The organism is Massilioclostridium coli (assembly GCF_900095865.1).
GTDB lineage: Bacteria > Bacillota > Clostridia > Oscillospirales > Ruminococcaceae > Massilioclostridium > Massilioclostridium facile.
In genome coordinates, this window is record NZ_FMIZ01000005.1 from 346,028 (window position 1) to 388,347 (window position 42,320).

Below are 42,320 nucleotides of genomic sequence, written 5' to 3' on the forward strand. Positions count from 1 at the left end.
AAAAACGTATTGCTGAAATGATGAGCGGTGGTACAACAGTTATTATTGTTTCCCACTCATTAGACCAGATTGAACGTCTTTGTAAACATGTTATGTGGCTGGATCATGGTAATGTAAAGATGATCGGCGACGTAGATGAAGTGTGCGAAGCCTATAAAAATTGTTAAAATAAAAATAGGTTCGGTGTTTTTTCCGAGCCTGTTTTACCAAACTGAGATCATAGGAGGATTGGGACAGGTATTTTTGGAAAATAACCTGTATGGTGTATTATGAGTTTAAAGAGTTTTTTAAAAAATAATAGGCATACCAAACTATTGTATACAGGTTTGGCGAGCTGGAAAAATGATGGCATCCGGATGACATTAGCACGTATGAGAATGCGGAAACACAGAATTTTAAATGAAAAAGAATATATGAAAAACTATCTTCCTTCCAAAGAACAATTGGAGAAAGAACGCAGGACAGTATTTGACAAAGATATTACATTTAGTATTATTGTGCCATTATATAATACTCCTGTTGGATTTTTAAGGGAAATGATTCAGTCAGTGCAGGCTCAAACCTATTCCAAATGGGAACTTTGTTTAGCGGATGGCAGTGATGACCAACACCCAGAAGTACGCCAGGTTTGTGAGCGGTTTGCTGCTAATGATTCCAGGATTCGCTATCAGAAATTAGAGAAAAACTATGGAATTCCTGGTAATACCAATGCTTGTTTGAAAATGGCAACTGGTAATTTTATTACCTTATTTGACCATGATGATATGTTGCATCCTTCTGCTTTATTTGAAAATATGAAGGCAATTACAGAACAAGGCGCGGATTTTATTTATACCGATGAAATGGTATTTGAAGGTAGTATTGCCAATACCGTTTTAATTCACTTTAAACCTGACTTTTCCATTGATACCTTGCGTGGACATAACTATATTTGCCACTTAACTTCCTTTAGCAAAGAGTTGCAGGAAAAAGTAGGGTACTTCTCTGAAGATTATAATGGGAGCCAGGACTATGATATGATCTTGCGTTTGACAGAACAGGCTCAGAAAATTGTGCATATTCCAAAAGTAATGTATTTTTGGAGAAGGCATTCTGGCTCTGTGGCAAGCGATGTCAGTGTAAAACCTTACTGTATGGTTTCCGCGAAAAAAGCGTTGGCAGATCACCTGGAACGTGAGGGGCTGAAAGGGGAAGTAGTGGATTCCAGTATCCTCTCTACCTATAAAATTAATTATGAAATTGAAGGGACACCTTTGATTTCCATTATTATTGCGAATAAAGACCATATTGATGATTTGGATAAATGTCTGAAATCTATTTTTGAGAAAACAACTTATCCAAACTATGAAATTATCATTGTGGAAAACAATAGCGAAGTAAAAGAAACCTTCAGCTATTACGAACGAATGGAACGGGAGCATGACTGTGTACATGTTGTAAAATGGGATGGTATTTTTAACTACTCTGCCATTAACAATTTTGGTGTAAAACACAGTAAAGGTGATTACATATTGTTACTGAACAATGATATGGAAGTCATCACAGAAAATTGGCTGGAAGAAATGTTGATGTTTGTCCAGAGAAAAGATGTTGGAATTGCTGGAGCAAAACTATATTATCCTGACAATACCATCCAACACGCTGGAATTATTATCGGTATTGGTGGCAGCGCAGGTCATGCCCATAAAGGGTTCCCTCGCAGTGATGGCGGTTATATCCATCGTTTGACCATTGCTCAGGATTTAAGTGGGGTTACAGGTGCTTGCCTAATGACCAAACGTTCCGTTTGGGATGAAGTTGGTGGATTGGATGAAGAAAACTTTGTGGTTGCTTTTAACGATGTTGATTTCTGCTTACGTGTCCGCGAAGCAGGATATTTAGTGGTATTTACCCCTTATGCAGAACTTTACCACTATGAATCCAAGAGCCGTGGATATGAGGATACTCCAGAAAAACAAAAACGTTTTGATAGGGAAAGAACTCGCCTACGGAAACGCTGGGCGAAAATCCTGGAAGAAGGGGACCCTTACTATAACCCTAACTTTACCTTGGACCGGGAAGATTTTTCTTTGAGAGACCGTTAAGTATTAGAAAGAAGGCGTATTCCATGTCAATTCAAATCAAGATTTGTAGTACACAAGAGGATGTAAAATTAATTGCTGCTTTAGCGGATAAAATTTGGCACGAACATTTTACTCCGTTGATTGGTAAAGAACAAGTGGAGTATATGGTAGAAAAATTCCAAAGTGAGCAGGCAATTGGAGATGCTGTCAACCATCAAAATTACCGTTATTTTATGGCATTTGACGGAGACCGTTTGGTAGGGTACTGCGGTGTACAACCCCAGGAAAAAGAGCTGTTTTTAAGTAAATTATATATGGATCAGGCTTATAGAAAGCGTGGCATCGCAAAAAGTTTACTGGAACAGGCAAAAATATATGCGAAAGAGTTGGGAAAACCGTCTATTTACCTCACTGTTAATAAAGGAAATAATGGTCCTATCGCAGCATATTTAAAAATGGGGTTTACCAATGATGAATCCATTGTAACTGATATTGGAAACGGCTTTGTAATGGATGACTATATTATGCGTCTGCGTTTACAATAAAGACGTAGATGAGATATAAAAGGCAGTGGATGTTCCATTGCCTTTTGCGTTATGGAGGAATTGATGGAATATCAAGTAAAAGATGGAAATTTAATCTTACATATCCCGGGTTTTTCTCTGGTTGACAGCTTGGATTGCGGTCAGTGTTTCCGGTTTGAGCAGCTGACTGATGGCAGGGTTTGCGGTATGGCGGGAAACCATTTTTTATCTGCTTTCCAGCAAGGAGATCAAATTACCTTTGAACATATGGAAAAGCAGGAGTTTGAGTCCTTTTGGAAGGATTATTTAGATTTGGAAACCGACTATCAGGCGATTCAGAAGGTAATTTGCCAAGATAAAACCATTGCTGCTGCTTGCGAATATGCGGGTGGTATCCACATTTTAAGGCAGGATAGTTGGGAAGCGCTGTGCAGTTTTATCCTCTCTCAAAACAATAATATTCCAAGGATTAAAGGAATTATTTCGCGGTTATGTGAGAATTTTGGGGAGAAAACAGAATATGGCTATGCCTTTCCCACATTACAACAGCTTTCTCAGTGTAATTTGGAGGATTTATCTGTATTACGGGCTGGTTTCCGCGCAAAATATTTGTTGGATGCCATTCAAAAAATCAATTCTGGCGAAGTGGATTTGGAACGGGTACGCACTGCGGATTTTCCACAAGCGAAAGAGGAATTGTTGAAAATTTGCGGCGTTGGAACAAAAGTTGCGGATTGTGCGTTGCTGTTTGGATTTTACCGTTTAGAGTCTTTTCCAATTGATGTGTGGATGAAACGTGTAATGGAACATTTTTACCCTGATGGGTTTCCAGAATACGCAAAACCGTATGGTGGAATTGCCCAACAGTATTTGTTCCATTATATCCGTACTTGTCCAGATCAGATCCCAGATGAAATACGGAAAAAGCAGAAAAATGCCGGATAATCAGGTGTTTTTTGTGATTTGTTCGCTTGACAGAACCCCTTGAATTTTATATAATATAGGGTATTGTCAACAAGTTAATTTTTAATATAAAATAGATTTATTGGAGGTAGTCATTTTGGAAACGAAACAGACGATTTTGACCAGTGAGGGTTTGGCGAGACTGGAAGAAGAATTAGAAGAGCTGAAAACGGTCAAACGTAAAGATGTAGCGGATAAAATTAAAGTTGCACTTTCTTTTGGCGACCTTTCTGAAAATAGTGAATATGATGAAGCAAAAAATGAGCAGGCGATTATTGAAGCAAGAATTGCCCAGCTGGATGCAATGCTAAAAAATGCGAAAGTTCTGGACGATGATGAAGTAACTACAGATAAAGTAAGCGTTGGTTCTAAAATCAGATTAAAAGATATTGAATTTGACGAAGAAGTAGAGTACTCTATTGTTGGTTCTACCGAAGCCAATCCGGATGAAGGAAAAATCTCGGATGAATCTCCAATCGGAAAAGGCTTAATGGGCCGTAGTGTTGGGGATGTTGTAGAGATTGAGGTTCCATCCGGAATGATTGAATTTGAGATTTTGGAAATTTCAAAATAGGGTGAAGAACGTCCGGTGGTTAGCTATAATACTGCTAACCACCTTTTATTCAGGAATAACAGAAAAATAATATGGAGGTAATTATGGCGAACAACGAGAATCGTACTGAACAAGTACAGGATTTAAACGAACTGTTGCAGATTCGACGTGACAAGCTGACGGAATTGCAGGAAAATGGACAAAATCCATTTGAGATTACCAAATATGATGTGACAGCACATTCGAAAGAAATTATTGATCATTTTGATTGCTTTGAAGGAAAAACCGTTTCTATTGCAGGTAGAATGATGTCCAAACGTGTTATGGGAAAAGCAAGCTTTGCCCACTTCCGGGATAATGATGGTTTAATCCAATCCTATATCCGGAAAGATGAAGTAGGCGAGGACGTTTACCTGGGCTTTAAGAAAATGGATATCGGGGATATTGTAGGAATTGAAGGTACTGTTTTCCGCACACAGCATGGGGAAGTTTCCATTCGTGCACAGAAATTGGTGCTGCTGTCTAAAAGCCTGCTTCCTTTGCCAGAAAAATTCCATGGTTTAAAGGATATGGATACAAGATACCGCCAACGCTATGTTGATTTAATTGTAAACCCAGAAGTAAAAGATACTTTTGTAAAACGCAGTAAAATCATTACAGAAATCAGAAGATTCCTGGATGGGGAACAATTCTTGGAAGTAGAAACTCCAGTATTACATACGATTGCCGGAGGCGCTACAGCACGTCCATTTATCACCCACCACAACGCACAGAACATGGATATGTATATGCGTATCGCGTTAGAGCTCCATTTAAAACGTTTGATTGTCGGTGGTTTTGAACGTGTTTATGAATTGGGCCGTGTATTCCGCAATGAAGGGATGGATACAAAGCACAATCCAGAATTCACTCTGTTAGAATTATATCAGGCATATACAGATTATGAAGGTATGATGAACCTGACAGAAAATCTAATCCGCACAGTGGCACAAAATGTATTGGGGACAACCACTTTGGTATACGGCGACCAGGAGATTGATTTAGGCAAGCCATTTGAACGTATCTCCATGACTGATGTGGTCAAAAAATATAGTGGAGTTGACTTTAACGAAATTACTACTTTGGAACAAGCCCGTGCGGTGGCGAAAGAACATCATATCGAATATGAAGAACGCCATATGATTGGAGATATCTTAAACCTGTTCTTTGATGAATATGCGGAAAAGAATCTGGTACAGCCAACCTTTGTGACCGATTATCCAGTTGAAATTTCCCCACTGGCGAAGAAAAAGCCATCAAATCCAAAATTAACTGAACGTTTTGAGCTGTTTATTTTGGGTAGGGAACATGCAAATGCATTCTCTGAATTGAATGACCCAATCGACCAGAAAGAACGTTTTGAGCATCAGGTGGAATTGAAAAAAGCTGGAGATGATGAAGCTGGCGATATGGACACTGACTATATCACTGCTTTGGAATATGGTATGCCACCAACAGGCGGCTTGGGAATTGGAATTGACCGTTTGGTAATGCTGTTGACCAATAGTGAAAGCATCCGTGATGTATTGTTATTCCCGACTATGAAGCCATTAAGCGAATAATGACATGAGCCTTATTGCAAATAAGCAATTATAGAAAAAACAGATAATGAAAAAAGCCCCTTATGGTTTTTATATTACCATAAGGGACTTTTTTGTGTTATAGAATCATACTCCCATAAAAGTTGAAAAGATCGGATTTAAATAAAAAGAATTTTGTCATTTTATACAAGAAAAGGTGAAATTTTTTATCGCTATAAATTAGAATAAATCATGAATTAAGGTTTTTTGTTGCATCTTGTTATGTTATAATAAAAAGAACGGCCACTGAGGCTGGCTGAAAAAAGGAAAATAAAATGAAAAAGTGCAATTTTTATTATAATTGTGCGAATAAGGAGGAATTTGATTGGCTGAAAGAAAGATTATTCAGGTAGAAGACAAAGTCCCGATGAAGTTGATGGTTCCGCTGAGTATTCAGCACATGTTTGCCATGTTTGGCGCTTCGGTGCTGGTTCCATTTATGTTTGGGATTAATCCGGCAATTGTACTACTTACCAACGGTATCGGTACATTGCTGTTTATTCTAATTACCAAAGGGAAAGCTCCAGCTTATTTAGGATCTAGTTTTGCCTTTTTAGCTCCAGCGGGGTTGGTAATTGATAAATGGGGATATTCCTACGCCCTTGGTGGATTTGTGGTTGTGGGGCTGTGTGGATGTCTATTAGCTTTTATCATTTATAAATTTGGAACGAAATGGATTGATATTGTTCTCCCTCCAGCTGCTATGGGGCCGGTCGTTGCTTTAATCGGATTAGAATTGGCAGGAAGCGCGGCATCTAATGCGGGAATTTTGGCGACGACATCTTATAACATTGTAGATCAGGCAAAAGGGCTATATGAGCAGGTTGTAACCCCCGTAGCAATGAATAACATGATTGTATTCTTAATTACTTTGGGTGTTGCAGTATTTGGAAATGTGTTGTTCCGCAAATTTTTTGCTGTTATCCCAATTTTAATTGCAATTGTGGTAGGCTATATTGCCGCTATCATTTTTGGGGTAATTGATATGGCAACGATTCAGGAAGCAATCGCAACTCCAATTTTTACATTACCCGAATTCCAACTACCTCATTTTGATCCACAGGCAATTTTGATTATTTTACCAGTTATTCTGGTTATTGCGTCAGAACATATTGGCCATCAGGTTGTAACCAGCAAGATTGTTGGGCGTGATTTGTTAAAAAATCCAGGATTACATCGTTCATTATTTGCAGATAATTTTTCTACCATGTTGTCCGGTTTGGTGGGGTCTGTTCCTACTACCACATATGGAGAAAATATCGGTGTTATGGCGATGACTAAAGTGTATTCTGTCCGTGTTATTGGTGGGGCAGCAGTATTATCCATTTTATGTTCCTTTATTGGCCCTATGTCCGCTTTAATCAATACTATTCCAGGGCCAGTAATTGGTGGGATTTCTTTCTTGCTGTACGGAATGATTGGTACTTCCGGTATCCGTATTTTAGTGGACTCTAAAGTGGACTACGGAAAGAGCAGAAACCTTACCTTGACATCGGTTGTATTTGTGACAGGTTTATCTGGCGCTGCGGTTCAGCTCGGCAATGTGGAGTTGAAAGGTATGGTGCTAGCATGTATTGTTGGTATGATATTATCCCTGCTGTTCTATATTTTTGATAAATTAAAATTGACCAACGATAGAGAGGAAGAACAGTCCGCTGAAAATCCAGAGAAATAAATATCTTTATAAAATTATTGAACACCTGCTATTCTATTAGTAGGTGTTCAATATTATTTTAACAAGATAAAACCTGCTATGAAACGAAACATTCATAGAGCAGGTTTTATATAATGATAAAGGTTCTAAATTGAGTACTTATAATTTAGCAATGAGATTTATTTGCAGAAGAAATAGAGTACTTCTTTTAGAATTTTCAAAAACAACTAATTTATTGATGGTTGTTTTGTTAACAGAAACTTGAGTGATATCTACTTAACTGGTTGTTTAAGTATTTCAAAGAAGTGTCATTTAGAAATTTATAAGATTGGCAATAATGGAGGTAATATGTACTATCCACGATTAAAAGATTTAAGGGAAGACCATGATTTAAAACAAAAGGAAGTTGCGGTAATTTTGGGGATTGACCAAAGGGTATACAGCAATTATGAAACAGGGAAAAGGGAAATCCCAACTCGGTTTGTGATCCAACTTGCGGAGTTTTACCATACCAGTACGGATTATATTTTGGGGCGGACAACGCTGATTACACCTTATCCATACAAAAAATAAAAGCCACCATATGGTGGCTTTTATGAGTATTAGACCTTTCAACGGATGAATTGGAAGGTATTTGTAAGAGAAAATAATATCATTATTTTCTCTTACGGACAATCAGTATTACCGTACCTGCTATTGCTAGCATTGCTGCACCTACGATTGGAGTAAAATCTCCAGTTTTTGCTGCGTTTGCTTTTGTTGTCGTTGATGTTTGGCTTGTTTGTGTAACATTGTTGTTTGTAGTCTGTGCTTCATTTATTTTCCCATCAACTGTTACCAGTCCATCCATTGCGGATTGTACTTTTGCTACTGCCGTGTTTACTTCATCCTGGGTGGCGTTATCATCTACCAATACATCTTGTGCTTCCTTTACTGCTGCTGTCAATGCTGCGTAGCTTTCCGTTGTGTATAAGGTGGAATCTTTTTTATTTGATTCCTCTATTACAGCTTGTAATATGGATTTATCTGCTTTGAAACGTAAATCTAGCATTGCATTCAACAGGTTTGTTTCTGCTGTTTCAATTTCTGCCTGCATGGCATTGTCTTTATCCGCAATCAATCTCTGTGCTGCTGCCAGTGCTTCTTTGAATTTTGCCTGACCAGCTTCGATATAGTTGTTTAAGTCATAGCTTTCTGCCAATGCTACCAGTTGTTCTAATGAGTGGATATCCCCTTTTACAAAGCCCAGTTTATGGATTTCGTTCAGCAAAGTTTGCCATGCTTCATCTATGGCTATTTGATTAGCATTGCTATCTGCTGCTACTGCTTTTGCGTTGTTTAATGCTTCGGTAAAGGATGTTTGTACATCTGCGATTACGTTATCAAACTCATCGCTGTTTGCTGCATTATCCGCATAATCAATCACTTTATTTAGGATGGATTTATCCGCAGTTTCAGAAATCACAACATCTTCATAAGGAAGCAACGAAACAACACCGTCTACGCCCATCATACCATAATCCTGATTTTCACGGCTATTCACTTTACCACTTCTGGTTTGTGGAGTAATTGAGTTAATATAATTAATAAAAGTAGAAGAAACTTTTATAGAGATAGTGTTTTCTCCCTGTTGTAAATATGCTCCAATATCTACATTGGTATCTATCTGATTTGCAGCCTGTAGGGTATGTCCATTCACTGTAATCTGGTAAACATCTGAAATATCCCCTAATTGAATGGTAGCACCTTTTTGCTGGTTCCAGTTATCAAGCTGGAAGGTTGTGGTATAAGTGCCAATACCAGATACATCTTTTAATCCTTGGATTTCTCTCCATGGAACTAATTTATTCAACTGGATTGGTTCCAATTTTGTCTTTTTAATAGTGGTTAGCAGGGTTGGGTCATCTGGTTTTGTCCAGCTTTCAATCGATAATGTCCAGTTATCCAATGTGATTGGAGTTAGTTCATCATTTACAGAAATTTGTTTTGTGGTTCCATCCTGTAATGTAATTTGATAATTACCTGGCTCAGAAATTCGTGCAACCAACTGGTTTTGGCTATTATATCGCAATTCTGTATCTGATACAACTGCATGGGAAGAAGGTGTTGTTTCATTCCAGCCATCCTGTGCTATGGCAAGTAAAGCAGTTTCTTTGGCATCGAAAGAAAGGGAGACTGTAGTAGTTCCATCCTTGATTTGATATTGGGCAATAGGAGTAATTTCTCCTGTCCATGCGTCCAATAAATATGGAATGCCTTCGCTATCCAATGTGATTGTGGTTACTGTTTGTTTATCTCCTTGATTATAGAAATAATAGTAGTCTGCATTGGTATCCTGCCTATGCTGACTCAATAAAGAGGATGGTTGGGCATAAGAAGTGTCTGGGGTAATATCAATCTGCTGTAGTAGTGCAGGAAGGTCACGCTCTGTAGTAACCTGATATACATTCTCAAACGAAATGATTTGTTCTACAATTTTGGTAATATCTTCATCAGATTCGGTGAAAAACTTAGCTGTAGAAGGTAGCTCCCCTACAAATACAATTGGCAGCCCCGCTTTTGCGTATTCCAACAATTGATTTGCAGCATCCAAAGAGAGGTCTAACGGAACTAAATTTTGCATTTCATCTGGATGCTGTTGGTTGCCTTTGTGGTTTTCATGGTTGACAATTAGCGCTTTATAGGCTGGGCCATCTGCATCCAATACTGGTTGCCCATTTTGTGTAGAAACTTTCGCAGAATCCAAATCCATTAAAGCTGGACTGATAAAATCATAAGAATAGCCATATTGTTCCAGATTAGATACAAACAGTGGCTGGTACATCTGGCTTTCAAAATAGGTGTTACGGAAAAATGCAAGATCTACTTTCGCTTCCCCTTGGCGCATAACATACTGGTTACGGGCAACATACTTCATTGAGTCGCCCATCATTCCCCACTGTACCTGACGTTCTCCCCAGGCATTGGCATACGAAGTGAGGCCAAACCCTTCGTATCCTGGCCAACTGATACCTGGTACATATCCGTTTTGGTTCCCTACACCATGATATTCCCCACTATAGCAGGAACCATGTAATACCATTTGATTGATACCACTTGCGAAGGAAATATTGATTTGGTCGGTTAAGTCGGTTAATTTTTGAGCATAGTTTCCGTTTCCTTCGACACCAACTTCGGTGGATAAAATTTTTTTATCCCCCATATGTACTGTACCGGAGAAAAGGCGATATCCATCTGGTTGATCGGTATAATACATGGATTCTGTTTCTGGAATTCCAGTAGCAAGGTTTGCGGCAGTCATATCCACAGATAAACCGTAGTTCTGTACTCTTGCATTCCATCCATGTTGTTCACACCATTGTTGGATTGGATTGAGGTACCGTTCTACAAATAATTCCGTTAAGGTTTGATAATAGTCGTTCCGGATTTTTACAGACATGCCATCTGCTGTTTGGAAAGCGCCGTCTTCTCCATACGCTCCACCAATCAAGTCCACAAAATTGGAAAGCCCGGTCGGGGAAGGTAAATAGGCTAAATAAGGGGTAACATCATACCCTCTTCTGTTCTGGAATTCTTCCAGAAAATCATCACTCCATAATACACCAAAATTTCCACCTCCTAAAGCAGCTGAGATACCATCTCCAAATTTATATTCGTAAGAATCAATAAACATAGCATTGATATGATCCGCATATGGCAGCCAGGATGGAACAACGGTTTCTTCATAGTAACGGAGCAGTTCATTTACTGCTGCAGTACTGATTGGATTGATAGAAGGATATTTTCCATTAGTTTGATCTGTTGGGGATTGATAACATGCAACCAGCACCCATTTTCCCTTTGTATCAGCTGGAGTAGACCAAGTAATAGTATTATTCTGTCTATCCACTACTCCTTCCGTATCCGTTAGGCAATAGGAACCGTCTTGATATACATAGGTTGGTGCTGGTGAGTTTCCTACCATACCAGGATGGCTAATGTATTCTGTTTCCTCATCCACTGGATAAGCGTTGACAGATAATAATTTTGTGTTTTCTTTGGTGTTTAAGGTGAGTTGTGCGGTTTCCCCAGCGGATACAATCACTTTATCATAACTGAGTTGTTGCGCTACCAGTTCGTTTTGGTCAGAAGTAATGGAATTGATGCAGGAAGTACCGGACCCCAAAGGCTGGGTAATATCTAGTTGGAAACCAGGATAATTTTCATCAATATACTGTAACGCCTGGGCAATTACATCAATATATGCTTGAGAGTTCCAACCGGCTTCATCAACTACTTCTTTACAAAGGATTTCTGCCCCGCCAAATCCCTGCTTGACAAATTCGTCAATTTCATGTTTCACTTGTTGGATATCAACAGCCCCGCTAGGAAACCACCATCTGATTTTTGGCTTGTTTTCAAAAGATGGGTTCGCAAATTGTTCCGCAAAGGTATTACTGGAAGAATCAGGTGCTGCACTGACATGATTGCTGAAACCAAGGCCAGTTGCTGTCACAGCCGCGGCCATGCAGATAGCCACCAGCTTATAGCTATTTTTTTTGATAAATTTCATTTTTTGCTCTCCTTTTACTAAATTTTGATTACATTATAGTAATATTTTATAGTGATTTCTAGGTAATGAAATGAAAACCAACCATAAAGCAATGTATCTAGTTACTAGGATGTTTCCATTGACAGGACAAATTGGTTTTTCTATAATAAGGATAAAAGGAGGAAAAATAATGGAACAGATAGCCCAAGTCGATCAAAAAGTTGAGAAAATAATTAGCCGATTGTTTGAAAACCCATCCCAAAACAATCCTGTTTTTTCTCGTGAGTTCAATGGACGGATACAAGGAGGATTAAAGTTCCCCAAACAGATAAAAACCTCTAATGAGGGGCTAAAAAAACAAAACTATGTGATTTTAACAGAAGGAACAATTTTTGGGCAGGATGATATTGTAGTTTCCGTAGAGTGTAAAGCATTGAATAAGAGGAACGATCAGTTTACCCGGGAAGCTTTCTCACAAATTGGAATGGAATATCCTTATATTGATCGGGATAAAGTAAAGCCGTTGGTTCATAGACACGATTTTTTTGAGTTGTTTTATGTCTATCATGGTGGATGTATTTCTACGATTGAAAACCAGGATGTTTCCTTTTTTGCAGGGGATATCTGTTTGTATAACCGCAATGCTATTCACAGCATGTACGTCCCTCATGACCAAGACCTGGTATTTAATGTTTTAATCCGAAAAAATTTAATCACTGAAACCTTCCATTCTATCATTCAGGGTTCCGATTTGTTTTCCCAGTTTTTTATTGATTCTTTACAAAAACCAACCACAAAAAATTATCTGGCAATCCAGCAAATCCAAAAAACAACGATAGAGTTCTACCTGAAAAAAATGGTGATTTGTTTTTTTAATGAGAACAATCAGGAGTATTTAAAGTCTTTATTGATCTGTTTCTTATATGAGATTGAAAAACAGTACCGCCAGGAAATGATGGAGCAAAGCTTGGATCAAGAGAATAATATTACCATTGTAAAAATACTCCAATATATAGAACAGCATTACATGGACTTAACCTTAGAAACTTTGTCGGAACAGTTCCACTATACACCCCGAAATATGATTTACTACATCAAAAAATATACAAATAAAACTTTTTCCGAATTGATACGGGAAAGCAAAATCAAAAAGGCCTGCGAACTACTTATAAAAACAAACCTGACACCGGAACAGATTACGGAACAGGTTGGATATAATGATAGGAGTTATCTGGACAAACTGTTCCATCAACAATTTGGTGTTAGCATGGTAAAATACAAGAAAAAATATAACCATTTATTATAGATTGTGGAAAAAGAAAAAGGTGAACAGTACTGTCCACCTTTTTCTTTTTCCATTAAATATTCATTGGTTAATAATAAGATTCTTCATCCACTTCATCCCAGTTGATTTCTTCGAAATCCTCTGGAGAGCAGCAATCACAACTACAATCGCAACTATCCTGCTGTAATTGTTTTGGTTTATGGTAGGATAGTCTTCCTGCTAAAAATCCGATAATAGCTCCAACTGCTAAACAAATACCGCCAATGAGATACCACTCTTTTTTGATCATATCCATTTTCCTATTCAATAATAACACCTCCTGCAATGACGGCTTCCCCTTGATAACAGACAGCGGATTGTCCTTTTGTGATTGCACGTTGAGGTTGTTCAAACTGTATGTTTGCTGTACCATTTTCTTGTGGAATCAATGTTGCTGCCGCATAAGGGGCACGGTTTCTGATTTTTACCATTACTTTTGTAGGACTGGTAAGCGGTTCTGGCAAAAGGTAACAGATATCCGAGATCGTGAGCTGGTCATGATAAATTTCTTGGTCGTCCTTCAAACATACCGTATTGGAAGAAGGATCAATACTAGCTACATACATCGGTTTTCCAAATGCCATTCCAAGACCTTTCCGCTGCCCCACTGTATAATACCAAATTCCTTTGTGCTGCCCTAATGGATTCCCTTTACTGTCCACAAAATTGCCTTTTGGAGGAACTGTTCCTACATAACGTTCCAGGAACTTTCCATAGCCTTCTTTTGCGTCTATAAAGCAGATTTCCTGACTATCTTTTTTTCGGGAAACATGTTCAAATCCGAATTTTTCAGCAATTTCCCGTACCTGTGGTTTTGTATAATTCCCCAATGGGAACAGGATATAGGGCAGGCGGTCATAAGGAATGTGATACAAAAAATAACTTTGGTCTTTTTCAGGATAAAAAGAGGTTTTTAACTGCCAAATCCCGGTTTTATCCTGGTCGATTCTGGCGTAATGACCAGTAGAAATAAAGTCAGCGCCTAATTCTTTTGCTTTTTCGTAAAATAAGCCAAACTTGATTTTTTGGTTACATACAATACATGGGCTAGGGGTACGACCTGCTTGATATTCAGATACAAAATTTTCAATGACATCCCGTTTGAATTCTTCCCTCATATCAATCACATGATGGGGGATTCCCAAATGCTCACATACTTTTTTTGCGTCTGCAATATCATCCTTTCCTTTGTTTGCGAATAAATCCGGCCATTCGTCCTGGGGTTTCCACAATCGAAAGGTAACCCCTATAACGTCATAGCCTTGTTCTAACAAGAGGCCAGCAGCAGCTGAACTATCTACACCACCGCTCATTCCGATCATTACTTTTTGTTTCAATATTCTATGGCTCCTTTCCTAGTTTAATCAAACAGTCCTGGAGTAGAAAGGTAACGCTCTCCAGTATCTGGAAAGAATACCACAATGGTTTTTCCTTCTAATTCAGGTTTTTGTGCCAGCTGTGTTGCAGCAGCTAGAGCAGCCCCACTGGAAATACCAACTAAAATTCCTTGTGATTGTGCCAGTTCCCGTGTGGTTTGATATGCCTGTTCTGTAGTGATGGTGATAATTTCATCAATGATGCCCGTGTTCATTACGGATGGGACAAATCCAGCTCCAATCCCCTGCAATTTATGGGGACCAGCTTTTCCGCCGGATAATACGGGGGAATCTGCTGGCTCGGTTGCCACAATTTTGATATTGGGCAGTTCCTGTTTTAAGATTTCCCCAACACCGGTGATGGTTCCTCCAGTTCCTACACCAGCAACAAAGGCGTCGATTTTGCCATCGGTATCCTGCAGGATTTCCTTTGCTGTTGTTTGGCGGTGGGCTTCTGGATTAATTGGATTGTCAAATTGGGAAGGAATAAAAGAATTTGGGTTTTCTTTTGCCAGCTGGTTGGCTTTTTCGATTGCCCCTTTCATCCCTTTTGCGCCTTCTGTCAAAACCAGTTCCGCACCCAGTGCCTTTAATAAATTACGGCGTTCGATGCTCATGGTTTCTGGCATGGTTAAAATCAGGCGCAATCCTTTTTCAGCACAGATAAACGCCAGTCCTACACCAGTGTTTCCGCTGGTTGGCTCAATAATCAGGGTATCTTTTTGAATGAGGCCTTTTTTTTGCGCGTCATCAATCATATATTTCGCAACACGGTCTTTTGCGGAACCCAATGGATTAAAATATTCCAGTTTTGCAATAATTTCCGCTTTTAACTGATGCTTTTCGCAGTAATGTTGCAATCGCACCATTGGCGTATTGCCAATTAAATCAGAAAGATGATTGTGAATATTCGCCATAGGGAATTCCTCCAGTTTTAATAGGATTTCATTTGTTTCCATCATAGCATTGGCTTGGAGAAAAGTCAAGCAGAAAAGGTTTGAGTTTTCCAGCGTTTTGTGGTTTAATAAGAGTAAAGTATTTTATAAGATAAAGGAGCGTTGCTATGCTGATCAAAAATGCTGTGCTTGAAACAGTCGAACATGGCAGGATTCCGCATGGATTTCTTCAAATAGAATCAGGTAAAATTGTCGCGATGGGAAACATGGAGGATTGTCCAAAACTAGATGGCTTGGATTATTCCGGCTATACTCTCTATCCAGGTTTTATTGACTGCCATTGCCATTTAGGTATGTGGGAGGACTCCCTAGGATTTGAAGGGGAAGATGGAAATGAGGATACCGATCCAATTACCCCACAATTGGATGCATTGGATGCCATTAATCCAATGGATAACTGTTTCCAGGAAGCCGTATCCGCAGGAGTTACAACAGTAGTAACCGGTCCTGGAAGTGCCAATCCCATTGGAGGGCATTGGATTGCCTTGAAAACAGTGGGCCGCAGAGTAGATGCTATGGTGGTAAAACGGAATATTGGAATGAAGTTCGCTTTGGGAGAAAACCCAAAAGCAACCTACAATGACAAAAATCAAACCCCTGTTACCCGTATGGCAACGGCGGCTTTGATCCGGGAACAGTTGCAGAAAGCAAAGCGGTATCAGATGGATTGCCAGCGGGCTTTAGAAGATGAGGAACTAGATCAACCAGAATATGATGCCAAATGCGAGGCGCTGTTGCCAGTACTAGAACGAAAAGAAAAGGCGTTTTTTCATGCTCATCGGGCGGATGATATTTTTACTGCTATCCGTTTGATTCGGGAATATCAATTGGATGGTGTTTTAGTCCATGGTACGGATGGCCATTTAATTGCGGACTTGTTGGAAGAAGAACATCTTCCAGTGATTACAGGTCCGATGATAACCGACCGTTCTAAGCCAGAGCTGAGAAACCAGAAAATTCAAAATCCAGCCATTTTAGCAAAATACCAGATACCAACCGCCATATGTACTGACCATCCAGAGGTTCCTATCCAATACCTTCCTTTGAGTTGTGGGATTGCCATAAAGGGAGGATTGTCCAGAGAAAAAGCATTACAGGCAATTACCATAGAACCCGCCCGAATTTGTGGGTTAGAACAAAGATTGGGTTCTCTGCAGGTAGGAAAAGACGCGGATATTGTGGTTTATCCAAACGATACAGATCCATTTTCGGTTTATTCCAGTCCATTTCAAGTGATAATTGATGGAAAGTTTGTTTATGAGGAGACGAAATAGCAATGAGAGAGATAGATGTAAAGGAATTAACTTCTTGTATTAAACAGTTGTGTATTCAGGCAAATAAAGAACTGCCTTGCAGTGTTAAAAAAGCAATTTCCAAAGCAAGAAAACAAGAATGCAGCGAAATATGTAAAAGCGTTTTAGGGGATTTGGAAGAGAATATCCAAGCTGCAAAAGAATTGGATGTACCTGTCTGCCAGGATACTGGAATGGCAGTAGTATTTTTGGAAATTGGCCAGGATGTTCATTTTATCGGCGGAGATTTCAATGAAGCGGTAAACGAAGGAGTACGCCAGGGATATCTGGAAGGATTATTGCGTTTATCCGTCGTAACGGATCCAATCCGTCGCGGTAATACCAATGATAATACGCCTGCTATTCTGCATACTTCGATTATCCCAGGGGATAAAGTGAAAATTATGGTGGCCCCGAAAGGATTTGGTAGTGAAAATATGAGTGCCATTCGGATGTTTACCCCATCCGCCACCCGCCAGGAGATCATCGGGTTTGTAGTGGATACTGTTCGCAAAGCGGGGAGCAATCCATGTCCACCTGTGATTGTTGGCGTTGGGATTGGCGGAGATTTTGAACAGTGCGCTTTGTTGGCAAAACAGGCGCTTTGCCGTGACCTTGACCAGCCGAATCCAGACCCATTTTATGCGGAAATGGAACAAGAGATGTTACAACAGGTAAACCAGCTGGGAATTGGTTCCCAGGGATTTGGCGGGGATGTTACTGCGTTGGGATTAAATATTGAAACTTATGCAACTCATATTGCAGGGTTACCAGTAGCGGTGAACATGGGCTGCCATGTGACCCGGCATATGTGTGCAGAACTGTAGGATAAAGGAGAATTGAATTTGGAACAAATTACAATGATTTGCCCCTGCCATTTTGGGTTGGAAAGTGTACTGTCCGGCGAAGTAAAACGGCTGGGGGGACAAAATGTTACGGTAACCGATGGAAGGGTTGCATTTGACGGAGATTTGGAACTGTTGGTAAGGGCTAATTTGTGGCTACGTACTGCGGAGCGGGTATTGATCCGTTTGGGGGAATTCCACGCCACCTCGTTTGAGCAATTGTTCCAGGGTGTGAAAAAACTGCCATTAGAACAGTGGATTGGCGCCCATGACGCTTTTCCTGTAAAAGGGCATTCGTTGAACTCACAGCTGCACAGCATCCCGGACTGCCAATCAATTATCAAAAAAGCCGCTGTGGAACGACTAAAAGAGTGTTACCATGTCCACTGGTTTGAGGAGAACGAAGCGGTGCATCAAATCCAGTTTTCAATCTTAAAAGATGTAGTTACTGTGATGCTGGATACCTCCGGACCTGGGTTGCACAAAAGGGGATACCGACAAAATTCCAATGCTGCTCCAATTAAAGAAACACTGGCATCTGGCATTATTGATTTAGCTCATGTAAAACCTTTTTCCACAGTGTATGACCCATTTTGTGGTTCCGGTACTTTTTTAATCGAGAGTGCAACCAAAGCGTTGAACATCGCGCCTGGGATCAACCGCCGTTTTGCAGCGGAAAAGTGGAAGCAGATCCCGCAAAAAGTCTGGCAGGAGGAGCGTACTCGTGCCCTTGATTTGGTTCGTAGAGATGTGGAGTTCCGTGGGTATGGACTTGATATTGATCCAGCTGCTGTAGAATTGAGTACAGCAAACGCAAAAAAAGCTGGTGTCCTTCCAAGGTTGAAATTTAACCAGCGGGAAATTGCGGATTTTTCTCCTGTAACAGATAAAGGGATTGTTATTTGCAATCCTCCTTATGGGGAACGTATGCTGGAAATAAGACAAGCGGAAGAAATTTACCGGACGATGGGAAAGGTATTCCAGATGGGAAATGGAATCCACTATTATATTATCAGCCCTCATGAACAGTTTGAAACCATCTTTGGGAAAAAAGCAGATAAACGCCGTAAGCTATATAATGGGATGTTAAAATGCCAGCTCTATATGTATTTTAAGTAGTCCATCTAGTGGATTTAAGAAGGGAATCCCTATGAAAACATTAAAATATCAATTATTCTCCAGTGTCATTTTAATTATTTGTATTTTACTTATGTTCCTTTCCTGGTTTGGTGGCTCCCGAGGGGTACAAGAAATATCAGGGACGATTGTGTTGTATCATCCTGTAACTATTATTGGAATTTTGATAACCTTGATTGGAATATGGTTTGAGAATCGACGATTTGCTATGGTTTGTGGGATATTAGGACCCTGTTTATTGCTGATAATGGAGTTGTTTTATTTTTTTACATGGCACATAGAAACTATAACAGGAGAATTCAGCTTAGGAATCAGTTTTTCCTTGGCATATCCAGAATTTTATTTTGGCTTTGGTGTCACACTGGCATTGCTGGTGGCAAATTTGATGCGTATCAGGAAGTGCTTCTACCAAAAATAACTGCAATATAATTTTGTAGAAGAATTCAAAAATTGGAAACTACAAAAATGATTGGTGGATTGATGAAATAGCATGACCGTAAATTATGATGGGATTATTTTCAGCAATGCTGTTTGCTATTTTATAAGATTGAATATAGATATGAATTTGAAAGCGTGAGGTAGATGGATATTTTTTTATGGATAGCAATAGGGGTGGCAATCTTATGCGCTACAGTAGCAATCTATTTTGGAACAACAAAATCCTAGTTGGAGAGGCAACGGAATCTTTTATTTCCTTTTCCTTGAAAATTATTTCTAGATGTACAATATAAGAGATTAAGACCGTTTAGAATAGCCGATGATATATTTGTTTATTAGTTTGCGGAGGAATTGTATGGATCAAAAAATAAAAAACGGTGGTATGGGCTTTGTTTCTACATTGACGTTAATTTTTATTGTTCTAAAACTTTTAGGTCTTATAGCATGGAGTTGGATATGGGTATTTGCTCCTATTTGGATCTCTTTTGTGTTGATTGTATTGGCTTTTGGTGTGATTCTGATTGGTGGCAGAATCAAAAAAGGGAAATGGTAATTTTTTATTGGCACAAATGTAGAATATGATAAGGAAAGGGACCGTTTGATTAGCAAAAAAAGAAAGGATGGAAATTTTGTCAAAAACAAAACGGAATTTATGGTTAGTTGCTGGAATCTGTTTTTGGATTTTAGGGGCAATTGTATTTGGAAAATACGATTTGGAAATATCCCAATTGCTTTACCATCCTGATTGGAAATGGGCAGTTGCCTTTGAGAATGGAGGTAGGTTGACAACTCCTATTCTATTAGCGGTTGGTCTCCATTTTTTGATTTATTTGGAAAAGCGGAAGCATCCAAAGAAAATTTACTGGGTTGTCGATGTTGGGATTATGGCGATTGTGGTGGTATTAATTTTGTTGTTTTCTGGTGGACTGAGTGGATTGGTACAGGAATTGTTTCTAACAGCAATTTATCTGGCTTTTTATTTGCTGATCCAATTGGGAGGAAAACAACTGGATATGGACAAGCTAATACAAATTAAAAAAATTGTATGGACGATGTTTGTTGCTACTGCGTTGATTTTTTTGGTTATTACAATTGTAAAAGTATTTGCCGGAAGATTGCGGTTTCGAGATATGGAAAACATCTCCCAGTTTGTTCCATGGTATCAATGGCATCCCTTTTCTGGAAACCATTCTTTTCCTTCTGGACATACAGGTAACTCTATGGCGGTCATTGGTGTTTTGTTATTATCCGGACTGATCCAGACGAGATGGAAACGTATTTTAGTCGCAGCTTTACCAATCGTTTATTTGTTGTTAATGGCTATTAGCAGGATTATTATGGGGGCACATTATGCCTCTGATGTTTTATTTTCATTAGGGATTATAGCATATGGCTGGTATATTGCAATATGGTTATGTCAGCGTTATCAGAAAAGGAAAATAGATGGAAATTAAACGGGTTTACTCTCATAAAAAAGCATTTTTAGATTTGTTATTATTGGCAGATGAACAGGAATCCATGATTGACCGTTATTTGGAGCAAGGGGAACTGTTTGTTTTATATGACCAAGGTGTGAAAACAGTTTGCGTTGTGGTAAAAGTACAGGAGAGGGTTTACGAAATCAAAAACCTGGCAACAGACCCCAGTTTTCAAGGCAAAGGATATGGAAAGGCAATGGTGGAGTATATTTTTCAACTTTATCAAAAAATAGCAGATTATCTTCTGGTTGGAACTGGGGACAGCCCTTTGACAATTCCTTTTTACGAAAAATGTGGTTTTTCCTATTCCCATCGGGTTCCGAATTTTTTTGTGGATTTTTATGACCATCCCATTTATGAAGCGGGGAAACAGCTTATTGATATGGTATATCTTAAAAAAGATTTCGTTTCGGGTTAAAAAATACCTTTGGATAGTATACTATCCAAAGGTATTTTTATGTCGGACTATAACTATGATTTATTATATTAGCTTATAGGGTTTGCGGATCAAATTTTATTTTTTCTTTTTCATGTTTTACAAAAAGGACAGAAGATTCTTTTTCGGAAAATCGATCCTATTTTTTGGAGAATATCGCCTGGTTATGGGGGATTTTAAAAGAAGCACAGTTGAAACGAACAGAAAAATGATGTATAATAAATACAAAAAGTAATTGATTTTCAGGATAGAGTGAGGCATACTATGAGTTTAAAAAAATGGATTTTTCACGCGGCATCGCCAGAACGTTCTGAGGAGATTTCAGAGCGATTTGGAGTGAACAACATAATAGCGGACATCCTGGCAACTAGAGGGTTTCAGGATGAAGAAATTGAGGAATATTTCGGTCAAGGCGAATTGGAAAGCCCATTTGTTTTAAAGGACATGGACCTGGCTGTAGAACGCTTAAATCAGGCGCTGGAAAACCAGGAAAAAATTGTAGTTTATGGGGACTATGATTGTGATGGAATTACTTCTACTTATATTTTGTACACCTATTTATTATCGATTGGAGCGGAAGTAGAGGCTTTTATTCCAGAAAGAAATGTAGGTGGCTATGGGTTAAATCAGGAAGCGATTGATCAATTCCATGAGCAAGGAGTACAACTGCTTGTTACGGTGGATAATGGTATTTCTGCCTTAAAAGAAGCAGATTATATTGCGGAACTTGGCATGGATCTTATCATAACTGACCACCATGCGGTAGGGGATACTTTGCCTCAAGCAGTGGCGGTTATAAACCCACATCGCAGTGACTGTCCATCAAAATTTAAAGATTTAGCTGGTGTTGGTGTTGCTTTTAAACTAATCGTGGCAATGGAAGAAGGGGATTACCAGAGCGCTTTGCAATTTGCCGGGGAATTTGTAGCGATTGGGACGATCGGTGATATTGTCCCTTTGGTTGGTGAAAACCGTACTTTGGTTCAGGAAGGATTACGGCTATTAGAGTTTTCTGAAAACTTAGGGTTAAATAAATTGTTCCAAAAAGCGAAGATCCCTCGTTCCAATGTACTGGCAACTGTAATTGCGTTTGGGATTGTCCCTCGTATTAATGCTGCTGGCCGTTTTAATATGGCTAATAAGGTGTTTGAGCTGTTTACCAGCGAGGATAAAGAAACGATAGATACAATTTCTACCGAACTGAATGAACTCAATACAAAACGGCAACAATTGGAACAAGGTGTTATACAGGAGATTATGCAACAGATAGCGGAAAATCCGAATTGCCTTCATGACCGTGTATTAGTATTTGCGAAAGAAGGATGGCCAAAAGGGATTTTGGGAATCGTCAGCGCAAGGATTACAGAGCGATATGGAAAGCCTTCTGTTGTAATGGAAATTGACGGGGAGTATGCAACAGGGTCTGCTAGAAGTATTGATGGGTTCTCTCTTTATCAGGCCATGTATGCCAACCGGGATTTATGTGTAAAATGGGGTGGACATTCCAAAGCCGCTGGTATGACAATTGCTACAAAAGATTTAGAGGCATTCCGGAAAGGGCTTAATTTATACGCGAAAAACCATTTAAAACGTATGCCGGATAGTTCTTACAAGATTGACAGGGTAGTGACGTTAAAAGAACTCACCGTTGAAAATGTGGAGTCTCTTTCTGTTTTAGAACCATTTGGATGTGAAAATCCTTCCCCATTGTTTTTGATGAAAAATGTACGTTTAGAAGAAGTGATCCCACTGGCTGGTGGGAAACACCTGAAGCTGAAATTTTTTGCTGGTACAGGAATGATGCAAGCTTTGTTGTTTGGTGTCCCACGCTCCCGTTTTTATTTCAAACGAGGGACGATGCTCAACCTAGTTGTCAGCTTGGATATCAATAATTTTAATGGGCGTAAAAGTGTATCCGTTAAAATTAAAGATATGCGTCCTTGCTCTTTTGAACAATATCGGTTTTTTAGCGCCAAATGGGCCTTTGAGGATATTATGCGTGGAGAGGTAGAGGATCCCAAAATAAAAGCTCGTGCATTACCAAATCGGAATGAGATTGCGGCCATTTATCGGACTCTACATAATCTGAAAAAATTTGAGGGTAATGCGGAAAAATTGTACCTGTTAACCTTAAAAAGTGGTATGAATTATTGTAAATTATCCATTATTATTGAAATTTTAAAGGAACAAGGATTACTAGAAATGGTAGAAGATGGGAAAACTATGGTGATGAAGGAGGCTACTGCCAAAGTAAACCTTTCGGAATCTAAAATTTTGGCGCAATTGAAATAAAAAGATAGGGTGAAGTAAGATGGAGTATACATTTCAAACATTATTGGATGTGTTAAAAGCAACCGACAGACCGTTTGATCTGGATAAAATTACAAAGGCATATGAAGTGGCAAAAGACGCACATACAGGGCAGCTGCGTCTTTCTGGTGAACCATATGTAACCCATCCAATTGCTGTGGCTTGTATACTGGCAGAATTGGGGATGGATAACGAGTGTGTAGAAGCAGCGTTGCTGCATGATGTAGTGGAAGACACCACCGTCTCGTTGGAAGAAGTAAAAAAGAAGTTTGGGGAAGATGTTGCCTTATTGGTGGATGGCGTTACAAAACTGGGCAAAATCCCATTGACAACAAAAGAGGAACAGCAAGCAGAAAATGTCCGAAAAATGTTGCTGGCGATGGCGAAGGATATCCGTGTGGTTATTATCAAACTAGCAGACCGGTTGCACAACATGCGTACTGCGGAATTTTGGCCAGAACAAAAACAACGGGATAAATCTTTGGAAACTATGGAGGTTTATGCGCCAATTGCCCACCGTTTGGGAATACGGCCAGTAAAAGAAGAGCTAGAGGACCTTGCATTGCAATATTTGGATCCAGTTGCTTATCGAGAAATCCAACAAAAATTAAAGGATCGCGCCCTAAACAACCAAAACTATATTGAGTATATCAAACAGAAAATTGCCGCCCGTTTACAGGAGTTAAATATTTCTGCTAAGATTGATGGACGAGTAAAAAGTATTTATGGAATTTACCGGAAAGTATATATGGCAGGGCGGGAATTTGATGAAGTATATGATATTTATGCGATCCGTGTGATTGTGGATTCTGTGCTAGAATGTTATAATATTTTAGGTGCGATGCACGATTTATTTACACCGATTCCAAACCGATTTAAAGATTATATTTCGATGCCAAAACCGAATATGTACCAATCATTGCATACTACCGTGATTGCTAAAGAAGGGATTCCGTTCGAAATTCAGATTAGGACATGGGAAATGCACTATACCGCGGAATATGGGATTGCCGCCCATTGGAAATACAAAGAAGGAATCCGTGGAAAAGATAATCTGGAAGAGCGTTTGGCGTGGGTAAGGCAGATTATTGAAGCACAGCAAGAATCCCAAGATGCGGAAGATATTATGCAAAGTATTAAAACCGATATTGGTTCAGAGGAAGTTTTTGTGTTTACCCCAAAAGGAGATGTAAAAGCATTACCAGTTGGGTCTACCGTGATTGACTTTGCATATGCGATTCACAGCGCAGTTGGGAACCGTATGATTGGTGCAAAAATTGATGGACGTATTGTGTCATTAGACACTAAGTTGAAAACGGGTCAAGTGGTTGAAATTATCACCATTAAGTCGGAAAATCATGGTCCAAGTAGAAACTGGCTAAAAATTGTCGCTACCAGTGAAGCACGCAGTAAAATCCGTTCCTGGTTTAAAAAAGAGCGCAGGGAAGAGAATATTGTAGAAGGAAAAGCAGAATTAGAACGAGAATTAAAACGCAATAAAATTTATCTCCCGGATGAACAAATGGCAGAATTTTTGGAAGGAATGTGCAAAAAAAACCATTGCGAAAACCTGGAAGAATTTTATGCTGCCATTGGATATGGAGGTATCAGTTTATCCAAAATTATTCCAAGGGTCAAAGAAGCATATATTAAACTGATTAAATCAGAACAGGAACCTGTTTCAGAAGCCCCAAAAATTACTCATACCAAAGCAACGAGCGGGGTAATTGTAGAAGGGATTGATAATTGCTTGGTGAAATTTGCCCAGTGTTGTAATCCTTTGCCAGGCGACGATATTATTGGATTTATCACCCGTGGCCATGGGGTCTCAATTCACAAAAAAGATTGTGTCAATGTGCTTTCTTCTATGAAAGACCCTTCTCAGGTAGACCGTTGGATTCATGTTCGTTGGGAGCAATCCGCACCAACCAGTTATCGTTCCACTTTGGATATTGTGGCAGATTCCCGCACAGGGCTATTAGCTGATGTCAGCGTGGTTTTGGCAAACTTTAGGGTACCAATTCACGAAATTAATGCTCGCGAACTCAAAAATGGAAATGCCAATATTGTGGTTACCATTGCGATTGCGGGTGTAGAACAGTTAAATAACATTATCCAAAGAATCCATAAGATTGAAGGAGTTATCTCAGTAGAGCGTGCGAATAAATAGAAGAATAGCAAGGAGACAAACCAATGAAAGCAATTTTACAACGTACTACCCATTCCAGTGTATCCATTGACGGAGAAATAGTTGGGGAAATTCAACAAGGGTTTATGGTATTGTTGGGAATTATAGAAGGGGATACCAAAAAAGAAGCAGATACCCTTGCCACAAAACTGGCAGGACTTCGGGTATTTTCCGATGAGCAGGATAGAATGAATCTTTCTTTGCAAGATATCAACGGTGGAATTTTGTTGGTATCCAATTTTACTTTGGGTGCAGACTGCAAAAAAGGGCGTAGGCCTTCTTTTTCTAAGGCTGCCAGGCCAGAAGTGGCGAAACCACTATACGAATATTTTATTCAACAGCTACACATAAATGGAGTGGAACAGGTGGAGACTGGTGAGTTTGGAGCGGATATGGAATTGAACATTACCAATGATGGACCTGTTACCATTATTTTGGATACTGACGAACTAATTGTCAAATAAGGTTGTTTTTACCGCAGGAAATCTTGGAATAAAACAGATTTTCTGCGGTAATCGTTTTCATATTAAGGAGTGATAGATACCATGAAGATAAAACAATATGTATTAGGTCCAGTACAAACCAACTGTTTTGTTGTATACAATGACCAAAATCAGGCAGCTATCATTGACCCAGGTGCGAATGGGGCACAGATTGTAGATGCTGTCCAAAAGGATGGAAAAGAAATTACGATGGTATTGTTAACCCACGGACATTTTGACCATATTGGTGGGGTACATGAAATCCAAGAAAAGACCAATTGTAAAGTATATATCCATGAACAGGATCAGGAGTTACTGCAAGACCCTAGCAAAAATTTATCCAAATTGTTCCAGCAGGTAATATCGAAGAATTTTACCTCTGCGGAAGCAGATGTTTTGTTGAAAGATGGAGATACGATTCCATTTGGAGAAATCACCTTCCATGTAATGCACACACCAGGACATTCTAGGGGAAGCTGTATGTATTTGACAGATGGTGTTATTTTCTCTGGGGATACTATATTTAAACGAGAAATCGGACGCAATGATACCTATGGTGGAGACCCTGTGGCACAGCAAAAATCATTGCAACGGATTGCTGCAATTCCAGGGGATTCTATTATTTGTACAGGGCATGGTGAAAATACTACTTTGGAGGAAGAAAAAAAATATAATCCTTATTTTCCTCGGTAGGTAAAAAGTAAGAAGGGAATCTGTATGAAACTCAGTTTAATTGGCCACAATCATAAATATCAAATTGAAAGTTTAATTAAAATATTTTTTCCCACGGTCCGCTTTTCAGACCATGACCAATCTGGGACAGAGAAAGATTGGGTGATTACCCGCAAAAAACAGGGAAAACACCACATTTATTTGCTGGCCATTGCCTGTTTGAATGGAAAAAAACAGGCTGCGCATTTTGTAATGGCACAGGATGTTTCGGAACAGGAAGCCCGTTTGCAGCTTTGCGCCGCGCTATATTTAGCCTTATCCCGTTTGTTGAATCGCCAGTTGCCGTGGGGGATGATGACGGGAATACGACCGGTGAAAACGGTCCATCAGTTGATGGAGCAGGGAAATTCTCCTGAACAAGTAAGAAAAATTTTAAAAACCAAATATTTTGTCAGTGATGAAAAAATTGATTTATGTCTAAAAACCTTTTCCGTACAGCAAAGGTGCTTTGTAATGGAATGTCAGCCCAAAGTATTTAGTTTATATATTTCCATTCCTTTTTGCCCTACAAGATGTAGTTATTGCTCCTTTGTTTCTCAGGCAATTGCGACCAAAGCGTCGATAGAATTGATGAGGGAATATGTCAAAAATCTAATAGCCGAACTAGCAGTAACCGGAGAGATTGTGAAAAATCTTGGTTTAAAGTTGGAATCAGTTTATTTTGGCGGCGGAACACCTACCGCGTTGAGTGCAGAACTGTTGGAAGAACTTTTTGTCTGTATCCAAAAGCATTTTGACCTTAGTCAGTTATCGGAATACACAGTGGAAGCTGGTCGTCCGGATACGATTACACTGGAAAAATTACAAGTATTAAAGAAATATCGAGTATCCCGTATTAGTATTAATCCGCAAAGCTTCAATGATGAAGTGTTGCGGAATGTAGGGCGGAAGCATACAGCGCAGGATGTAATAGATTGTTACCAGATGGCTCGGAAATTAGGGATTTCCTGCATTAACATGGATTTGATTGCAGGGCTGCCTTTGGAAAGCTTAGAGAGCTTCCAACATTCGATTGATCAGGCAATTGCTTTACAACCAGAAAATATTACGGTACATACCCTTACTATCAAACGGTCTTCTGATTTTTATGCAGCAGGGGAAAAACCCAATCGGAACAGCCTGGTTGCAGAAATGGTTTCTTATGCTGGAAATCATCTGCGACAAGCAGGATATATGCCCTATTACCTTTATCGGCAGAAAAATATGATTGATAACCTGGAAAATGTAGGATATTCCAAACCGGGATTTGAAAGCCCTTATAATGTGTATATCATGGAAGAAAATCAGACTATTTTGGCGGTGGGCGCTGGTGCTGTTACAAAATTAGTAGATGAAACAGGGATTTCCCGTATTTTTAACTATAAATATCCATATGAATACAACAATGGATTTAGCGAGATGATTCGCCGGAAACAGCAGGTGGTGAATTTTTATGAGAAATGATCAATTTAACGTCCAAACAATAAACCTGATGGCTATGCAAGGCGCGCACCATATTGTGGATTACTCTGAACGGAAATATCGGAATGAAATCCAGCGGGTGGCACAACGAATTAACAGCAATAAAAAATGCAAAAAAATTATTTTAATATCTGGACCTTCTGCCTCTGGAAAGACGACAACTGCCCAGTTGCTCTGTAAGGAGTTGGAGCATTTGGGGGTACAATCTGTTATGATTTCCTTGGATGATTTTTTTCTGAATGCGGATAAAACCCCTATTTTGCCCAGTGGAGAACGGGATTTCGAAAGTGTGCGAGCATTGGACTTAAACTTGTTCCACCGTTGCTGCCAAGAACTATTGGAACAGAAATGGACTCGTATCCCTTGTTATGACTTTAAACAGGGAAAACGTTCTGGAGATCGTTTTTTGGAGATTACCAATCATGTTGTGATTGTAGAAGGGATTCATGCGTTAAACCCATTAATGATTCCAGAAGGCAAAGAGAAAAATATTTACCGGGTTTATATTTCCGTCCAAAGTGAATATGAATCCGATGGGCAGATTGTATTGACATCCAGAAATATTAGATTGATGCGTCGAATTTTGCGGGATAGCAAACATAGAAATGCCTCTGCGAAAAAAACGTTGCAGATGTGGCGGAATGTGGTGGAAGGGGAACGAAAATATATTATCCCTTACCAAAATCGGGCGGATGATGTAATTGACTCCCTGCATCTTTATGAGCCGTTGCTCTATAGAGAAATGCTATTGCCACTATTGGAACAAGTACAAGACCCAGAATATCACAAAACAGTGGAAACTTTACAAAATGCATTGCAACTTTTTGAAACAATTGGATTAGAAGAACTTCCAAGCGGTTCTCTGATTAACGAGTTTGCAAAATAATCCAATAAAATGGTCATTTCATTCGAAAAAGAATGGAATATCGAAATATTTTTCATATTTTGCAAATAAATTGAGCCTGATTTAAACCAAATCTTATATTTGTTCATGAAAATGTAATTGAAACGATATTTGCTTTTTACTATAATAAATAGTATTAATAAATAGAATACTGCATGTATGAGGGAGTGCTATATTCTAAGAGTATAGTAGAAATAACTAATACACAAAACAGATACAGTAATTCTGAAAAGGAGGAATATTTTATGGGTGTATGGGAAGAAATTTGGGATAAGACCAAAGATGTGGCGAATGCAGCCGGAAAAAAAACAGGTGAAATTGTAGAGATTTCAAAATACAAAATACAAGTAGCACAGATTAATGGTGACATCCGTTCCCAGTATGAAAAGTTAGGCAATGCTGTTTATAACATGGTCAAAGCGGATTATGAAAATCCTGAACTAGTAAATTCTATTGTGGATGAGATTGATGACTTGCTAGACCATTTAAAAGAAACAGAGGATAAAATAGCGGAACTAAAAAAAGTAATCAAATGCCCTTGCTGCGGTTATAATAATCCTCAGGAAGCTTCTTATTGTTCTAAGTGTGGATGTAAACTGGAACAACAGGAAAAATCAGATGAAATCCATGTAGAACCAGCGGAAGAACAGGATTGGATTCCAGAAGAAACGGAACAGCCACAAGAAAATTAGAAAATATTTTCAATTTATCAAAAATAAATCGCAAAAACACTTGAAAAATCCTGTGTTTTCGGGTAGTATAGTAAAATGTAAGCCAAGAAACAGACTGGGCTAACATTTGTGGTAAAAGAGGATTTTATTCAATGGTGGATTTTGAGCAGAAAGAGCATTACAAGATAGAAGACCTTTTGGACATCATGAAAATCCTTCGTGGGGAAAATGGTTGCCCTTGGGACCAGGTGCAGACTCACCAGTCAATCCGCAAAAATATGATTGAAGAGACCTATGAAGTCGTAGAAGCGATTGACAAGGAAGATCCCATCCTATTACAGGAGGAATTGGGGGACGTCCTGATGCAAGTGGTATTCCATTCCCAGATTGAAGAATCGGAAGGTCGTTTTACCTTTGATGATGTTTGTGATGGGGTTTGTAAAAAGCTAATAGTACGACATCCTCATGTGTTTGGAAACCTCTCTGTTGCTGACTCCGATGAAGTGCTGACAAACTGGGATAGTATTAAACGGAAAACAAAGGGGCAAACTTCTTTTACAGAAACATTGCAAAGTGTTCCGGCAGTACTGCCAGCTTTGATGAAAAGTGAAAAGATACAAAGCAGAGCTGCAAAAGCAGGATTTGAATACCCAAATATTGCAGGAGCAATGTATGATTTGGTCAGTGAAGTGGAAGAATTAAAACAAGCCATTACAGATGGAAACCAGGAGAATATAGACGAGGAATTAGGGGATGTGTTGTTTAGTTGTGTTAATGTATCCCGTTTTGCAAAGATAGATAGCGAACATTCCTTAACAAAATCCTGCAATAAATTTATTTCCCGCTTCGCTAAGGTAGAACATCTGTGTCGGGAACAAGGAATGGAAATGACTGAGGCAAGCCTGGAACAGTTAGATGAACTTTGGAAAAAAGCAAAGACCATTCAGTAATTCATAGGGGATTACCTATTGAATATATTTTTATTATTAAGTGAAAAATGGAGGTAACGCAAAATGACAAAATCTGAGTTAATCAGTGTTGTAGCTTCTAAAGCAGAACTCTCAAAAAAAGACGCAGAAAAAGCAGTTGTAGCTGCAATTGAAGCAATTACAGAAGCTCTGACAGAAGGCGATAAAGTACAGCTTGTTGGATTTGGTACATTTGAAGTTCGTGAGCGTAAAGCAAGAGATGGCAGAAACCCATTAAATGGTGAACCTATGCACATCCCTGCTACAAAAGTTCCCGCTTTTAAAGCTGGAAAAGCTTTAAAAGACGCTGTTGCGAAATAACAAATACAATCAATCGTCGGCTGTACTAAACTGCCGACGATTTTTATATCATTTTTATTTTAGATAAGGAAACATATATGCGTTTAGATAAATATTTAAAAGTAACAAGGCTAATTAAACGCCGAACAGTGGCGAATGAAGCCTGTGATGCCAAAAGAATAGAAGTAAATGGAAAGCCAGCTAGAGCTTCCTATGATGTAAAAATTGGAGATATCATTCAAATTAACCTGGGAGCAAATCCATTGAAAGTAAAAGTGCTGAGCATTAGCGAACATGTAACCAAGGCAGATGCTTCGGACCATTACCAAGTAATAGAGGCATAATCCACCGGATCCGGTATTTTTGTTAGGAAAAAAACATATAATGTTACTAACAAAAATATGGAGGGATTCAGATGATTGAGGAAACGAAACGTGTTGCGGTACAGAATATTATATTGGAAAACAGGAAAAGCCTAACAGTATCCGGTGTGAAAGATGTAGATAGTTTTGATGACCGTTCTGTTGCTATGGAAACAAATTTAGGTATGTTGACAGTGAAAGGAGTAAATCTACATATCAATCAATTCAATACGGATACTGGAGAACTTTCCTTGGAAGGGACAGTGGATTCCTTGGTGTATAGTGAACAGGAAAAACGTTCTGCTTCTAGCTTTTTTACCAAGCTTTTTAAATAGGGTAGACAACCATGAATATGATTTTGTCGCCTGAAGCAGTCATTTTTTTATGGTCTACTTTATTGGGGACTGTGTTGGGTGTTTGCTATGATATATTCCGTATTTTACGGATTGCTGTGCCATCTGGAAAAGTATTGATTTTTATAGAAGACTTACTCTTTTTTTTATTGGCGGCAATTGTCAGCTTTTTCTTTTATCAGGCAGTAAATCAGGGAATTATACGAGGTTATTTTTTAATTGGAGAATTGCTGGGCTTTGTATTGTATTATGGTACCGTTGGCAAGATTGTTTACCGATGTGCAGAATGGATTATTCGATGGATAAAAAAGATTTTTGGTTTTATTTTCCGGATTCTTCTATTTCCATTGAAGCAGATTTTCCGGTTATTTCGAAAACCATTGCGTTATTTACGGAATGTTTTCAGAAAATTATGGAAAAAACTGAAAAATATCTTGCAGTCGAAAGCAGTTATGGTGTATAATTACTTTAATCCGAAAAATAAATGGAAACAGCGGGAGCAACAACCTGTCAGAAAGAAAGGCCGGATATGGCGAAAATTAAAAAGAAAAGGAAACCAAAAAATATCATATTTAAAATAGCAGTTTTGGTTTTTGCCATTGCAGTAGTAGGGCGTTTGGTAACGTTACAGGTGGATATTGCGCAAAAAAAGCGTGAGCTAGTGGCGTTACAGGCCAAGGTGGAACAACAAACCAATGAAAACAAAGAACTGCAACAATTGCTGGATTCTGGTATGGACCGGGCTTATATTGAAAAAATAGCCCGAGAAAAACTGGGGTATGTTTCCCCGCGCGAACGGGTATTTGTAGATATTACACAAGAATAAAATTTAATGATTTAAGGAGGCAGTCGGGTTTTTTATGCAGCTTGATGTGGGTAAAATTTTAGAAGGTAAAGTTACAGGAATTACAAATTTTGGTGCTTTTGTTGATTTAGGGGAAGGAAAAACAGGAATGGTACATATTTCTGAAATTTCGAACGGTTATGTAAAAGAAATTTCGGACCATTTAAAAGAAGGAGACCAAGTCAAGGTAAAAGTGCTAAAAGTTGGTGACGATGGCAAGATTAGCTTGTCAATAAAACAAGCGCAGCCAAAACCAGACGCTCCTCCATCCGGGAACCGTCAAACACAACGCCCTCGTTCTGGAGGACCACGCAATTTTGACCGTCCAAAAAATAATGCTCCAATGTCGTTTGAAGACATGCTGAATAAGTTTAAACAGAGTAGCGAAGAAAAAATGTCTGATATTAAACGGAATATGGATGGGAAACGTGGTAGTTCCTATTCCCGTAGAGGGAACCGTTCTTAAAAAGATAGTAATAAAAAACTCCAATCTAACTGGATTGGAGTTTTTTATTACTGTTTAAGCAAAAAATATTCGCCAAAAGGATAAGCTTGAAATCGTTTGTTATATGAGTAGAGTAAAGATAAAACAAAGAAATATTGGTAATATAGAGCGTTCAAGATTCTAAAAAACAAAGAGAAGATGTTTCTCAATTTAATTTTCTTCTGATGAATCTGCCTTTTCTCGATAATCTTTTACTAGATGTATGATAAAAGTAATGATCAATGGAATTAAGGTTGCAGCGGCTATAACAAATGCAATCCAGTTTAAAATTGTAATGCTGGAAAAATCGACTTCAAGTAAATAAAGGATAGATAAAATGATTAAAGCAATAGGGGTTAATTTTTCCTTTAGATAGTTTAAATATTTCATAGAAACGCTCCTTTTGGCAATTGTTAGTCAATCCGCCAATCAATTGGCTGTTGACCGGTTTGTTTTAAAAATTCGTTGGCTTTGGAAAAATGGTGGCACCCAAAAAATCCATTGTATGCAGAATATGGGCTTGGATGGGCTGCTTCTAAAATCAAATGCTGTGGGGAAGTAATAAGTTCCCGTTTTCTTTTGGCGTTTGCCCCCCATAGTAAAAAGACCAGAGGTTTTTCTCGTTCATTTAATTTTTGTACAATATGGTCGGTAAAAATCTGCCAACCAATATCCTTATGGCTGTTAGCGGAACGGGCACGTACTGTCAGCACAGTATTGAGTAACATAACCCCTTGTTTTGCCCATTGCGTCAACTCTCCATGGGTTGGGATTGGCAAGCCCAAATCGGCTTGAATTTCTTTATAAATATTTTGTAGGGATGGAGGGACATTCATTCCTTTTTTTACAGAAAAAGACAAACCATGGGCTTGTCCAGGACCATGGTAAGGGTCCTGTCCTAAAATAACAACTTTTGCGTTTTCGTAGGAAGTATATTTCAGAGCGTTAAAAATATCGTACATATTTGGATAGATTGTTTGCGTTTTGTATTCATGTGCTAATATTTTCCGCAATTTTTGGTAATATTCCTGTTCAAATTCCTCTGCTAATATTGTGTCCCAATCGTTTCCGATTTGTACCATAGTCACGAACTCCTTTTTCTTTTAATACTAGTTTTATTGTATTATAAAATGCAAAAAAAAACAATAACTATCCTTGGTAAATTTCCGCTTTGTCAGAATTGTATTTGTATGATATAATAAAACAAATTGAATCGAATGGAGGAATGCAGCTTATGAAAATCGGGATTATTGGTGCGATGGATAGTGAAGTGGATGGATTAAAACATCAACTAGAGGATTATACTGTTGAATCGATTAGTACTGTGGATTTTTTTTCGGGAAAATTGTGTGGTGTTGAGGTCATCGTTGCAAAAGCTGGTGTGGGGAAAGTAAATGCAGCCATTTGTGCCCAGACGATGATTTTGGCATATCGTCCTGATGCCATTATTAATATTGGTGTTTCCGGAGGTTACCACAGCTTAAATATTGGAGATGTTGTTGTAGCAAATGCTGTAGTAGAACATGATATGGATACATCTCCGCTCGGTGACCCAAAAGGATATATTTCTGGATTGAATTTGGTGCAAATGCCAGCAAACAGCCATTTATCCCAGCAACTGATTTCTGCCGCAGAGCGAGTAGGAGTTCATTGTAAATCCGGTTTGATTGCGTCGGGAGACCAATTTATCAACTCCAATTCCAAAGTAGAAGAGTTGTACCGGGAATTTCATGCGATTGCTTATGAAATGGAAGGCGCTTCTATTGGACATGTTTGTACACAAAACAAACTTCCTTTTGCCGTGTTGAGGGCAATTTCTGATAATGGGGATGATAATTCTAATATTGACTTCCCTACTTTTGTTCAGATGGCAGCAGAGCGTTCCATTTCAATTATTTTAGGTTTTTTAACTGCTCTGTCAAAGGCTCATTAAAACAATTTGATAAAAGAAAAAGACTGCTGTAAAGAATTCTTTGCAGCAGCCTTTTTTATGAGAAACTATTTAAGAAGCAATTGCTATATGAGCCTCATGAATATTCGAAAAATATACACATCCATGGGCGGAAAAATCAGAGATAGTTTGGGCAGTTTCTATACCAATAATATAATCAAAAGATAAATCTGGATTTCCATTGGGAATGATACTGGTTGGTATCATATTTTGATTTAAAGTATGCGCTACTGAGATAGGAGCATATAATTGATAACCTAACTGGAACAAATCTTCTGCTAAGGCGATACCTGCTAGGTTATCCGTAGATGGGAAAAAGAGCAGCGCCTTTTTAGGGACATGGTTATAACTTTCCTCATTTTGAATATTGGGTGTACAGACATTTGTTAACATAGCAAGATCTCCTTTCTAATTGTTTTTTTAGTTCTATTTATATTATACACCAAATGAATAAATATGCAATATATTTTGATTAAAAACTTTATTTTTGTATAAATATTCATTTTTTAGGTTGGTTTCCTGTGAATAATCACAAAAAAATGGTTGAGAATGAATCTCAACCATGATATAAATCTAATTCTTTTAAGTCGTAAGGTGTATTTTGGTATACCACATAGTTTAACCAGTTAGAAAATAAGAGGTTGGCATGGCTACGCCAAATAAAACGCGGTGTTTCGTTGGGATCATCATTTGGAAAATAATTATAAGGTACTAAAATATTTAAGCCTTTGTCCATATCCCGTTGGTATTCATTCGCCAAAGTATCGCGATCATATTCAGAATGGCCAGTGATAAAAAAGTCACGCCCATTTTTAGAGGCAATAATATGTACGCCGGATAAATGGGAGACAGTAAGCAAGTCCAGATTTGGATTTTCATCAATTTCTTGAGCAGGAATATAAAAATAGCGGGAATGTGGGACATAAAAAGTTTCATCAAAACCACGAACTAATGGATGGTTTGGAATTAAGACACTATGAGGAAAAATTCCAAATATTTTTTCTTCTTGTAATTTTCGTTTGATACCATACTGATAATAAAGTGCAGCAATAGCCCCCCAGCAGATATTTAATGTAGAAAAAACATTGTGTTTTGCCCAGTCAAATATGGTAGTAAGCTCTTGCCAATAATCTACATCCTCAAATTCCATATTTTCTAAAGGTGCGCCTGTCACAATCATACCATCAAAACGCTGGGTTTTAATATCCTCAAAGTTTTTATAAAATTTCAGCATGTGGGTTTGGGGAGTATTTTTTGAAACGTGGCTTGCGGTTTGAAGTAGCTCAATATCTACCTGCAAAGGAGAGTTACTTAATAAACGCAAGATTTGGGTTTCGGTTTCTACTTTTTTGGGCATTAAATTTAATAGTAAAATTTTTAAAGGACGGATATCCTGTTTATCAGCCCGTTCTTGATTCATAATAAAGATGTTTTCATTTTCCAATGTTGTGGCAGCTGGTAAACTGCTCGGTATATTAATCGGCATAAAACCACTCCTTATTTTTCTAACGATATCATTTAAATATGATAGTTTTAAGTGTGATTTCTATTATATCAAATAATAAATAGATTATCAATTCATTTCCGAATAACCATTCTAAAAAAGGGAATAATAAGAAAAAGTATTGTTGAATATAAATAACTAAAATGTCATAAAAATAGCTAAACCACAGAAAAAAGGAAAAAGTAGTTGACAAAAGGGAGAAGGTGTGATATATTATTAAAGCTGCAACGGAAGAGCGGCCGGGAGGGCAAGAGGCGCCGTTGAGCAAAAAGGAAGAAACGAAAAAAGATGAAAAAACATCTTGACAAAGAGGAAGCGATATGATATAATAAATAAGTCGCTTCTGAGGCAAGCGAAACGAAAGAAACAAAAAACTTTCAAAAAAAGCTTGACAAAATCACAGAGATGTGATAAAATAGTAAAGCTGCTTGAGGGCAGCGGTCAAGAAACGACAAAAACAGGACCTTGAAAATTAAACAATATAGTAAGTAACGAAAACGAACCAATCCTTGTTAATTCAAGAGTTTTAGTTATTTTAGAAAAAATGACGTTAGCGTATTCGAGTAATACGAGCTAGATTAAATCATTCGAGAGGATGTTTTGATATGATTAAATTAAGAGTTTGATCCTGGCTCAGGACGAACGCTGGCGGCGCGCCTAACACATGCAAGTCGAACGGAGATACCTGTTAGATCCCTTCGGGGTGACGATGGACTATCTTAGTGGCGGACGGGTGAGTAACACGTGAGCAACCTGCCTTACAGAGTGGGATAACGTTTGGAAACGAACGCTAATACCGCATAACATTAACTTATCGCATGGTAAGATAATCAAAGAAATTCGCTGTAAGATGGGCTCGCGTCTGATTAGATAGTTGGTGAGGTAACGGCTCACCAAGTCGACGATCAGTAGCCGGACTGAGAGGTTGAACGGCCACATTGGGACTGAGACACGGCCCAGACTCCTACGGGAGGCAGCAGTGGGGAATATTGCACAATGGGGGAAACCCTGATGCAGCGACGCCGCGTGAGGGAAGAAGGTTTTCGGATTGTAAACCTCTGTCTTCAGGGACGATAGTGACGGTACCTGAGGAGGAAGCTCCGGCTAACTACGTGCCAGCAGCCGCGGTAATACGTAGGGAGCGAGCGTTGTCCGGAATTACTGGGTGTAAAGGGAGCGTAGGCGGGACAGCAAGTTGAATGTGAAATCTATGGGCTCAACCCATAAACTGCGTTCAAAACTGTTGTTCTTGAGTGAAGTAGAGGTAGGCGGAATTCCTAGTGTAGCGGTGAAATGCGTAGATATTAGGAGGAACACCAGTGGCGAAGGCGGCCTACTGGGCTTTAACTGACGCTGAGGCTCGAAAGCGTGGGTAGCAAACAGGATTAGATACCCTGGTAGTCCACGCTGTAAACGATGATTACTAGGTGTGGGGGGGTCAACCTTCCGTGCCGGAGTTAACACAATAAGTAATCCACCTGGGGAGTACGACCGCAAGGTTGAAACTCAAAGGAATTGACGGGGGCCCGCACAAGCAGTGGAGTATGTGGTTTAATTCGAAGCAACGCGAAGAACCTTACCAGGTCTTGACATCCAACTAACGAGATAGAGATATGTTAGGTGCCCTTCGGGGAAAGTTGAGACAGGTGGTGCATGGTTGTCGTCAGCTCGTGTCGTGAGATGTTGGGTTAAGTCCCGCAACGAGCGCAACCCTTACCATTAGTTGCTACGCAAGAGCACTCTAATGGGACTGCCGTTGACAAAACGGAGGAAGGTGGGGATGACGTCAAATCATCATGCCCCTTATGACCTGGGCCACACACGTACTACAATGGCTATTAACAGAGGGAAGCAATACCGCGAGGAGGAGCAAACCCCTAAAAATAGTCTCAGTTCGGATTGCAGGCTGCAACCCGCCTGCATGAAGCCGGAATTGCTAGTAATCGCGGATCAGCATGCCGCGGTGAATACGTTCCCGGGCCTTGTACACACCGCCCGTCACACCATGAGAGTTGGCAACACCCGAAGCCAGTAGCCTAACCGCAAGGAGGGCGCTGTCGAAGGTGGGGTTGATGATTAGGGTGAAGTCGTAACAAGGTAGCCGTATCGGAAGGTGCGGCTGGATCACCTCCTTTCTATGGAGAACTGACAGGATGGTAAGTGTTAGGAGCTATATTGTTTAATTTTGAAGGCCCTGAGTCTTCAGAAAAATAATTGATGGGAAAAGCGGCAACCTAGAAACCCTGGAAAATGGGGGTGTAGCTCAGCTGGGAGAGCACCTGCCTTGCACGCAGGGGGTCAGGAGTTCGATCCTCCTCATCTCCACCACAACCGAAAGGTTGAACAGGGAAAAGAGAGACCGACAGCCGAATCTAACATGGGCTCATAGCTCAGGTGGTTAGAGCGCACGCCTGATAAGCGTGAGGTCGGTGGTTCGAGTCCACTTGAGCCCACCAAGTTACTTGAAAAAGTAACAAAGAAGAAGTACCTTGAAAACTGAATAAGTAAAGCGATAAAAGTAGTTAAGACAAATATCTTTTTTAAAAAAGGGTAAAAATACTACTACAATTTGAAAAAGTTGGAGAACATAATTCAAATGGTCAAGCTACAAAGAGCGCAGAGAGAATGCCTTGGCATTAGGAGCCGATGAAGGACGTGGTAAGCAACGATATGCTACGGGGAGTCGCAAGCAGACATCGATCCGTAGAATTCCGAATGGAGGAATCCGGCAGTGGTTATGCACTGTCATCATATACTGAATCCATAGGTATATGAGGGGAACCGCCTGAACTGAAACATCTAAGTAGGGCGAGGAAGAGAAATCAACCGAGATTTTCCTAGTAGTGGCGAGCGAACGGGAAAGAGGCCAAACCAAAGGTAGCAATATCTTTGGGGTTCGGACTGCAATGTGTATCTGACGAGTTAGGAGAAGTGCATGGGAAGGCACACCAAAGGAAGTGAAAGTCTTGTATCCGAAAACAGATCAGAGCTAGCAGTATCCAGAGTACCGCGGGACACGTGAAACCCCGTGGGAAGATAGGGGGACCACCCTCTAAGCCTAAATACTACCTAATGACCGATAGCGAAAAGTACTGTGAAGGAAAGGTGAAAAGAACCCCGGGAGGGGAGTGAAATAGAACCTGAAACTCTGTGCTTACAAGCAGATAGAGCACGTCAAAGTGTGATATCGTACCTATTGTAGAATGGTCCGGCGAGTATACGTATGTAGCAAGGTTAAGAACTTCAGGTTCGGAGCCGAAGCGAGAGCGAGTCTGAATGGGGCGTTTAGTTTCATGCGTATGACCCGAAACCAGGTGACCTATCCATGTCCAGGTTGAAGTGACGGTAACACGTCATGGAGGACCGAACCCACTCCCGTTGAAATGGTAGGGGATGAGATGTGGATAGCGGAGAAATTCCAATCGAACTTGGATATAGCTGGTTCTCCCCGAAATAGCTTTAGGGCTAGCGTTGCCATAAAGATTACCGGAGGTAAAGCACTGAATAGTCTAGGGGCCGAGAGGCTACCGAAACTTATCAAACTCTGAATGCCGGATAATCATGGGCAGCAGTCAGACTGTGTGAGATAAGTCTCATAGTCAAAAGGGAAAGAGCCCAGACCCACAGCTAAGGTCCCAAAGTACATTTAAGTGGAAAAGGATGTAGGATTGCGAAAACAACCAGGATGTTGGCTTAGAAGCAGCCACACATTTAAAGAGTGCGTAATAGCTCACTGGTCGAGTGGTCCTGCGCCGAAAATTTAACGGGGCTAAAATGTACACCGAAGCTTGGGCTTGATACGTAAGTATCAGGGGTAGGGGAGCGTCGTATACGGAGAGAAGTCATAGCGGAAGCGGTGGTGGACTGTATACGAGTGAGAATGCCGGAATGAGTAGCGAGAATTATGTGAGAATCATAATGGCCGAAAGCCTAAGGTTTTAGGAGGAAGGTTCGTCCGCTCCTAGTAAGCCGGGAGCTAAGGTGAGGCCGAAAGGCGTAGCCGATGCACATACGGTTGATATTCCGTAGCCTCCAAAAGATTTAAGCAAAGGGACACTTTAGAAGGGTGTAAGCCGGGCGTTGGTAGACCCGGTCGTAAGGGACTGAAATTAGAGTAAGGAAGTACACTTGGATGAAGGCGAGAAAAGCTTTGTGGATATCTTCGGAGCCCGTACCGCAAACCGACACAGGTAGGTAGGAAGAGGATTCTAAGGCCAACGGGAGAAGGGTTGTTAAGGAACTCGGCAAGTTGACCCCGTAACTTAGGGATAAGGGGTGCTCTAGCAATAGAGCCGCAGAGAATAGGCCCGGGCGACTGTTTATCAAAAACACAGGTCTCTGCTAAATCGAAAGATGACGTATAGGGGCTGACACCTGCCCAGTGCTGGAAGGTTAAGAGGAGGAGTGAGAGCTCTGAATTGAAGCCCCAGTGAACGGCGGCCGTAACTATAACGGTCCTAAGGTAGCGAAATTCCTTGTCAGGTAAGTTCTGACCCGCACGAATGGTGTAACGATCTGGGCACTGTCTCAACAATCCACCCGGCGAAATTGTAGTACCGGTGAAGATGCCGGTTACCCGCGACTAGACGGAAAGACCCCATGGAGCTTTACTGTAGCCTAATATTGGATTTTGGTATTTCATGTACAGGATAGGTGGGAGGCTAGGAAGCAAAGGCGTCAGCTTTTGTGGAGCCATCGTTGGGATACCACTCTTGGAGTGCTGAAATTCTAACCTGCGGCCATGAATCTGGTCGGGGGACATTGTTAGGTGGGCAGTTTGACTGGGGCGGTCGCCTCCTAAAAGGTAACGGAGGCGCTCAAAGGTTCGCTCAGTACGGACGGAAACCGTGCATTAGAGTGTAAACGCATAAGCGAGCCTAACTGCGAGACTGACAAGTCGAGCAGTAACGAAAGTTGGAGTTAGTGATCCGGCGGTATGTGAGTGGAAATGCCGTCGCTCAACGGATAAAAGCTACCCTGGGGATAACAGGCTGATCTCCCCCAAGAGTCCACATCGACGGGGAGGTTTGGCACCTCGATGTCGGCTCATCGCATCCTGGGGCTGGATTCGGTCCCAAGGGTTTGGCTGTTCGCCAATTAAAGCGGTACGCGAGCTGGGTTCAGAACGTCGTGAGACAGTTCGGTCCCTATCTGTCGTGGGCGTAGGATATTTGAAAGGAGCTGTCCCTAGTACGAGAGGACCGGGATGGACGCACCTCTGGTGTACCTGTTGTCATGCCAATGGCACGGCAGGGCAGCTATGTGCGGATCGGATAAACGCTGAAGGCATCTAAGCGTGAAGCCGTCCTTAAGATAAGATATCCCACTGGGTTAACCAGGTAAGACCCCTTGTAGACTACGAGGTTGATAGGCTCAAAGTGTAAGCGTCGTGAGGCGTTAAGCTAGCGAGTACTAATCGGTCGAGGGCTTGACCAATGATATGTTCTAAAATCGTGATACTTATTCAGTTTTGAGGGTACTGAACCTTCAAAAGAAATAGACGGTGTTAATGGCGATGAGGATCCACCTGTTCCCATACCGAACACAGTAGTTAAGCTCATCAACGTCGAAGATACTTGGCTGGAGACGGCCTGGGAAAATAGAAAAATGCCGTCAC

General features: G+C 39.9%; 39 protein-coding genes, 2 tRNA genes and 3 rRNA genes (1 of these 44 cut by a window edge). 36 read left to right on the forward strand and 8 right to left on the reverse strand.

Translation table 11 applies throughout. From position 1 onward, the window contains the following. From BQ2683_RS02060 to BQ2683_RS02095, 8 genes are all read left to right on the forward strand, one after another. On the forward strand, positions 1–167 hold the final stretch of the coding sequence (locus tag BQ2683_RS02060; protein WP_069987149.1) for an ABC transporter ATP-binding protein. It extends 529 nt beyond the left edge of the window; only the last 167 of its 696 coding nucleotides appear in the window; the start codon falls outside the window, past its left edge; the stop codon is at positions 165–167. Between the two features lie 102 nt (positions 168–269). After that, positions 270–2,084, forward strand: a complete 1,815-nt coding sequence (locus tag BQ2683_RS02065; protein ID WP_083256327.1) for a glycosyltransferase family 2 protein — start codon at positions 270–272, stop codon at positions 2,082–2,084. Positions 2,085–2,107: 23 nt separating this feature from the next. Next, on the forward strand, positions 2,108–2,608 hold the full coding sequence (locus tag BQ2683_RS02070) for a GNAT family N-acetyltransferase (protein ID WP_083256328.1): 501 nt from the start codon (positions 2,108–2,110) through the stop codon (positions 2,606–2,608). Positions 2,609–2,671: 63 nt separating this feature from the next. After that, a complete protein-coding gene (locus tag BQ2683_RS02075; protein ID WP_069987101.1) occupies positions 2,672–3,532 on the forward strand; it encodes a DNA-3-methyladenine glycosylase family protein in 861 nt (286 codons plus the stop codon). A 112-nt stretch (positions 3,533–3,644) separates the two neighbouring features. After that, positions 3,645–4,124, forward strand: a complete 480-nt coding sequence (gene greA / locus BQ2683_RS02080; protein WP_069987151.1) for a transcription elongation factor GreA — start codon at positions 3,645–3,647, stop codon at positions 4,122–4,124. 83 nt (positions 4,125–4,207) lie between these two features. Beyond that, on the forward strand, positions 4,208–5,704 hold the full coding sequence (gene lysS, locus BQ2683_RS02085; protein WP_069987102.1) for a lysine--tRNA ligase: 1,497 nt from the start codon (positions 4,208–4,210) through the stop codon (positions 5,702–5,704). Between the two features lie 385 nt (positions 5,705–6,089). Beyond that, positions 6,090–7,397: a uracil permease gene (gene uraA / locus BQ2683_RS02090; protein WP_069987152.1), complete on the forward strand. Its 1,308-nt coding sequence runs from the start codon at positions 6,090–6,092 to the stop codon at positions 7,395–7,397. Between the two features lie 327 nt (positions 7,398–7,724). Further along, positions 7,725–7,949 (forward strand): helix-turn-helix domain-containing protein, encoded by a 225-nt coding sequence (locus BQ2683_RS02095; RefSeq protein WP_069987103.1) that lies wholly within the window; start codon positions 7,725–7,727, stop codon positions 7,947–7,949. A gap of 82 nt (positions 7,950–8,031) precedes the next feature. On the opposite strand, the gene BQ2683_RS02100 is transcribed toward BQ2683_RS02095, so the two are convergent. After that, positions 8,032–11,928, reverse strand: a complete 3,897-nt coding sequence (locus BQ2683_RS02100) for a glycosyl hydrolase (RefSeq protein WP_069987104.1) — start codon at positions 11,926–11,928, stop codon at positions 8,032–8,034. Between the two features lie 169 nt (positions 11,929–12,097). On the opposite strand from BQ2683_RS02100, the gene BQ2683_RS02105 reads away from it, so the two are divergent. Further along, positions 12,098–13,213, forward strand: a complete 1,116-nt coding sequence (locus BQ2683_RS02105; protein ID WP_069987105.1) for a helix-turn-helix domain-containing protein — start codon at positions 12,098–12,100, stop codon at positions 13,211–13,213. Between the two features lie 67 nt (positions 13,214–13,280). On the opposite strand, the gene BQ2683_RS02110 is transcribed toward BQ2683_RS02105, so the two are convergent. From BQ2683_RS02110 to cysK, 3 genes are read right to left on the reverse strand one after another with little or no spacing between them, the layout of a single operon-like run. Further along, on the reverse strand, positions 13,281–13,499 hold the full coding sequence (locus tag BQ2683_RS02110) for a Z-ring associated ZapG family protein (RefSeq protein WP_069987106.1): 219 nt from the start codon (positions 13,497–13,499) through the stop codon (positions 13,281–13,283). Continuing rightward, positions 13,492–14,568 (reverse strand): tRNA 2-thiouridine(34) synthase MnmA, encoded by a 1,077-nt coding sequence (mnmA, locus tag BQ2683_RS02115; protein WP_235843876.1) that lies wholly within the window; start codon positions 14,566–14,568, stop codon positions 13,492–13,494. Before mnmA ends, BQ2683_RS02110 begins: the two co-directional genes overlap by 8 nt. Positions 14,569–14,591: 23 nt before the next feature. Next, positions 14,592–15,524 carry a cysteine synthase A gene (cysK, locus tag BQ2683_RS02120; protein ID WP_069987108.1) on the reverse strand — a complete coding sequence of 311 codons (933 nt, stop codon included), beginning with the start codon at positions 15,522–15,524 and terminating at the stop codon, positions 14,592–14,594. A gap of 146 nt (positions 15,525–15,670) precedes the next feature. Here cysK and BQ2683_RS02125 point away from each other — a divergent pair, with 146 nt between their 5' ends. The 21 genes from BQ2683_RS02125 to BQ2683_RS02225 all read left to right on the forward strand — a co-directional run bounded on the left by BQ2683_RS02125 (position 15,671) and on the right by BQ2683_RS02225 (position 33,230). Beyond that, entirely contained in the window at positions 15,671–16,837 is a 1,167-nt protein-coding gene (locus BQ2683_RS02125; RefSeq protein ID WP_069987109.1) for an amidohydrolase, read from the forward strand. A 2-nt stretch (positions 16,838–16,839) separates the two neighbouring features. Then, the gene (locus BQ2683_RS02130) at positions 16,840–17,682 is read left to right on the forward strand and encodes a fumarate hydratase (protein WP_069987110.1); all 843 of its coding nucleotides are present in this window, start codon (positions 16,840–16,842) and stop codon (positions 17,680–17,682) included. An 18-nt stretch (positions 17,683–17,700) separates the two neighbouring features. Further along, positions 17,701–18,819 (forward strand): THUMP domain-containing class I SAM-dependent RNA methyltransferase, encoded by a 1,119-nt coding sequence (locus BQ2683_RS02135; RefSeq protein WP_420806765.1) that lies wholly within the window; start codon positions 17,701–17,703, stop codon positions 18,817–18,819. 31 nt (positions 18,820–18,850) lie between these two features. Beyond that, positions 18,851–19,255, forward strand: a complete 405-nt coding sequence (locus BQ2683_RS02140) for a hypothetical protein (protein ID WP_083256330.1) — start codon at positions 18,851–18,853, stop codon at positions 19,253–19,255. A gap of 375 nt (positions 19,256–19,630) precedes the next feature. Further along, positions 19,631–19,828, forward strand: a complete 198-nt coding sequence (locus BQ2683_RS02145) for a hypothetical protein (RefSeq protein ID WP_069987111.1) — start codon at positions 19,631–19,633, stop codon at positions 19,826–19,828. Positions 19,829–19,904: 76 nt separating this feature from the next. Then, on the forward strand, positions 19,905–20,729 hold the full coding sequence (locus BQ2683_RS02150; protein ID WP_069987112.1) for a phosphatase PAP2 family protein: 825 nt from the start codon (positions 19,905–19,907) through the stop codon (positions 20,727–20,729). Continuing rightward, on the forward strand, positions 20,719–21,171 hold the full coding sequence (locus BQ2683_RS02155) for a GNAT family N-acetyltransferase (protein ID WP_069987113.1): 453 nt from the start codon (positions 20,719–20,721) through the stop codon (positions 21,169–21,171). The genes BQ2683_RS02150 and BQ2683_RS02155 overlap by 11 nt, the downstream gene beginning before the upstream one ends. A gap of 282 nt (positions 21,172–21,453) precedes the next feature. Beyond that, positions 21,454–23,481 carry a single-stranded-DNA-specific exonuclease RecJ gene (recJ, locus tag BQ2683_RS02160; protein WP_069987114.1) on the forward strand — a complete coding sequence of 676 codons (2,028 nt, stop codon included), beginning with the start codon at positions 21,454–21,456 and terminating at the stop codon, positions 23,479–23,481. A 19-nt stretch (positions 23,482–23,500) separates the two neighbouring features. Beyond that, the gene (locus BQ2683_RS02165) at positions 23,501–25,669 is read left to right on the forward strand and encodes a RelA/SpoT family protein (protein ID WP_069987115.1); all 2,169 of its coding nucleotides are present in this window, start codon (positions 23,501–23,503) and stop codon (positions 25,667–25,669) included. A 23-nt stretch (positions 25,670–25,692) separates the two neighbouring features. Then, positions 25,693–26,151 (forward strand): D-aminoacyl-tRNA deacylase, encoded by a 459-nt coding sequence (gene dtd / locus BQ2683_RS02170; RefSeq protein ID WP_069987116.1) that lies wholly within the window; start codon positions 25,693–25,695, stop codon positions 26,149–26,151. 81 nt (positions 26,152–26,232) lie between these two features. Beyond that, positions 26,233–26,862 (forward strand): MBL fold metallo-hydrolase, encoded by a 630-nt coding sequence (locus tag BQ2683_RS02175; RefSeq protein ID WP_069987117.1) that lies wholly within the window; start codon positions 26,233–26,235, stop codon positions 26,860–26,862. A gap of 24 nt (positions 26,863–26,886) precedes the next feature. Then, positions 26,887–28,344, forward strand: coding sequence for a coproporphyrinogen dehydrogenase HemZ (gene hemZ, locus BQ2683_RS02180; protein WP_069987118.1), 1,458 nt, complete (start codon positions 26,887–26,889; stop codon positions 28,342–28,344). Further along, positions 28,334–29,248, forward strand: coding sequence for a uridine kinase family protein (locus tag BQ2683_RS02185; RefSeq protein WP_069987119.1), 915 nt, complete (start codon positions 28,334–28,336; stop codon positions 29,246–29,248). The genes hemZ and BQ2683_RS02185 overlap by 11 nt, the downstream gene beginning before the upstream one ends. Before the next feature lie 263 nt (positions 29,249–29,511). Further along, positions 29,512–29,958: a zinc ribbon domain-containing protein gene (locus tag BQ2683_RS02190; RefSeq protein ID WP_069987120.1), complete on the forward strand. Its 447-nt coding sequence runs from the start codon at positions 29,512–29,514 to the stop codon at positions 29,956–29,958. Positions 29,959–30,089: 131 nt separating this feature from the next. Continuing rightward, complete coding sequence (mazG, locus tag BQ2683_RS02195) at positions 30,090–30,887, forward strand: nucleoside triphosphate pyrophosphohydrolase (RefSeq protein ID WP_069987121.1); 798 nt, start codon at positions 30,090–30,092, stop codon at positions 30,885–30,887. 63 nt (positions 30,888–30,950) lie between these two features. Further along, the gene (locus BQ2683_RS02200; RefSeq protein WP_069987122.1) at positions 30,951–31,226 is read left to right on the forward strand and encodes an HU family DNA-binding protein; all 276 of its coding nucleotides are present in this window, start codon (positions 30,951–30,953) and stop codon (positions 31,224–31,226) included. A 77-nt stretch (positions 31,227–31,303) separates the two neighbouring features. After that, entirely contained in the window at positions 31,304–31,549 is a 246-nt protein-coding gene (locus BQ2683_RS02205; RefSeq protein ID WP_069987123.1) for an RNA-binding S4 domain-containing protein, read from the forward strand. A 71-nt stretch (positions 31,550–31,620) separates the two neighbouring features. Continuing rightward, positions 31,621–31,902, forward strand: a complete 282-nt coding sequence (yabP, locus tag BQ2683_RS02210) for a sporulation protein YabP (RefSeq protein WP_069987124.1) — start codon at positions 31,621–31,623, stop codon at positions 31,900–31,902. 11 nt (positions 31,903–31,913) lie between these two features. Further along, complete coding sequence (gene yabQ / locus BQ2683_RS02215) at positions 31,914–32,501, forward strand: spore cortex biosynthesis protein YabQ (RefSeq protein ID WP_069987125.1); 588 nt, start codon at positions 31,914–31,916, stop codon at positions 32,499–32,501. Next, complete coding sequence (locus BQ2683_RS02220; protein WP_069987126.1) at positions 32,450–32,746, forward strand: FtsB family cell division protein; 297 nt, start codon at positions 32,450–32,452, stop codon at positions 32,744–32,746. The genes yabQ and BQ2683_RS02220 overlap by 52 nt, the downstream gene beginning before the upstream one ends. A gap of 34 nt (positions 32,747–32,780) precedes the next feature. Beyond that, the gene (locus tag BQ2683_RS02225; protein ID WP_069987127.1) at positions 32,781–33,230 is read left to right on the forward strand and encodes a S1 RNA-binding domain-containing protein; all 450 of its coding nucleotides are present in this window, start codon (positions 32,781–32,783) and stop codon (positions 33,228–33,230) included. A gap of 189 nt (positions 33,231–33,419) precedes the next feature. Here BQ2683_RS02225 and BQ2683_RS02230 read toward each other — a convergent pair whose 3' ends face one another. Next, positions 33,420–33,638: a hypothetical protein gene (locus BQ2683_RS02230; RefSeq protein ID WP_069987128.1), complete on the reverse strand. Its 219-nt coding sequence runs from the start codon at positions 33,636–33,638 to the stop codon at positions 33,420–33,422. Between the two features lie 23 nt (positions 33,639–33,661). Further along, a complete protein-coding gene (locus BQ2683_RS02235) occupies positions 33,662–34,330 on the reverse strand; it encodes a uracil-DNA glycosylase (RefSeq protein ID WP_069987129.1) in 669 nt (222 codons plus the stop codon). A 152-nt stretch (positions 34,331–34,482) separates the two neighbouring features. Between BQ2683_RS02235 and BQ2683_RS02240 the strand changes: the two genes are divergently transcribed. Beyond that, positions 34,483–35,181 carry a 5'-methylthioadenosine/adenosylhomocysteine nucleosidase gene (locus tag BQ2683_RS02240; protein WP_069987130.1) on the forward strand — a complete coding sequence of 233 codons (699 nt, stop codon included), beginning with the start codon at positions 34,483–34,485 and terminating at the stop codon, positions 35,179–35,181. A 69-nt stretch (positions 35,182–35,250) separates the two neighbouring features. Here BQ2683_RS02240 and BQ2683_RS02245 read toward each other — a convergent pair whose 3' ends face one another. Beyond that, a complete protein-coding gene (locus tag BQ2683_RS02245) occupies positions 35,251–35,592 on the reverse strand; it encodes a hypothetical protein (protein ID WP_069987131.1) in 342 nt (113 codons plus the stop codon). Positions 35,593–35,755: 163 nt separating this feature from the next. Continuing rightward, positions 35,756–36,685 carry a homoserine O-acetyltransferase MetA gene (gene metA / locus BQ2683_RS02250; RefSeq protein ID WP_069987132.1) on the reverse strand — a complete coding sequence of 310 codons (930 nt, stop codon included), beginning with the start codon at positions 36,683–36,685 and terminating at the stop codon, positions 35,756–35,758. A 628-nt stretch (positions 36,686–37,313) separates the two neighbouring features. Between metA and BQ2683_RS02255 the strand changes: the two genes are divergently transcribed. From BQ2683_RS02255 to rrf, 5 genes are all read left to right on the forward strand, one after another. After that, positions 37,314–38,838: ribosomal RNA gene (locus BQ2683_RS02255) — 16S ribosomal RNA — on the forward strand. Between the two features lie 117 nt (positions 38,839–38,955). After that, positions 38,956–39,031: transfer RNA gene (locus tag BQ2683_RS02260), tRNA-Ala, on the forward strand. A gap of 51 nt (positions 39,032–39,082) precedes the next feature. After that, a tRNA-Ile gene (locus tag BQ2683_RS02265) sits at positions 39,083–39,159 on the forward strand. 142 nt (positions 39,160–39,301) lie between these two features. Further along, positions 39,302–42,139, forward strand: a 23S ribosomal RNA gene (locus tag BQ2683_RS02270). 63 nt (positions 42,140–42,202) lie between these two features. Next, positions 42,203–42,319: ribosomal RNA gene (gene rrf, locus BQ2683_RS02275) — 5S ribosomal RNA — on the forward strand. The 16S, 23S and 5S rRNA genes sit together here with 2 tRNA genes alongside, the layout of an rRNA operon. Position 42,320 lies beyond the last annotated feature (1 nt).

Bases quoted from the DNA above. Each gene is read 5' to 3' on its own strand.
- BQ2683_RS02065 (WP_083256327.1), top strand. From the start codon at position 270: ATGAGTTTAAAGAGTTTTTTAAAAAATAATAGGCATACCAAACTATTG.
- BQ2683_RS02070 (WP_083256328.1), top strand. From the start codon at position 2,108: ATGTCAATTCAAATCAAGATTTGTAGTACACAAGAGGATGTAAAATTA.
- BQ2683_RS02075 (WP_069987101.1), top strand. From the start codon at position 2,672: ATGGAATATCAAGTAAAAGATGGAAATTTAATCTTACATATCCCGGGT.
- lysS (WP_069987102.1), top strand. From the start codon at position 4,208: ATGGCGAACAACGAGAATCGTACTGAACAAGTACAGGATTTAAACGAA.
- uraA (WP_069987152.1), top strand. From the start codon at position 6,090: ATGAAGTTGATGGTTCCGCTGAGTATTCAGCACATGTTTGCCATGTTT.
- BQ2683_RS02095 (WP_069987103.1), top strand. From the start codon at position 7,725: ATGTACTATCCACGATTAAAAGATTTAAGGGAAGACCATGATTTAAAA.
- BQ2683_RS02100 (WP_069987104.1), bottom strand. From the start codon at position 11,928: ATGAAATTTATCAAAAAAAATAGCTATAAGCTGGTGGCTATCTGCATG.
- BQ2683_RS02105 (WP_069987105.1), top strand. From the start codon at position 12,098: ATGGAACAGATAGCCCAAGTCGATCAAAAAGTTGAGAAAATAATTAGC.
- cysK (WP_069987108.1), bottom strand. From the start codon at position 15,524: ATGGCGAATATTCACAATCATCTTTCTGATTTAATTGGCAATACGCCA.
- BQ2683_RS02125 (WP_069987109.1), top strand. From the start codon at position 15,671: ATGCTGATCAAAAATGCTGTGCTTGAAACAGTCGAACATGGCAGGATT.
- BQ2683_RS02130 (WP_069987110.1), top strand. From the start codon at position 16,840: ATGAGAGAGATAGATGTAAAGGAATTAACTTCTTGTATTAAACAGTTG.
- BQ2683_RS02140 (WP_083256330.1), top strand. From the start codon at position 18,851: ATGAAAACATTAAAATATCAATTATTCTCCAGTGTCATTTTAATTATT.
- BQ2683_RS02145 (WP_069987111.1), top strand. From the start codon at position 19,631: ATGGATCAAAAAATAAAAAACGGTGGTATGGGCTTTGTTTCTACATTG.
- BQ2683_RS02155 (WP_069987113.1), top strand. From the start codon at position 20,719: ATGGAAATTAAACGGGTTTACTCTCATAAAAAAGCATTTTTAGATTTG.
- recJ (WP_069987114.1), top strand. From the start codon at position 21,454: ATGAGTTTAAAAAAATGGATTTTTCACGCGGCATCGCCAGAACGTTCT.
- BQ2683_RS02165 (WP_069987115.1), top strand. From the start codon at position 23,501: ATGGAGTATACATTTCAAACATTATTGGATGTGTTAAAAGCAACCGAC.
- dtd (WP_069987116.1), top strand. From the start codon at position 25,693: ATGAAAGCAATTTTACAACGTACTACCCATTCCAGTGTATCCATTGAC.
- BQ2683_RS02175 (WP_069987117.1), top strand. From the start codon at position 26,233: ATGAAGATAAAACAATATGTATTAGGTCCAGTACAAACCAACTGTTTT.
- hemZ (WP_069987118.1), top strand. From the start codon at position 26,887: ATGAAACTCAGTTTAATTGGCCACAATCATAAATATCAAATTGAAAGT.
- BQ2683_RS02185 (WP_069987119.1), top strand. From the start codon at position 28,334: ATGAGAAATGATCAATTTAACGTCCAAACAATAAACCTGATGGCTATG.
- BQ2683_RS02190 (WP_069987120.1), top strand. From the start codon at position 29,512: ATGGGTGTATGGGAAGAAATTTGGGATAAGACCAAAGATGTGGCGAAT.
- mazG (WP_069987121.1), top strand. From the start codon at position 30,090: ATGGTGGATTTTGAGCAGAAAGAGCATTACAAGATAGAAGACCTTTTG.
- BQ2683_RS02200 (WP_069987122.1), top strand. From the start codon at position 30,951: ATGACAAAATCTGAGTTAATCAGTGTTGTAGCTTCTAAAGCAGAACTC.
- BQ2683_RS02205 (WP_069987123.1), top strand. From the start codon at position 31,304: ATGCGTTTAGATAAATATTTAAAAGTAACAAGGCTAATTAAACGCCGA.
- yabP (WP_069987124.1), top strand. From the start codon at position 31,621: ATGATTGAGGAAACGAAACGTGTTGCGGTACAGAATATTATATTGGAA.
- yabQ (WP_069987125.1), top strand. From the start codon at position 31,914: ATGAATATGATTTTGTCGCCTGAAGCAGTCATTTTTTTATGGTCTACT.
- BQ2683_RS02220 (WP_069987126.1), top strand. From the start codon at position 32,450: ATGGCGAAAATTAAAAAGAAAAGGAAACCAAAAAATATCATATTTAAA.
- BQ2683_RS02225 (WP_069987127.1), top strand. From the start codon at position 32,781: ATGCAGCTTGATGTGGGTAAAATTTTAGAAGGTAAAGTTACAGGAATT.
- BQ2683_RS02230 (WP_069987128.1), bottom strand. From the start codon at position 33,638: ATGAAATATTTAAACTATCTAAAGGAAAAATTAACCCCTATTGCTTTA.
- BQ2683_RS02235 (WP_069987129.1), bottom strand. From the start codon at position 34,330: ATGGTACAAATCGGAAACGATTGGGACACAATATTAGCAGAGGAATTT.
- BQ2683_RS02240 (WP_069987130.1), top strand. From the start codon at position 34,483: ATGAAAATCGGGATTATTGGTGCGATGGATAGTGAAGTGGATGGATTA.
- BQ2683_RS02245 (WP_069987131.1), bottom strand. From the start codon at position 35,592: ATGTTAACAAATGTCTGTACACCCAATATTCAAAATGAGGAAAGTTAT.
- metA (WP_069987132.1), bottom strand. From the start codon at position 36,685: ATGCCGATTAATATACCGAGCAGTTTACCAGCTGCCACAACATTGGAA.